At 61.3% G+C, this 57,671-nt stretch carries 51 protein-coding genes and 8 pseudogenes (2 of these 59 only partly in view); 18 read left to right on the forward strand and 41 right to left on the reverse strand.

All coding sequences use genetic code 11. The features are described 5' to 3' along the window. From GR328_RS03430 to GR328_RS03440, 3 genes are all read right to left on the reverse strand, one after another. Positions 1-676 carry the 5' portion of an ankyrin repeat domain-containing protein gene (locus GR328_RS03430; protein ID WP_205789717.1) on the reverse strand. It extends 5 nt beyond the left edge of the window, so the window shows 676 of its 681 coding nt (coding positions 1-676); the start codon lies at positions 674-676; its stop codon lies beyond the left edge, outside the window. A gap of 108 nt (positions 677-784) precedes the next feature. Continuing rightward, positions 785-1,594: a pseudouridine synthase gene (locus GR328_RS03435; protein ID WP_160883131.1), complete on the reverse strand. Its 810-nt coding sequence runs from the start codon at positions 1,592-1,594 to the stop codon at positions 785-787. A gap of 19 nt (positions 1,595-1,613) precedes the next feature. Then, on the reverse strand, positions 1,614-2,861 hold the full coding sequence (locus tag GR328_RS03440; RefSeq protein WP_425487009.1) for a Glu/Leu/Phe/Val family dehydrogenase: 1,248 nt from the start codon (positions 2,859-2,861) through the stop codon (positions 1,614-1,616). Positions 2,862-3,339: 478 nt separating this feature from the next. On the opposite strand from GR328_RS03440, the gene GR328_RS03445 reads away from it, so the two are divergent. Further along, a complete protein-coding gene (locus GR328_RS03445) occupies positions 3,340-3,789 on the forward strand; it encodes a GreA/GreB family elongation factor (protein ID WP_160883133.1) in 450 nt (149 codons plus the stop codon). Positions 3,790-3,806: 17 nt separating this feature from the next. Continuing rightward, on the forward strand, positions 3,807-4,223 hold the full coding sequence (locus GR328_RS03450; RefSeq protein WP_246215660.1) for a GreA/GreB family elongation factor: 417 nt from the start codon (positions 3,807-3,809) through the stop codon (positions 4,221-4,223). A gap of 499 nt (positions 4,224-4,722) precedes the next feature. Here the strand turns inward: GR328_RS03450 and GR328_RS03455 are convergent, their stop codons facing one another. From GR328_RS03455 to GR328_RS03490, 8 genes and pseudogenes are all read right to left on the reverse strand, one after another. Next, positions 4,723-6,588 (reverse strand): potassium/proton antiporter, encoded by a 1,866-nt coding sequence (locus GR328_RS03455; protein ID WP_160883134.1) that lies wholly within the window; start codon positions 6,586-6,588, stop codon positions 4,723-4,725. 74 nt (positions 6,589-6,662) lie between these two features. Beyond that, positions 6,663-7,388: a uroporphyrinogen-III synthase gene (locus tag GR328_RS03460; protein WP_160883135.1), complete on the reverse strand. Its 726-nt coding sequence runs from the start codon at positions 7,386-7,388 to the stop codon at positions 6,663-6,665. Positions 7,389-7,765: 377 nt separating this feature from the next. After that, positions 7,766-7,849: pseudogene (locus GR328_RS28490) on the reverse strand (hypothetical protein); the annotation flags it as partial. Continuing rightward, on the reverse strand, positions 7,842-8,360 hold the full coding sequence (locus GR328_RS03470) for a RidA family protein (protein ID WP_160883137.1): 519 nt from the start codon (positions 8,358-8,360) through the stop codon (positions 7,842-7,844). The gene GR328_RS03470 and the pseudogene GR328_RS28490, both read right to left, overlap by 8 nt. A 107-nt stretch (positions 8,361-8,467) precedes the next feature. Then, positions 8,468-9,352 (reverse strand): polyamine aminopropyltransferase, encoded by an 885-nt coding sequence (gene speE, locus GR328_RS03475; protein ID WP_160883138.1) that lies wholly within the window; start codon positions 9,350-9,352, stop codon positions 8,468-8,470. Then, positions 9,349-9,867 carry an adenosylmethionine decarboxylase gene (gene speD / locus GR328_RS03480; RefSeq protein ID WP_160883139.1) on the reverse strand — a complete coding sequence of 173 codons (519 nt, stop codon included), beginning with the start codon at positions 9,865-9,867 and terminating at the stop codon, positions 9,349-9,351. Before speD ends, speE begins: the two co-directional genes overlap by 4 nt. A gap of 107 nt (positions 9,868-9,974) precedes the next feature. Further along, the gene (gene rnk / locus GR328_RS03485; protein WP_160883140.1) at positions 9,975-10,403 is read right to left on the reverse strand and encodes a nucleoside diphosphate kinase regulator; all 429 of its coding nucleotides are present in this window, start codon (positions 10,401-10,403) and stop codon (positions 9,975-9,977) included. Positions 10,404-10,963: 560 nt separating this feature from the next. Continuing rightward, the gene (locus GR328_RS03490) at positions 10,964-11,524 is read right to left on the reverse strand and encodes a PTS sugar transporter subunit IIA (protein ID WP_160883141.1); all 561 of its coding nucleotides are present in this window, start codon (positions 11,522-11,524) and stop codon (positions 10,964-10,966) included. A gap of 537 nt (positions 11,525-12,061) precedes the next feature. On the opposite strand from GR328_RS03490, the gene rnk (GR328_RS03495) reads away from it, so the two are divergent. Beyond that, complete coding sequence (gene rnk, locus GR328_RS03495) at positions 12,062-12,493, forward strand: nucleoside diphosphate kinase regulator (protein ID WP_160883142.1); 432 nt, start codon at positions 12,062-12,064, stop codon at positions 12,491-12,493. A 90-nt stretch (positions 12,494-12,583) separates the two neighbouring features. Here the strand turns inward: rnk (GR328_RS03495) and hpf are convergent, their stop codons facing one another. Together hpf and GR328_RS03505 are read right to left on the reverse strand one after the other, a co-directional pair. After that, positions 12,584-12,931 (reverse strand): ribosome hibernation-promoting factor, HPF/YfiA family, encoded by a 348-nt coding sequence (hpf, locus tag GR328_RS03500; protein ID WP_160883143.1) that lies wholly within the window; start codon positions 12,929-12,931, stop codon positions 12,584-12,586. Between the two features lie 249 nt (positions 12,932-13,180). Next, on the reverse strand, positions 13,181-13,369 hold the full coding sequence (locus GR328_RS03505; protein ID WP_160883144.1) for a hypothetical protein: 189 nt from the start codon (positions 13,367-13,369) through the stop codon (positions 13,181-13,183). Between the two features lie 541 nt (positions 13,370-13,910). Between GR328_RS03505 and GR328_RS03510 the strand changes: the two genes are divergently transcribed. The 7 genes and pseudogenes from GR328_RS03510 (at position 13,911) to GR328_RS03540 (ending at position 18,222) form a co-directional block, all read left to right on the forward strand. Beyond that, complete coding sequence (locus tag GR328_RS03510) at positions 13,911-14,168, forward strand: helix-turn-helix domain-containing protein (protein ID WP_160883145.1); 258 nt, start codon at positions 13,911-13,913, stop codon at positions 14,166-14,168. Between the two features lie 73 nt (positions 14,169-14,241). After that, positions 14,242-14,466, forward strand: a complete 225-nt coding sequence (locus GR328_RS03515; RefSeq protein ID WP_160883146.1) for a hypothetical protein — start codon at positions 14,242-14,244, stop codon at positions 14,464-14,466. Positions 14,467-14,893: 427 nt separating this feature from the next. Continuing rightward, positions 14,894-15,817, forward strand: a complete 924-nt coding sequence (locus tag GR328_RS03520) for a CBS domain-containing protein (RefSeq protein WP_160883147.1) — start codon at positions 14,894-14,896, stop codon at positions 15,815-15,817. Positions 15,818-15,833: 16 nt separating this feature from the next. Next, a complete protein-coding gene (locus GR328_RS03525) occupies positions 15,834-16,034 on the forward strand; it encodes a hypothetical protein (RefSeq protein ID WP_160883148.1) in 201 nt (66 codons plus the stop codon). A 163-nt stretch (positions 16,035-16,197) separates the two neighbouring features. Continuing rightward, positions 16,198-16,392 (forward strand): annotated as a pseudogene (locus tag GR328_RS03530) (IS6 family transposase); the annotation flags it as partial. Next, a pseudogene (locus GR328_RS03535) lies at positions 16,389-16,550 on the forward strand (GntR family transcriptional regulator); the annotation flags it as partial. The pseudogenes GR328_RS03530 and GR328_RS03535, both read left to right, overlap by 4 nt. A gap of 745 nt (positions 16,551-17,295) precedes the next feature. Continuing rightward, positions 17,296-18,222, forward strand: coding sequence for a 2-hydroxyacid dehydrogenase (locus GR328_RS03540; protein ID WP_160883150.1), 927 nt, complete (start codon positions 17,296-17,298; stop codon positions 18,220-18,222). 278 nt (positions 18,223-18,500) lie between these two features. Here GR328_RS03540 and GR328_RS03545 read toward each other — a convergent pair whose 3' ends face one another. From GR328_RS03545 to GR328_RS27945, 27 genes and pseudogenes are all read right to left on the reverse strand, one after another. After that, positions 18,501-19,670, reverse strand: coding sequence for a mandelate racemase/muconate lactonizing enzyme family protein (locus tag GR328_RS03545; RefSeq protein WP_160883151.1), 1,170 nt, complete (start codon positions 19,668-19,670; stop codon positions 18,501-18,503). Between the two features lie 2 nt (positions 19,671-19,672). Then, positions 19,673-21,694: an oxidoreductase gene (locus GR328_RS03550; protein ID WP_160883152.1), complete on the reverse strand. Its 2,022-nt coding sequence runs from the start codon at positions 21,692-21,694 to the stop codon at positions 19,673-19,675. 35 nt (positions 21,695-21,729) lie between these two features. Further along, a complete protein-coding gene (locus tag GR328_RS03555) occupies positions 21,730-22,650 on the reverse strand; it encodes an ornithine cyclodeaminase family protein (protein WP_160883153.1) in 921 nt (306 codons plus the stop codon). A 29-nt stretch (positions 22,651-22,679) separates the two neighbouring features. Then, a complete protein-coding gene (locus GR328_RS03560) occupies positions 22,680-24,236 on the reverse strand; it encodes an FAD-dependent oxidoreductase (RefSeq protein ID WP_160883154.1) in 1,557 nt (518 codons plus the stop codon). Continuing rightward, complete coding sequence (locus GR328_RS03565) at positions 24,233-25,969, reverse strand: ABC transporter ATP-binding protein (RefSeq protein WP_425487006.1); 1,737 nt, start codon at positions 25,967-25,969, stop codon at positions 24,233-24,235. The genes GR328_RS03560 and GR328_RS03565 overlap by 4 nt, the downstream gene beginning before the upstream one ends. Beyond that, a complete protein-coding gene (locus GR328_RS03570; RefSeq protein WP_160883156.1) occupies positions 25,950-26,768 on the reverse strand; it encodes an ABC transporter permease in 819 nt (272 codons plus the stop codon). The genes GR328_RS03565 and GR328_RS03570 overlap by 20 nt, the downstream gene beginning before the upstream one ends. Beyond that, complete coding sequence (locus GR328_RS03575; RefSeq protein ID WP_160883157.1) at positions 26,765-27,727, reverse strand: ABC transporter permease subunit; 963 nt, start codon at positions 27,725-27,727, stop codon at positions 26,765-26,767. The genes GR328_RS03570 and GR328_RS03575 overlap by 4 nt, the downstream gene beginning before the upstream one ends. 40 nt (positions 27,728-27,767) lie before the next feature. Then, positions 27,768-29,339 (reverse strand): ABC transporter substrate-binding protein, encoded by a 1,572-nt coding sequence (locus GR328_RS03580; protein WP_160883158.1) that lies wholly within the window; start codon positions 29,337-29,339, stop codon positions 27,768-27,770. Positions 29,340-29,940: 601 nt separating this feature from the next. Beyond that, entirely contained in the window at positions 29,941-30,966 is a 1,026-nt protein-coding gene (locus GR328_RS03585) for a GlxA family transcriptional regulator (protein WP_160883159.1), read from the reverse strand. Positions 30,967-31,200: 234 nt separating this feature from the next. Beyond that, positions 31,201-32,142 (reverse strand): electron transfer flavoprotein subunit alpha/FixB family protein, encoded by a 942-nt coding sequence (locus GR328_RS03590; protein ID WP_160883160.1) that lies wholly within the window; start codon positions 32,140-32,142, stop codon positions 31,201-31,203. A gap of 15 nt (positions 32,143-32,157) precedes the next feature. After that, the gene (locus GR328_RS03595) at positions 32,158-32,907 is read right to left on the reverse strand and encodes an electron transfer flavoprotein subunit beta/FixA family protein (protein WP_160883161.1); all 750 of its coding nucleotides are present in this window, start codon (positions 32,905-32,907) and stop codon (positions 32,158-32,160) included. A gap of 129 nt (positions 32,908-33,036) precedes the next feature. After that, on the reverse strand, positions 33,037-33,291 hold the full coding sequence (locus GR328_RS03600) for a hypothetical protein (protein ID WP_160883162.1): 255 nt from the start codon (positions 33,289-33,291) through the stop codon (positions 33,037-33,039). 427 nt (positions 33,292-33,718) lie between these two features. After that, entirely contained in the window at positions 33,719-34,621 is a 903-nt protein-coding gene (locus GR328_RS03605) for a LysR substrate-binding domain-containing protein (protein ID WP_160883163.1), read from the reverse strand. 430 nt (positions 34,622-35,051) lie between these two features. Continuing rightward, complete coding sequence (locus GR328_RS03610; protein WP_160883393.1) at positions 35,052-36,356, reverse strand: NAD(P)/FAD-dependent oxidoreductase; 1,305 nt, start codon at positions 36,354-36,356, stop codon at positions 35,052-35,054. A gap of 17 nt (positions 36,357-36,373) precedes the next feature. Next, positions 36,374-37,108, reverse strand: a complete 735-nt coding sequence (locus GR328_RS03615) for an HAD-IA family hydrolase (RefSeq protein ID WP_160883164.1) — start codon at positions 37,106-37,108, stop codon at positions 36,374-36,376. A 28-nt stretch (positions 37,109-37,136) separates the two neighbouring features. Next, a complete protein-coding gene (locus GR328_RS03620; protein WP_160883165.1) occupies positions 37,137-39,179 on the reverse strand; it encodes an NADH:flavin oxidoreductase in 2,043 nt (680 codons plus the stop codon). Positions 39,180-39,288: 109 nt separating this feature from the next. Further along, a complete protein-coding gene (locus tag GR328_RS03625; RefSeq protein ID WP_205789718.1) occupies positions 39,289-40,017 on the reverse strand; it encodes an amino acid ABC transporter ATP-binding protein in 729 nt (242 codons plus the stop codon). A gap of 40 nt (positions 40,018-40,057) precedes the next feature. Continuing rightward, positions 40,058-40,897 carry an amino acid ABC transporter permease gene (locus GR328_RS03630; RefSeq protein ID WP_160883167.1) on the reverse strand — a complete coding sequence of 280 codons (840 nt, stop codon included), beginning with the start codon at positions 40,895-40,897 and terminating at the stop codon, positions 40,058-40,060. Then, the gene (locus GR328_RS03635; RefSeq protein ID WP_160883168.1) at positions 40,894-41,640 is read right to left on the reverse strand and encodes an amino acid ABC transporter permease; all 747 of its coding nucleotides are present in this window, start codon (positions 41,638-41,640) and stop codon (positions 40,894-40,896) included. The genes GR328_RS03630 and GR328_RS03635 overlap by 4 nt, the downstream gene beginning before the upstream one ends. Positions 41,641-41,698: 58 nt before the next feature. After that, a complete protein-coding gene (locus tag GR328_RS03640) occupies positions 41,699-42,562 on the reverse strand; it encodes a transporter substrate-binding domain-containing protein (protein WP_160883169.1) in 864 nt (287 codons plus the stop codon). Between the two features lie 280 nt (positions 42,563-42,842). Beyond that, a pseudogene (locus tag GR328_RS03650) lies at positions 42,843-43,682 on the reverse strand (Tn3 family transposase); the annotation flags it as partial. Then, a pseudogene (locus GR328_RS28495) lies at positions 43,683-43,814 on the reverse strand (IS6 family transposase); the annotation flags it as partial. A gap of 32 nt (positions 43,815-43,846) precedes the next feature. Further along, positions 43,847-44,779 (reverse strand): NAD(P)-dependent oxidoreductase, encoded by a 933-nt coding sequence (locus GR328_RS03655; RefSeq protein ID WP_160883170.1) that lies wholly within the window; start codon positions 44,777-44,779, stop codon positions 43,847-43,849. A gap of 678 nt (positions 44,780-45,457) precedes the next feature. After that, a complete protein-coding gene (locus GR328_RS03660) occupies positions 45,458-46,642 on the reverse strand; it encodes a glycoside hydrolase family 88 protein (protein WP_343039271.1) in 1,185 nt (394 codons plus the stop codon). Positions 46,643-46,742: 100 nt separating this feature from the next. Next, positions 46,743-47,975, reverse strand: a complete 1,233-nt coding sequence (locus tag GR328_RS03665; protein ID WP_160883171.1) for a CaiB/BaiF CoA transferase family protein — start codon at positions 47,973-47,975, stop codon at positions 46,743-46,745. Positions 47,976-48,130: 155 nt separating this feature from the next. Continuing rightward, positions 48,131-48,628, reverse strand: coding sequence for an L-aspartate oxidase (locus tag GR328_RS27940; RefSeq protein ID WP_281351906.1), 498 nt, complete (start codon positions 48,626-48,628; stop codon positions 48,131-48,133). Positions 48,629-48,640: 12 nt separating this feature from the next. Continuing rightward, positions 48,641-49,174 (reverse strand): annotated as a pseudogene (locus GR328_RS27945) (FAD-binding protein); the annotation flags it as partial. Positions 49,175-49,240: 66 nt separating this feature from the next. Between GR328_RS27945 and GR328_RS03675 the strand changes: the two are divergent. Continuing rightward, positions 49,241-49,558, forward strand: a pseudogene (locus GR328_RS03675) (IS6 family transposase); the annotation flags it as partial. Between the two features lie 17 nt (positions 49,559-49,575). Here the strand turns inward: GR328_RS03675 and GR328_RS03680 are convergent. Next, positions 49,576-50,419: pseudogene (locus GR328_RS03680) on the reverse strand (IS110 family RNA-guided transposase); the annotation flags it as partial. Positions 50,420-50,829: 410 nt separating this feature from the next. Between GR328_RS03680 and GR328_RS03685 the strand changes: the two are divergent. The 7 genes from GR328_RS03685 to GR328_RS03715 form a co-directional block, all read left to right on the forward strand. Further along, positions 50,830-51,918, forward strand: coding sequence for an ABC transporter ATP-binding protein (locus tag GR328_RS03685; protein ID WP_160883173.1), 1,089 nt, complete (start codon positions 50,830-50,832; stop codon positions 51,916-51,918). Between the two features lie 10 nt (positions 51,919-51,928). Then, positions 51,929-53,029: an ABC transporter ATP-binding protein gene (locus GR328_RS03690; RefSeq protein WP_160883174.1), complete on the forward strand. Its 1,101-nt coding sequence runs from the start codon at positions 51,929-51,931 to the stop codon at positions 53,027-53,029. Continuing rightward, positions 53,026-53,922: a carbohydrate ABC transporter permease gene (locus GR328_RS03695; RefSeq protein ID WP_160883175.1), complete on the forward strand. Its 897-nt coding sequence runs from the start codon at positions 53,026-53,028 to the stop codon at positions 53,920-53,922. Before GR328_RS03690 ends, GR328_RS03695 begins: the two co-directional genes overlap by 4 nt. Before the next feature lie 101 nt (positions 53,923-54,023). Further along, on the forward strand, positions 54,024-54,803 hold the full coding sequence (locus GR328_RS03700) for a carbohydrate ABC transporter permease (protein WP_160883396.1): 780 nt from the start codon (positions 54,024-54,026) through the stop codon (positions 54,801-54,803). An 11-nt stretch (positions 54,804-54,814) separates the two neighbouring features. After that, positions 54,815-55,096: a DUF2160 domain-containing protein gene (locus GR328_RS03705; protein WP_160883176.1), complete on the forward strand. Its 282-nt coding sequence runs from the start codon at positions 54,815-54,817 to the stop codon at positions 55,094-55,096. Between the two features lie 150 nt (positions 55,097-55,246). Then, entirely contained in the window at positions 55,247-56,950 is a 1,704-nt protein-coding gene (locus GR328_RS03710; protein WP_246215690.1) for an ABC transporter substrate-binding protein, read from the forward strand. Positions 56,951-57,066: 116 nt separating this feature from the next. Then, a protein-coding gene (locus GR328_RS03715; protein ID WP_246215664.1) for an IS6 family transposase crosses the window boundary here: on the forward strand, positions 57,067-57,671 show its 5' portion. 133 nt of this gene lie beyond the right edge of the window; the window shows 605 of its 738 coding nt (coding positions 1-605); it begins with the start codon at positions 57,067-57,069; its stop codon lies beyond the right edge, outside the window.

The raw sequence follows: 57,671 nt of genomic DNA on the forward strand, positions 1-57,671 counted from the left end.
GTGCGCCAGCCGCGGTCAGGAGTTGTTCGATCTCATGGTAGCCACCTCGGCGTGCATGCTGCAGCGGCGTGACCCCGTCGTGGTCGGCGAGGTTGGCGTTCGCTCCCGCATCGAGCAGCAGGCGAATAATTTCAGCATGCTTCGGCCCGCCTTCCCCGAGGATGATCGCCTCCAGCAACGCGGTCCAGCCCAGCTTGTTCACGTGGTCGATATCCACACCAGCTTCAATCAGGGTGCGCACCGTCTCCACGTGCCCGCGCTCGGCAGCGGGAATGAGCGCCGTGCCGCCATAGCGGTTCGTGCTCCTGAGATCGGCGCCATGGGCGAGGGTCAGGCGGAGGATCTCAAGGTAGCCCCTGGCGCCGGCGAGCAGGTACGGGGAGTCGTTGATCTCGTCCTTCGCGTTCACATCGGCGCCTGCCTCAATCAGGGCTCTCGCGGTTGCAACGTGGTTGTTCTGGACCGCTGCCATGAGGGCCGTGCGCTGGCGGCTGTCACGGGCGTCCATGCTCGCCCCTTCACCCATGGCGCGCCTGACGCCGTCTGAATCGCCCCGCTCCGCGGCCGCTATGAGCTGGTGGTTGAGCGGCGAAGGGGACCCGGTCGAACCAAGACCCGAGAGTGTGCTCATCAGCAAGGCTCCCAACACCATGACGGGGAACAACAGTCTCACCATCGTGCCATCCACAACACCGTTCCGGCCCTTCCTGGTCCGGGATATTGGCCCACCATGTAACTTGGGAAGAGCACGCACGATGCGAAGGGCGATTGATCGCGGCATTCCTTACCGAGCTCCAAAATGGCCGGGCTGGCGCGAGGCGGTCGGGACCGGAATGTCGAGCATTGCCTTCTCGGCGGGTGTGAGGTGCCGGACGGCGCCCCTTGGGAGATCGCCCAGCCGCACGCCGCCCACATCGATGCGCACGAGGCGGAGCACCTCCGCCCCAACGGCGCCGAGCAGACGCCGGATCTGACGGTTTCTGCCTTCGTTGAGAACGACCTCAAGCCACGCGGTGCGGCTACCGGTGCGGATGATACGGGCTGACCTCGCGACCAGGCGTTCGCCGTCGAGAGTCATGCCGGCTTCAAGCCGCTCGAGCATGGCCTCATTCGGCAGGCGGTCGATCTGGACGTGGTAGACCTTCTCGACGTTCGATGCTGGATCCAGCACACGCTGGGCCCAGCGTGTGTCATTGGTCAGTAGGAGTAGGCCTTCGCTTGCCTTGTCGAGCCGACCTACGGGGACAACGAACGGCAGAACGAGCCCTTCGAGGCAGCCATAGACCGTCGCCCGCTCCTGCGGATCGTCGCGGGTGGTAACCACGCCACGCGGCTTGTTGAGCATCAGGTAGACCTTGCTCTCGGCCACGACCGGCTGGCCATCGACAGAGATGCGGGCCCGCGCGGGATCGACACGGGCCGTCGGGCTACCGACAACCCGGCCGTCGACGCACACACGTCCCTCGGCAATCATGGCCTCGGCTTGTGTGCGGGAGCAGAACCCGAGCTTCGACAGGGCGCGTGGAAGGCTGACCACGGCATCGTTCTGACGCCGCGACCCACCCGCACCCCGCAACCGGGGTGTTGGTTTCATGATGGTGTCGGTCCGGATGTCAGCTCGTGAAGAACTGCTGCGTGCCGTGCGCCTCGATGGCGCCCGCAAGCCGCGAGAGCGCATGCACGTAGGCGGCGCTGCGCAGGGTGATGCCCTTGTCCCGGGCGCGGGCCCAGATGGCATCCCCTTCCCGCTCCATCATCGACTTCAGCCGGGCATGCACGTCCTCGACCGGCCAGTAGTAGCCCTGCCGGTTCTGCACCCACTCGAAGTACGAGACCGTGACACCGCCCGCGTTCGCCAGGATATCCGGCAGAACGACGACGTTCTTGGCGGCCAGGATTGCGTCGGCCTCGGGCGTGATCGGGCCGTTGGCGAGTTCGAGAACGACGCGAGCCTTGACGCCGGCGGCGTTCCCCTCGTGGATCATGTCCTCCAGGGCCGCCGGAACGAGCAGCTCGCAATCGACCGCAACGAGATCGTCGGCGGGAAGAGCGGAGATGCCGTCAGTCCCGGCAAGGTTCGTGACGGATCCCTGCCCCTTGGCTGCGAGCAGATTGCCGATGTCGAGACCCGACGGGCAATGGATCGCCCCCTTCGAGTCCGAGACCGCCACGATGCTGTATCCGTCGTCTGCCAGCAGCCGTGCGATGTGCTGGCCGGCATTGCCGAAGCCCTGGATCGCCACCCGTGACCCCGGCTCCAGTCCAAGCTGCCGGGCGAGGCGCTGGACGAGATAGTAGCCGCCGCGGGCCGTCGCGTCATCACGCCCGAGCGAGCCGCCAAGCGCGATGGGCTTGCCGGTGATCACCGCCGGCGTCGCCTGGCCGACGATGGAGGCGTACTCATCGGCCATCCAGCCCATGATCATCGAGTTGGTGTAGACGTCAGGCGCCGGGATGTCCCGGTCGGGCCCGACGATCTTGGAGAAGGCCTGCACATAGGCACGCGAAAGGCGCTCCAGTTCGGCCTTGGACAGGGTATGGGGATCGACCTGCACGGCGCCCTTGCCGCCGCCATAGGGCAGGTTCATCACCGCGCACTTGAAGGTCATCCAGAAGGCAAGCGTCTCCACTTCCTCCATGGTCGAGTCCGGGTGGAAGCGGATGCCGCCCTTGGTCGGGCCGCGGGTGTCGTCATAGCGGCAACGCCAGGCCATGAAGGATTTGCGGGAGCCGTCGTCCATGCGGATCATCAGGCGGACCTTCGTGGTCTCACGCGGGTACTTCAACTTTTCGAGAACGTCCGCGTCGAGGTCGAGGTGCCGGGCTGCGTCGTCAAGGCGTGTCAGGGCCTGGTCCAGCATGGAGGCTGCTTGCAATTAATCTCGCTCCTGTATATTGTTGCAAATCTGGCGGGATGCCGTTGGGGCGTCTTAATGGCGGCTTCCGCTTTGGAGTGCAACACCTTGGGGGAGGCTGCGTCGATGCGGAACAGCTGGAGCCCGCCGCCGTCTTCGCCGGCCCCTACTCCCTTCGCACAGCGCTTGTACCGTCCGCAGGCTTGCATTCGCAGGCAACGGGGCTATCTTGTAGGTGTCATGATTAAGCTCGTGAAAAATCTTCGTTTTCTGGCGCACGCGGGCTGCCTCAAAGCAGGCAGGTAACCCCGGGATCCGGCGTGACCACTCAGGTCGCCGGCGCTCCGGGGTCATGAACTCTCCGTCTCATTATCATTGAGCCGCTGCATGTGCCACCCGGCCCATGTCGGTCTCTTATGGCTGCCAGTCCCCCTGCCGGAGGGCGTTCGCCCTTGGGAGGACATCTGGCTCGAGGAGGTTTTCCATGAACGCGCAGCACGATCTTCCCTCGATCATCCTCGCGACCAACGACTACAATCGCTTGCTGTTCACGGCGATGATCCGGCAGAAGCACAGCCGCCGGACGCCTGACTTTCTGCTCACCGAACTGCGTCGGGCAGAGATTTGCCACCCGGCGGCACTGCCGGAGGATGTCGTCTCCACGAACTGCCGCGTGATCTATCGCATTGACGACGAACTGCGGTCGCGGGCGCATCTGCTCGTTCATCCCGACGACCTGATCTGGCCTGGCGCCGAAATCTCCGTTGCAACACCGCTTGGGACCGCCCTTCTGGGTCTGCGGGTCGGTGATCGCATGTCGTTTCAGGACGATGGTGGCGAACCCCACGAGGTGTTCGTGGAGGGCATCGGCCTTCGGTTCCTGGACGACGGTCCGCTGGTCACCCGCACCCCTGGCGGCATCACCTGCGCTTGAGGCCCGTGGAGGACATCATGATCAAGCAAGAGAGTTTTCCACCTGTGACGATCTCGGTGGGCGATTACGATCGTCTCGCGTTTCTCGCGTCGTTCGGTTTGAGCTTCGAGCAGGACCGCCCCGCAGCGGCGATGCTGGCGAACGAGCTGATCCGGGCGACGATCCTGACACCCGATGACATTCCGCCGTCGGTCGCTACGATGCACTCGCGGCTGGAGTTCCGTGATGACGTCACCTGGGACGTCCGGAGCGCCACGCTGGTCTACCCCGACGAGGACGATGGTGAGCCGGACCGGGTCTCGGTGCTGTCACCGGAAGGTGCGGCGCTGGTCGGCCTTGGCGAAGACCAGTCGATCACGTGGCGGACCCCGAAGGGATGGCGCAGCCTGACCCTCCTGCGTGTCCTCTATCAAGCCGCATGGTCACTTCGTTGAGCCATGGAGGGAACTGTCATGATGGACCAGGAGCTTATTTCCGTCGTGCTCATCCTGGGCTGCTATCTGGTCTACCGGGTGGCCATTCACTCAGGAATCCGACGCCCCCATGACGATCGCAGGGTCCGGAAGTGAATGTTCGACGGTTGGTCCGGAACGACGTCACCATCGGCGGCAGGGCGGCCCCAGGTCATCCGGGGCCGTCACCTCTCCGAACGGGGGCCGGCGATCGTGGCGAACGGGTGACGCAGGCTTGCATCATCGCACCGGCAGGTGTGCGGCAGGAGGATGAGGTGACCAGAGCGCGTTTGGGCGATCTGCCCAACAGGAGCACGATCGGACCCCAGCGGGAGCCAGTGCCCTGCCGTCCTCGTGTCCCAGAGCCCGCGATGGAACGCCTGATGCGCTGGGTGGCCTGGGGGCTCGTGCTGCTCGGTACAGCCGCGGGCCTATGGGACCATTGGCCCCGCTGAGCGGACGCAAAGCCTGACGCACGGGGTCAAACGCTCCGGCTGTCTTCGGTTCTCGGGGGCGTTGGGGATACCGGCTCCATGGGTTTTGCGTGAGTCCGCCGCGTTCGCCACCAGGCACGGGCGGCTGCCTTCAGATCATGCCAGTTGAGAAAGAATGGCCAGTTCAGCCGGGGCTCATCATCGCTGCCGAGGTGCAGACCTACCACTCTCGGCAGCCCTGATCCGTCGATCTCTCGCACAATCAGGTCGATGCCGCCGAGGCCGACCCTGTCGCCGATCTCGACATGGCCGGCCAGTCTGCGCCGGATGAACTCGCCGACCGGCATATCCGGATCTCGCGGCAGCGGCATGTCATAACTCCGTGCGACAAGCCCGATGGGCTGCTGCGGATCGAGTGCGAACTGCCCGAAGAACAACGGGTCCTCGGCCGGGATGGGAACCGGGCTCGCAAACAGCCGGTCGAGCAGCGGCATGAGGCGTGGGGCCGCGAAGATGCACACGTAATCGCCGGACTGAATCCGCCCCGCATCGTGAAGGCGCATGGAGATTCCATCCCGGATGATCAGTGAGGGACGTGCCCACCGGGGCAGCCGCTGGCCCTTGGCGACCGGGCTGTCCGGAACGATGTGGTAGACCGCCAGCTCGTGCCTCGCCGTTCCGGGCAGCTCCAGCTGGATCTTCTCCAGTGGTCCGAGGGCGGGCGGGACCACGACCCCAAGGCGCCGGGCGACCGGCCTGAGGGTCCACCCCTGCAGAGCGAGGGACGTCAGCACCACAAGAAACGTGACGTTGAAGAAGGTCTGCCCGTTCGGAAGCCCTCCGATGATCGGCAGAAGGGCCAGCAGGATCGACACCGCCCCGCGCAGGCCGACCCAGCCGATGAAGGCGATGTCCTGCTGGTGCAGGCGAAAGGGAAGCAGGCACAGCCACACCGCCACAGGGCGGGCGAAAAACATCAGGACGACCGCAATGCCGATCCCCGGCACCACGGCTTGCGGGAACTGCGACGGGGTCGCGAAGAGGCCCAGCAGCAGGAACATGACGATCTGGCACAGCCAGGTGAGCCCGTCCATGAACCGCCGCAGCGAGGCCATTCCGCGTGCGGGCGCATTCCCGGCAATCAGGCCCGCAATGTAAACAGCGAGAAAGCCGCTGCCGCCCACCAGCCCGGTGGCGGCGAACGTCAGAAGGGCAGCCCCGATGGTGACCACCGCATAGAGGCCCGCCTCCAGGTTGAGCCTATTGATCCCTGCGGCCATGACGAGGCCGCCGCCAGCGCCAAGCGCCAATCCAAGCCCCATCTGCTCGCCCACCTGCCAGGCGAACTCCCATGACAGCCCTGCCGCACCCTTGCTCGCCACCAGCAGGTCGACCAGGGCTGTCGTGAGCAGGATGGCGATGGGATCGTTTGAGCTCGACTCCACCTCAAGGATCGAGCGGACGCGGTCCCGGATGGTGACGCCGCCAACCCGCAGAAGAAAGAACACGGCGGCCGCGTCGGTCGAGCCAATGATCGAGCCGAGCAGGAAACCCTCAAGATACGAGAGACCGAACAGGACATGGGCCGCAACGCCGACCAGGGCGGCTGTGGCGACGACGCCGATGGTCGCGAGCAGGAGCGCGGGTGCCGCGGCGCTGCGCAGGGACTTGAGCCGGGTGTTGAAGCCGCTGTCGAAGAGGATGACGGCAAGTGCCAAGCTGCCGATGAAGTATGCTGCAGAGGCGTCGCTGAACTGGAGGCCACCCGGCCCGTCCTCGCCGGCCAGGAGGCCGATGACAAGGAAGACGAGGAGCAGCGGGGCGCCAATCCGGAAGGCGACAAGGCTTGTGATCGCCGAGATCACGATCAGCCCTGCCCCGACCAGGATCGCCAGAAACATCGCATCGAACATCAGGGGCCGGACCTCTTGTTACTATCGGGAGAACCCGACATCAGGCCGGGCAGTGGCGACAAAACGATGGCGCGTCAGGCGTCCTTCGCTGTTACACGCAGAATGGCATCGCGGACACCATCCAGGCTCGGGGACGCGGCCACCACGATTTTTCGGAAACCTACTGGCCGGAGCACCTCCGCCACCTTGCAGCTGATCGCGACGGCCGTCATGCGACTGCTGGCCTCCACGAGGCCGGCTGCGATGACCAGGCTGCAGAACACGGCCGCCGTCCGGGCGGACAGAAACAGGGCGGCGTCGAACCTGGCGTGGGCGATCTCTCGCATGACCCCTGCATTCATGCGTTCGACCGCGACCGCGCGGTAAACCACCACCCGGTCGACCGTGAAGCCGGCGGGGGCAAGGCCCGCTCCGAGGTCGAGGCTGATGTCGAAGCCGCTGAGGTGGAGAAACCGTCCGGCACCTGGATCGGCGTGCCGCCGGACGTAAGCGATCAGGCTCACGGCCGTTCCGCCCGCGACCTGCACGTTCGAAAAGCCCGCGGCCTGGAGCGGCTCCGCCGTCGCCGGCCCGACGGCAAAGGTGGGAAGATCCCGACGAACACCGGGCACCCGGAGGAGCTCCCGCGAGGCGTTGGCGGAGGTGACCAGGAGCGCCGCCTTGCCCGCCAGGACGCCCGGATCCCAAGGGACCGGGACAATCCTCAGCAGCGGTTCGCCAAGCCATTCGATGCCATGGGCTGAGAGCACAGCCCCAAGCTCCTCGGCTTGCCCCGCTGGGCGCGTGAGCAGAACCCGCATCAGCTCCATCTGGTGGCGGCGCCATCCGGCGGCACGGTTCTGACGGGTACGAAGGCTCCGGTCACCCGTGGCCCAACCGCTTCGACCTCGACGCACGCATCCGGCGGCCCACTAGAGCCAATCACGGGCATCCGGTGCCCGGCACGCAGCCCGAGCAGGGCTAACCCGACGGGCGTCAGGATCGACAGCTCGGCCGGCGGCCACATGCGGTCGTCCGGGTGGATCAGCATGCGCTTGTCCGACGTGTCATCACCGCTCATCCGGTAGGTCACGAACGTGTCCAGCGCCACGACATCGTCCGGAAGCTCGTCCGCCGTGCACACAGTGGCCCGGTGCAGTTCCTGCAGGAGCGGTGCAGCGAGCGGATGGCCTTGCTCTGCCAGTTCCTGCGCCGCCCGCATCAGACGGCTATAGTCGTGGGCTGGCACCATGATCGGGGGAAGATGCAGGACGTTATTCATTGCGTGCCTCCTTCGCCAGTCGGCTCGAATTCTGGGCGTCGAAGTTCAGTTCGCTCGCCGGGGGCCCGTCCGCAGGAAGCGGGCGGCCTGGCGGCAGGATGGCCGTGGCGGCGATCTCCACGACAGCAGCCGGCTCGACCAGTCCCGTGACCTCCACCAGCACCATTGCCGGAAAATGGCGGCCCATGATCTCGCGGTAGACCAAACCAAGTTCCCGCAGCGTCGCCCGGTAGTGATCGATGTCGAGCACGTACCAGGTCATCTGGGCGATGTGCTCGGGCGCCCCGCCCGCCTCGGCCAGGACCGTCCGGAGATTTCGCAAGGCCTGACGTGCCTGAGGAACCAGCCCAAGGGTCGTCACCCTTCCGGCATTGTCGGTGGCGATCTGCCCGCCGATGAACACGAAGGTGCCCGTGCCGGCCATCGCATGCGAATAGCCGCGGGGACTCGGCCACTTGGGTGGATTGATCTCGCGCAGCGGGGGCGCCAGAGGCGGTGGAACGATGGTCATGGTGTGCTCCTGTCGGGCTCCGCGGCAAGGGCGGAGCCATCATGATCCAAAACGACGGCTGGTGAGGATCCCCGGGGCGGCGCCCGATCGGCCGCCGCCCCGGGGGCTCAGGTTCCTGTTTGCAGGAACTCCACCGGCATCGGATCGTCGCTCCGGACGAACGGCTCAAACGAAGGAGCCAGGGTGAACGCCGCACGGTGCACCTCCGGCGTGTAGTAGCGCGTCCGGCCTTGCAGCGGGCCACAGCGCTCGCGAAGCACCTTGCAGGGTGGACGCAACGCATCGCGGGATTCACCGGCCGCGACGAGCGCCAGCATGCCCCCGGCATAGGTCGGGACCGGTGCCAGGTAGGGCCGTACGCCGGCAAAGGATCCGGCAAGGCGCCCGCACACGTTCTCCAGTTCCTGCGGCTGGAAGAACGGAGCCCCACTCTGGACCGCAATCAACCCACCAGGACGGAGGCGAGTCCGGCAGGCCCGGTAGAAGGCGGCCGTAAACAACGCCTCCCCCGGTCCGATCGGGTCCGTCGAGTCGATGAGGATGACGTCGAACTTCTCCCGCGTTTCCGCGATGTAGCGTGTTCCGTCCATCACCAGCACGGTTGCCCTCGGATCATCGAAGGCTCCGCCCGACACCTCAGGAAGGTAACGACGCGACAGGTCGATCACCTCGCCGTCGAGTTCGACCAGCGTGGCCCGCTCGACAGGATGCTTCAGCACCTCTTTCAGGGTGCCGCCGTCACCACCGCCGATGATGAGCACGTTCCGCGCGGAACCGTGCGCCATCAGCGGAACGTGGGCGATCATCTCGTGATAGATGTGATTATCACGCTCCGTCAGCTGCACGACGCCGTCGAGCGCCAGCACCTTGCCAAAGATCGCGTTCTCGAAGATCAGGACGTCCTGAAACTCGGTCCGCCAATGGTAAAGCACCTTCTCGATGGAGAGCGTCTGGGCGTAGTGATCATACAGTTTCTCTTGGAACCACGTCATAGGATCACTCCCCGCTTATGCTCGGCGAGCGTCACCATCCCGGGCAGGAACACGCCCTTCAAGACCTCGATGGCCTTGTGAGGCTGCGCGTTGCCACACATGAACACGTCGACGGCCGCGTACGAGATTTCGGGCCAGGTGTGGATCGAGATGTGGCTCTCGGCCAGGACCGCCACGCCGGAGATGCCGCCGTTCGGCGAGAAGTGGTGGAGGTCGACATTCAACAACGTCGCGCCGGCGCGATCCGCGGCATCCCGCAACGCCTGCTCGACGACAGGCAGGTCATCCAGATTAGATGCATGCCAGAGGTCGACGATCAGATGGCTGCCGGCGAACACCATGCCGTCGCGCTGGATAAAATGGTCCAGGCGGCTGTCGTCAGCCGGCGCGTTGGCGGTGGGTACGATCGCGAGGGGCGTCGTCCGATCAGCATGACGCGTGCGGCCCTCAAAACCGTGCGCCGGCGGGCGCAGGTCGGGGGTGGCAATCACGCTGAGGCGGTTGGTTTTTTCCATTCAATTCTCCGCTGGCAGGACTTCTGCCGGTTACAAGGCAAGGGTGGACCACGCGACCGGGGGCCGCGTGGGGCATCGCTCGTGTTTCGAGCACGGGTCATGGGCGGCTAGGCGGGCTGGAGCTCCGCAGCCGCCGGTTCGCGGACCTGCAGCACGGTCAGACGCTTCGTGTCGCCGGTGCGGGTGGTCCAATCGATCGATTTGCCCACGGGCAGCCCGATCAGGGCGGTGCCGATGGGGGTCAGCACCGAGATGCGTCCCTTGGAGATGTCGGCCTCATTCGGGTAAACGAGGGTGACCGTCTGCACGCGCCCGGTCACGTCGTCGCGAAAGTCGACCTCGCAGCCCATGCAAACGGTGTCGGCGGGGTGGCGCCCTGCGGCAAGGACATGCGCCCGGTCGAGTTCATCGGCGAGTTCGGCCGCGACGTCGGGCATGGTGTGTGCGGCCGCGTTGGCAAGCACCGAGAGCTTCTCGTGATCATTCGCCGTCAGGGTGATGCGGGGCTTGGCCCCACCGCTGGTTCTCTTCGTCATGTCTGGTCTCCTGTTCTGTTCTGTTGGACGCGTTGGCAGGGTTCAGGCTGCGGACGGGCCGGGATCATCGTCGTCGTGTGTTGGTGGCTCTTGAACCCGCTCTGTCGCCGGACGCCGCGGCATCAGCCGCACAACCTTTCCGTCCGGCTGCTCCGCATCCTGCGACGCAGGTTTCGATGGCGGTTCGTTCGGGGACTGCTGCACGGCACGGCCTCCTCCGCTTTCAGCGTGGTTCTGGGCGAGTGCTGACCTGAGGATCCCCGCCAGAAATTCGGCTGTGGGACGTTCGGACCCAAGACGCGCTCCATCCCTCCGCAGGCCGCTGTGTTGGCCTGCCGGATAAACGGCGTTGTTCTCCGCAAGGCGGAGTGTGCGTTTGAAGATGTTGATAAGCATACCGCGGCACCGGACGCGTCAGCAGCCGGCCTCACAAGATGTCTGAAAGGTTAGAGATCCTGGAGCGCCCCGAGCTCGGAGCGCGCACGCGCGTTGAGCTCGGGGCTACTTGCCCGCGATGAGGTTGCCTGCCCGGTGCAGACCACGACGATAGTGTGCGATGCTCAACATAATACGTTTAAGGTGGTGCACATTGCTCCGTTTGTCAAATCGCCCGCCCGCGGTGTGGCGGAATGTCCGGACTCGGGCTCGTCATCGGGCTCACGCCAGGCGTCGCTTGTCAGCACCGCGTAAAGTGCCTCGGCGTCATCGGCCGACCTGAGGCATTCGGCCACCTCGGGGTCCCGCAGGCGCCGCACTACACAGGCCAGTGCTCGCAAATGCGTTGAGTCATCGCCGTTGGGGCTCAGAAGAAGGAATGCCAGATCCGACGGCAGACCATCGGCGGCGCCAAAGTCATGGGCTGGCCACAGGCGGGCAAAAATGCCCAGAGGCTGCTTGAGGCCGGAAACGGGAGCGTGCGGGATCGCGATCCCGCGCCCGAAACCGAACGTTGAGTGCTCGCCACGAGCAACAACCGCCTGCAGAACCGCGTAAGGCTTGAGAGAAGCTGCCTCGGCCGCAACATGGCTCATCTGGGTGATCACGTGTTTTGCGTCACGGGATCGTAGGCTTGGAATGATGCGGTCTGGCGTGATCAGACACGCCATCGTGACAGGTGCCATCGCCAATACCGGCCCGAAACCTCAGGCCGCCTCATGCTTTCGGGAAAACAGGATGTGGATGCGACGACCCGGACGGCTCCTGGAAGCCGTCACGGGCTTTAAGTGCCCGTTTGAAGGAGGCCTGCCCGGTAGAGCAATCGCTGCAAGATGGTCCGTGCGTTCATGACATGACACCAACGCGGGCTTGAAAGGTAAGTTCAAGCTGGCGCCGGCAGCTATCCTTAAGGGCTTCCTGATGAGACAGATCAAGGCTCGAAGGCTCGGAAGAGGCTGTTTTCTTGAATTGTTGCCGCTCCAGCCTATGTTGAGGTTACGATGTCGAGGCTCGTGAATCCTTTTCATTCGACCGCTGGAACGGCCCACCTCTCCTCCGGCTCCTGAGCCCGGGTGCCAGGCACGCGTTCTGCGCTCGCGGCCTCGTCCATCATCAACCCTACGTCAGGCCAAGCGTCAGACGGCCCACTGAGGTCTATCTGGCTGCCAATCCCTTTGGGCGGGAAATCCGTCTGAAGACGATGTGAATCTCAGGAGAAGAAAGTGTCTTTGTCAGAAGCGCCCGTCATCATCTCCACGGCCGATCATGCCCGGCTTCGACGGATCGCCTTGGACGGCATGCGGATCCGGAGGGCGCCGCCATCGGCGCAGTGGCTGGAGGCCGAACTCGATCGGGCAACGGTCGTCAGTCCCTCAAACCTTCCGGAAAACGTGATCTCCATGCATTCAGTCTTTGAGTTCCAGGACGGGATCACGGACGAGGTCCGACGGGCCACGCTCGTCTACCCGGGCGAAGAAGACCAGGGGATCGGCAGGATCTCCGTCTTGTCGCCTCTCGGCTCTGCGCTGATCGGCTTGGCCGAAGGGCAGTCGATGCAATGGCGTGGGGCAACCGGCGAATGGTGGACGCTGCGGGTCATCCGAGTGAACGGTGCCCCTGAAGCACGCCAGGAGGACGCCTCGGCCCAGTCCTGACCGGGTCTTCATAGCCCCTTGGGTTATTCGCCTGCACAAAGGGCCGGAGGAAACTCCGGCCCTTCCTTGTTGTTACGCGACGGTTCTTGGTTACGCGGTGGCTCCTGCCCGGACTTCCTCGCGTACGGCACCGTCGAGACGACGCTTCCTCCGTCTAAGTTGCACCGCAACCTTTTCAAGCGCCAGGTCGAAGGCCCGATAGCAGTCGGGTGCTGACGCCTCACCGATCATCACCCGAAAGTTGCCGACCTGGATATTGATCGTACAACAGTACGATTGACCCTCGCGACGGAATCCGACGCTTGCGTGCTTCAACTCCTGGAAGTACGTCTCAGTCGTCGTGAGCAGCCTCTCTCGAACATGTTGAGGCAGCGCATCTCCAAGATCGATCTGGAAACCGTTGATCCGGATTGGGGAACTGCGATTGTTGCTCATCATTGGTCTGTCTCCTTTCGATTGATTATCATTGTGGAATTCGGGTGACCGGCCGCTCACGGCTCTGGCCGTCGCCGATCAATGGCATCCAGCTGTCCGTGGTGTGTTCACCGCACCTGGCGCCAATCCCGTAGGCGCACCAGGGGCATCGTGCGGCAGCCCGCGGCAGAGTGCGGTTGCAAGTTTTGCACACGGTTCGGCGATCATGACGATGCATGATGTGGGTCCTCGATAGTGGGCTACGACAACGGACTATCGGCTTTGTTGCGATCCGAACGTGTGGGTCGCCGCGACATAGACCGCCAGGATCAGCGAGAGCGATGCGGAAAGCCCCAGCACGCTCACCGACGCCGCGAAACCGAGCGTCTCGCCGAGTGTCTCCCAGAACACGAGTTGTGCGGTCGTCAGCGTGACGAGCGCTGCGAAGATGGCAATGGACATGACTTCACCATTCAGCCGCTCCAACGAGCGTGCCGTTCCTGACGATTGGGTTATGGTTGCAAGAGAATTCGTCCGCGGGCGGATCAATCCGCGCTGCAGCTGAAAGCATCTAGCGATGGACGAATTCTGATTTCGATCACTTATCCCCGGACGACGTGACGTCCGGGGCTCAGGCTCCCGTCTTCAGGCGGCCTGCACGCAAAGTAGAAATGGTGCGGAATGTGTTCATGACACAACTAAGGTCGGCTACAGGGTCGCCAATGTCAAGTTGAACGGCTGCGTCGGAAAGCATCATTTGACAAAACAGCCGGACAACCTAAGTTGATCCTATCATGATGTGGCTCCCAGCATATGTCCGTGGCCTCTGCCACGCCGGAACTCTGATCGCAGGACACTAGCCCCGTGTCCCGCCGCGTTGGCGTGTGGACCCGGGGCTCCTGAGGCTTTCCAAACAATTCGATCGAAAATCTCCGATGGCTGATCGGTGCCCGCTTTATGGGCCTGCGCCGCAGCACGGTATCGGCGGCGACGGAAAGCCAACTTGTTTGATGACTGGAAACTCACGATGGGCCAGCTGAGTGAGATGAGCAAAGAATCGAAAAAGAAATCCTTGAGCTATCGGGTCTCGACGCCCGAGGAGCGAGCCAAGCGTCAGGCCGAAGTCCACAAGCGCTGTGAGTACATCATGATGCTGAAGGCGCAAGGCTTGAACTACGCCACCATTGCTTGCCGTCTGGGCCTGAGTCCCAGCCAGGTCAGCAAGATCGCCCGGGACTACATCCACCGGATGCACCCCTGAGGGGTTCTTCTCCCGGATCCTTCAAAACACATCTGCAGCAGCCACCGACTGCCATATTGGAAAGGAGAGCATTGTGTCGGTTTCCTCACCTCAACTGTCGTTCAATCACAACCACCCGAGCCTGCCGCCAGATGCCGAGGAACTGGCCCGGGATCTGTTCGAGCGTGCCCGCCCCAACGACTCGTTCGACGACCTCAAGCGGCGAGTAGCGTTCAATCGGCAGGATGCCGGCCGGCTCAGGCATTGGATCAGAGCCGCACAGGCAATCGCGGCGGAGAGGCGTCTGCGCCAGCCCTGACGACGCCCGGGCTGTCGCTCTTCGTGTGACGGGCCATGCCGAGCCTGGACTTGGAGCGCTCCTGATCCGGGAGACCTCATGATCACTTCAGGACTAACCGAGATGACAGTTTTTACTTAGAATTACTCCATGTTCACTCCACATAGACCGTGATGTGGCCGCAGGTTCTTGCAACCCGCAAATCTTTACTTATATTGAACTCATGATGACTAAATTGCGCCATTGCTCTGACTTTCGCACGGGGTGCCTCCAAGCAGGCCACTGAACCCCGAAGGTCGGCCTGACCGCATCCGGCGGCCCGCCCTTCGGGGAATGATGTTTCCTGAACAATCTCGAACACCCTGCCCCATCCCAAGGGGCCATCGCGACTTGCGCCCGGTCAGGTTCGTCCTGAACCCCGCATACCGCGCCACGCGAAGGAGAAGACATGAACGCACGATCTCATCGGACGCATGGGCCGCTAACGCCCCATCTGCTGCTGCCCCTCGACCGCTCCCCTGCCCCGAACGGCACCGACCCCATTACGCTCTGGCCATGGCGTTTGAGACGGGAGGCTATCCGCAGCCCGCATCAGGGAGCCGATCGCAGCGGTGAAATGCACGAGGCTCGACATCCGGCCGCCGCACCCGACGACACGTCCCAAACCAACGGCAGGTCGGCGCAGCCCATGACCGTTGCCGATGTCATGACGCGTGACGTGGTCTGCGTCTCGACGGCAACCCCGGTGAGCGAGGTCGCCAATATCTTGGCCGGCAAGAGGATCAGTGCGGTGCCGGTGGTTGGCGTCGATGGGCGTCTCGTGGGCATCGTGAGCGAAAGTGACCTGATCCGCCGGGCCGAGATCGGAACCGAGCGCCGGCGCTCCTGGTGGCGCAAGGTCTTTGTCGACATCAGCGCCGAGGCAGCCGACTACGTCCGGGCCCACGGCAGGAAGGCGCGGCACGTCATGACATCGGGGACCGTCACGGCCACCGAGGACATGACGCTCGCGGATGTCGCCGAGGTCATGGAGAAGCGGGGTCTCAAGCGCCTCCCCGTCGTGCGCGGCAATCGTCTCGTGGGCATCGTCAGCCGCAGCGATCTCGTCAAGGCCGTCGCGCGCCACCGCCCTTCCCTTTTCGCCAAGCCCCTTACGGACAATGCCATCCTGCGGGACTTGACGTCACGGGTGAAGGTGGTGACGCCGTCTCACCGGCTCATCAACATCTCGGTGCATCGCGGCAACGCGGACATCGCCGGGTTGGTGGACTCGGCGGCCGAACGCGAGGCGGTTCTGGTTGCCGCCGAGAACACGCCGGGGATCCGCTCGATCCAAGACCGACTGATCCTGCGCCCCAGATCGATTTCCTAAGCCGGAAGGCAATCCGATGACACGCCTTCGCGCAACTCTCACGGCTGCCATTCTGTTCGGCGGCGTATGCCTGGTGCTCGGCGGACTCGGGGCAATGATGATCGAGTCCGCGCGAGTCCTCGCGGTCTATGGCATCGGGGTTCTCGGCTTTGCGGCCTGGGTCTCGGGGGACACGTACCAGGGATGCCGCGCCCAGCCGGACAGCTCCGGGACTTAATGGACGTAGCCGTGGAGCCTGTGAGCCTTCGCGTCCCGACCTCCACCCTGGAACCGCCGCGGCCACGGACCGGCTGCAGCGGCGGCGGTGCGGCGGATGTGTCGCAAACATTTCGTTTTAGAGTTTCAGCTATAGCCTCCTCGGCTTCAGGGAAGAGGACGGCATGTTCAAGGGCAGGCATTTTGATCGCTCGGTGATCCTGCTCTGCGTGCGGTGGTATCTCGCCTACAATCTCAGCCTCCGGAATTTGGAAGAGATGATGGCCGAGCGGGGCATCTCCGTCGACCATGCCACGGTGCATCGCTGGGTCGTTCGTTACTCTCCCGAGCTGCTGCAGCGGTTCAATCGACACAAACGCATCAACTGATGCTGGATGCGATCGCGGCAAAGAACGTGGAACTGGCTGACGAACTGGCGCACGCACACACCCGCCAGTTCCAGGACACCTTCATCAACTTCATGCGGGAAAACTACACGACCGATGTCACACTGGCTCCCCTGAAGGCTGCGGAATAGCGAGACTTCAGCATGAATATCGGCTGCCTTTCTCGCCTCGCAGAGTGCAGCTCACATCACCGGACGGAACATTCGCGTCGGTGGCGGCCTGATGCGGTCTGTCTAAGTACCAATTCCGAGCCGCGCCGCTGTCGGCCGCGCCGACCAGGAGTGCGGCCGTCTCAAAGTGTCAGCTGGCATTTTGCATTGTAGCAAGCCCGAATTGAGTCATAGAGCGCCCCCGCGCGAAGCCGTAGCCCATTGGCGAAGGCCAGCTCGAAGGGGTCCTGAAGGAGGCAATTGCTGGGCGTTTGCGTTCAGTAGAAGCTTTTACGGCTCCAGAAATCGGTCATGTTGAACCGGGTCTCATGCTGCGCTTGAAGAACCAAGCGCCACAGATGCCGTTGATAGTGATAGAGCTTCCCGAACCTGATGTTGGCAAGAACCGTCATCTCACCCGCCCCGCTTCTTAGGAAGGCAGTGAAACAGTCTTGATTCTGTCGTTCAATCGGTCAAGTTCAATGTAGCAGACCGAAGCCGATCATCAGATAATGTGAGTTCATCGGAAAAATAACAACAGGTACTAACGAGCGGAATAATGGAGCAATTGTCTTCGTTCGCCAACGGTGGCCTCAAAGGCACCGCCGGCAGAATTCGAGGACGCTGTGAATGGGATAATGCAACCATAGTCGCGAACGATACCCGCTTCTCTCATATGTGCCGGCAAGGGTTTCCCCAGGCAGCGACATCATGCAAGGCTAGTTTCATGTCAGTTCTTTACTTAGCAGACCCGAAGCGTGGACCGCGGTGGAAGTCCATGTTCGTCGCCGAAGCACCGGACATTCCCTTCCTGCTCGCCGAGGACAATGTCGCGCAGCACGATGTGCGCTATCTCATAACATGGGAGCTGCCGCCGAATCTGCTGAAGCGCTATCCAAATCTTGAAGTCGTGTTCTCCGCTGGCGCGGGCACTGAGCAATTCACATCAGATCTCGTGCCGCTCCAAATTCCTGTGGTGAGGATGGTCGAGCCCGGCATCGCGTCCGGCATGGCGGAATATGTCACCTTCGGTGTGCTGATGCTCCATCGGGACATGCTGGAGTACATCGCCGACCAGCGTCGCGCGACGTGGTCGCCGCGTCTGATCGTGCCGGCTCCCCGCCGCCGCGTCGGCATCATGGGCCTCGGTACACTGGGCCTTGCGACGCTCGAACAGCTGAGGACGTTCGGTTTCCAGCTCTCAGGTTGGAACCGTTCGGCACGCTTCATAGAAGGCGTCACGACCTATGCCGGCAACGGGGAGCTTGAGGCCTTTCTCGCCCCCTGCGATATCCTGGTCTGCCTGCTGCCTCTGACGGACGAAACCCGCGGCATTCTTAGTAGCCGCCTCTTCGCCGCGCTCCCTCCCGGCGCAGGAGTCGTCAATGCGGGCCGCGGAGGACATCTGGTGGAGGCGGATCTTCTGGATGCCCTGGAGAGCGGACAGATCCGCGGTGCCGTTCTCGACGTTTTCGCCACCGAGCCGCTACCGCAGGATCATCCATTCTGGAAACACCCGCAGATCCTCGTAACGCCGCATATCGCGAGCATGACGCAGCCTGAGACTGCCGCGAAGGTAGTGATCGCCAATATCCGCCGCCACCAGGCTGGCGAGCCCCTGATCAACGTCGTGGATCGCTCTGCGAACGCCTGAGCGCATCGCGCCGCTCCAGACCCGCACCTGTCGGTCTGACGGCAGTGATTCCCAATGCGGTACCGACACAGAGCCACCAAGACCTGGACAAGAGGAAGGTGGTGCCACCAATCTCTGCCGATCGATACCTTTGGCGACGCCCAACACCGCCACGCATCGTGTGAGGGTCACGCGCAAAACGATGGAGAGGATTCTCCATCGCGCACCTTGAACGCCGAAACAGTGGGCTCCGAGCAGAAACATGGCCCGAAGTCCGGTTCATCACCAATGCCCCGGAACTATTGCCAAGAGAAACTCGCAAAGACACTCTTCTCCAGCGCAGCCCTCCGCAGATGCACACCGAAACCCGGCGCATCTTTCACGGGGATGAACCCCTCGCGGACACTTGACTCGATAGGGTCCTCAAGGACGTCCACGTGGCCTGGAATTCGCCCCCAATACGGAAAGTGCTCCTGAATATAGAAGTTGGGTATGGAGGCTGAAAAGTGCATACCGACTGCTGTCGAGAGGGCACTTGCGCAGATATGAGGCTGCACCTTCATGCTGTAGGCTTCGGCCATAGCCGCGATCTTTCGGGCTTCCAGCAGGCCGCCGGTATTGCCGATATCCGGCTGGAGAATATCGGCGGCGCGGCTCTCCAGCACGTCGCGGAAGCCATAACGGGAATAAATTCTTTCACCCACCGCGATACGCTGTGAAATGCTTCTGGCAATTTTGACGAGCGCCCCGACATCGCCCGGCACCGCCGGCTCCTCCACGTACGTAATGTCGAAAGGCTCCACCGCCTGGCAGAAACGGATTGTATCGTCCGGCGTCAGCCCGGCGGAGAGATCGAGCATAAGCTCGACATCCGGTCCGACGGCATTCCTGAGATCGCGGACGGTCCGGATCGACCGCTGGACAACGGAGCGGTCGCTCGCCGCTCGATAGGATGGATGTCGGAGTCTGCCATCCGGCAAGATCGTCGCAAACGGGTAGAACTTGAGCGCGTCGTAGCCGTCCTCGACGGCCTTCGCCGCAGCCCTGGGCAGGTCCTCGTCACGCGTGCAGCCGAAATACCAGCCGTTACAATACGTCCGTAACCAGTCGTGAATGCGCCCGCCGAGCAACTCGTAAACCGGAACATTCAGAGAGCGTGCCTTGATGTCGAACAGGGCCTGCTCGATTGCGCTCATTGCGGCATAAACGATCGGTCCGCCACCCTTGGCCCAGAAACCGTGATCGTATATTTCCGTCCAAAGCGCCTCGATGCGCAGTAGGTCGAGACCGCTGTTCATATAGCGTTCGACAATATCTTTGAGCATGCCGGCGGTCCCCGTGCCGCCGACGCCATAGGCTATGCAAGCCTCACCGAGGCCGGTCAGGCCGGAATCGGTTTCCAGTTCCAAGATCACGGGCCGGATGCCGCCGCTTTCGACCAAATAGATGCTGGCTGATTTCAGTTTCATTGTCAGATGTCCTTACAGAGACGCATCGCGTCCAGCATTGCCGCGTGGATGTCACGGGACGACACGGCATCGCCGATGCGATGGAGTTCGTAACGTCCGTCCGGGTTCAGGAAGAGCTCTTGGCGTGTGCCTGCGACCATCGCATCCGGATCGGTCACGCCATCATTCACTGAACTGGAGCGGAGCTCGTGATAGAGCTCGTCCATAGGAAGCGTACCGCGCTCCAGAATTATCCGATCACAGAAGAGAGACTCCTCGTCCTCTGTGTACACGTTCGCGAATGTGACCTCGATCTGGTTGCCGTTGCGCGCGATGCGCTTGAGGCGCCTGTCGGGGTGCAGCACCGCCCCAGCCTCGTAGAGTTCCCGCATGATGAAGGGGCGATCGAGGTAACTCGTCTCCAGCGCCACTTCGCGGTCGGGCGTCACGTAGACGAGTTGCGCGCCCTGCTCGGCCAGCATCTCCGCAGTCGCCGCTCCGGCGATCGTTCCGAGCCCATCGTAAAGCATGACCGTACCTTGCATGGGACGTGGCGTCTCGAGCACATCCCAAACGGTCTCCGCCAACTCGGCACCGGAAACCTCATCATCCATGCGATCAGGCAGGCCGCCGGTCGCGATAATGACAATGTCGGGCTCCTCGGCCTCGATTGTTTGACGGTCGGCATAGCTATTGTAGTGGAAAACGACACCGAGGCGCCGCGCCTCAGCCAGGCGCCAGTCGATGATGCCGACGAGATCGCGCCGACGCGGTATGCGCGACGCGAGAAGCACCTGCCCCCCCGCCTGCGAGGCCGCCTCGTGGACAATCACCTCGTGACCTCGCTCAGCACAGATCCGAGCCGCCTCAAGTCCCGCCGGCCCCGCACCAACAATGACGACACGCCGCTTTTCTCGCGCCTTCTCGATGAGATGCGGCAATGTCGCCTCGCGACCAATCGAGACGTTATGGATGCAGCGCCGCTGCCAGGAACAATAAGTTGCGCCGACGCAGGGCCGGATGCGTTCTTCCTCGCCGCGAGTGAGCTTGGCGACAATATATGGATCGGCGATATGCGCGCGTGTCATTCCGACAAGGGAGAGAAGCCCCTCCTGCACGGCATAGCGCGCTGTTGCGAGATCGTTGATCCGTGCCGCGTGGAACACGGGCAGGGAGAGCTCCTTTTTTACCGCGGCCACCGGAGCAAGCTGCGGCGCGAGCCCGACATGCATGCCAGGCATGTAGTCTGCAAGCCCAACTTCGGTATCGATGCGACCAAAAGTCAGGTTGAAGAAATCTATGAGGCCGGAGCGCTCGATCAACCTCGCCATGGCGAGGTATTCCGCTGCGGACATCCCTTCTTCGTGCCCCTCGCCGACGGCCATGCGCACGCCGACGAGGAAGTTGTCTCCGACCCGGTTTCGGATTTCTTCCAAAACCATCAAGCCAAAGCGAGCACGATTCTCGAGAGAACCGCCGAACTCGTCGGTGCGGCGGTTCACAAGTGGATTCCAGAACTGGCCTATGAGATGCCCATGGACGTGAACCTCGCAACCGTCGAGACCACCCTCCTTGCAGCGCCGAGCTGCATCGCCGAACTGCCGGACGATGCGCGTGATGTCGTGGTGGTCCATTTCCTTCGTGAACCCACGATGGGACGGCTCGCGGTATCGCGAAGGCGAGACCGTGGGCAGCCAGTTGTCCGAGCGCCAGTGACTCCGCCCGCCGAGATGGGTGATCTGACACATGAGCGCTGCCCCGTGGCGGTGGATCCGTTCCGAGAACTGACGGAAGTACGGAATAATGTCGTCGTGCCCAACACTGAGCTGTCCAAAAACGGACCCGGAGTCCCGCGAAACGTTCGAGGATCCGCCGAACATGGTCAGGCCGATTCCTCCCTTTGCCTTCTCCTCATGGTAAAGCTGGTAGCGCTCCTTCGGCAGGGCATTTTCGCCATAGCTGATAGCGTGGCTCGTGCTCATGATCCGATTTTTGAGCGTCAGGTTCTTGATCGTGAATGGCTGAAGCAGCGGATCGGAGGACATGATGGGGCTCGTCTGAACACGGATAGGAATGTTTGTTAGAAACCATCTTGAGGGGCAAGCCGACGGAGGACGTGACTGGCGAGGAAGAGATCGAGGTGGCCGCCACCGCCATTCTTGAAGAGCGTTGGCGCCGAACCGAGTGTCGGCACGATCTCGCCACGGCAGAGAGCGAACAGATCGCCGTGAATCTCGCTTCGGGAGATTACGCCGGTGCGAAGCGGCTCGATGAACTCACCCGAGCGTTCGAGGCAGGAATAATCGTCAACGAAGATGCAAGCACGCCGCAGCAGTTCGTCATCGCCCTCCCGCATCTCCGGCGTGAACGAGCCAATCAGGTTGATATGTGCACCAGGCGCGACCAGCTCGCCTTTGATGAGGGGAACGCTGGCCATCGTGGCAGCGACCACAATGTCCGCATGGGGCAGAGCCGCATCAAGATCGTGAACCGCTTCAGCCTGCCTGCCCGCGGCTCTCAATTTTGCGGCGAGTGCCGCCGCGCGCTCCGGTGTCCGGTTCCAGACGCGGATGTCGCGCAGGGATGGCCTCACGCTGAGAAGGGCATCAATGACATATGGAGCGAGTGCTCCTGCGCCGACCATGAGGAGCCGTTCTGCCGATGGTGAGGCCAGATAGCTCGCACCAAGAGCACTATCTGAGGCTGTCTTCCGAAAGATGAGCGACTCACCGTCCATCACCGCCTTCGGCTGGCCCGTAAGCGGGTCGAAGACGAGGTACAAGGCATTGACAGTCGGCTGGCCGTAAACTTCGACATTGCCCGGGAAAGACGTGACGATCTTGACGCCGAGCGCCTCGCGCTTCTGCCAGGCAGGCACTGCGAGCAGCATGTCAGGATGTCCGCCCTCGCGCGGCTGATCAAGGGCCAACCGCGCGATCTTTGGCTTCGCCTTTTGGAGGCCGAGCCGCATTGCTTCGATGGCATCGGACCAATCCAGCAAGCGATGCACCGTCTCCGCGTCGACCATCCTCATAATGCGGATACTTTCGTCGAGCCCGGCTGCTCCGTCAGCGCCTGCGGCTCGAAATTCTTGGCGACGAAAGCACGGTACGCCTCCACCTCCTGTGTAATCCGTGCCGCGTCCCAGCCCATCACGTCGGCAACGGTCTCCGCGGCCTCCCGTGCCTGCGCCAGGCCCATGTCCGCAGTCCAGCCGACGAGAACGCGCCGGAACAAGAGGTCGACCAGCGTCTGCACATGCTCGTGGGCGGCGGCATGACGCAGGCGCTCCCGTGAGAGCGGGCCGCCGCCTGGACTTGTCTTGGCGGCATATGACAGAAGCGCACGATCTCCTGTGGGTCTACTCATCTTCGCGACGCGCGCCGCAACAGTTCGCCCGGCGTGACGGTGTGTCATGATCGGACAACCCGTCACAGTCAGAACGCCGGGCATGCCTTCGGCCGCCATATCATGTATCGTGAGCGCCTTGACGCCGGAAGCGGCCTCGCTCGTGGTCCGCGGCCGCACTCCTGCCCAGCGGTAGACGATGTCGTCCTTGGCGAGTTTGAGCGACGGCAAGGCGCGATTGGCCTCGCCGAGGATGAAATCGACTTCTTCCGGCAGGACGCGCACGGAGTCGGGATCATCTTCGAAGATGGTCTCCGTCGGACCGAAGAAGTGATAGTCCCCCCACGGCATGCAGTAGAACGGTTGTCCGATACTGTTGATCATCTCGAACCCGGTGCCCCTGCACGACTCGGGCAGCTTGACGACGAGATTGACGCCCTTGATGCCGACGAGGTGCTTTTTCCGGGGGGCTTGTCGTGTCGTCTGACGCAAGAGCCGATCGGCCCATGGCCCGGCACTGTTCACGACGACCTGAGCCTTGACCGTAGCCGTCTGATCGGGCGCGGTGCTGTCCTCGAGCCTTACCTGCCAGCCTCCCCCGGGAATAGGATCGAGCTGCGTAACGGCGGTGTAGTTGCGGATGAGGGAGCCGCACCGCTCCGCGTCGAGGATGGTGTCGAGGCAGATCCGCTCGGCCCATTGATATTGGTATTCGTCGAACACCGCTACGCTGCTCAGACGTGAGCGATCCATCAGTGAGACCAAGCCGAATTGCCTCGCCGCCTCATCTGCCGGTAGGCGCCTATAAGACAGCGGCACCTTCCGAGAGCCGAAGAGACCGAGCGCCCGGTAGCCGAGATCGACTTTCCAGGCGGGATACTCGCCATCCTCGAAAACGGGGAAGAAGAATGTGTGTCGGCTGACGCGTTCCGGCATCGTGCTGGCGAGTTCTGTTCGGCAGCGCATCGCCAACCGAGCCATGCGCACGCGCTGAAACAGGTCGCTCGGGCGATAAGCGAACCGCCACAGCTCGTAATCTGGGGAAAAATAGGCGAGCCCGGAATAAAGCAGACGGCTTGAACGGCTGGAAGTTCCTGAGCCGAAATCGCCTTTGTCGACAAGCAGGGTCTTATGCCCGTTGGCAGCAATGTGCTGGGCTGCGCTGGCACCGACAGCGCCGCCGCCGACCACAACGACGTCGAAGGAACGGCCATCGAGTTCCCGTAGAGGCGTTCTCATGGCATCATCTCCGCTTGCTCATTCCATCCCGCGACGGTCGGTCGGACCATCTCCAATTCAACCTCCAACGCTTTACGCGTCGCCGCCGCATCCTCGAGCCAACCTCGCCGCAGCTCGGGTACGGAGGCGACGAGCAGACGCGTATAAGGGTCGGCAGGTGCGCTGAGCACCCGCGTACATTCCCCTGCTTCGACGACTCTCCCGTGCCGAAGTACCGTCACTCGGTCCGCGATCGAAGCGACTGTCGCCAAGTCATGACTGATGAAGATGATCGCGAGGCCGAGTTCGTCGCGGAGGCGCTTGACCAGATCGATAATCTGTCCTGCAACGATCGTGTCGAGGGCCGACGTGATCTCGTCGCAGATCAGAACGTCGGGATCGGCCGCGAGGGCCCGGGCAAGGTTGACGCGCTGCTTTTCACCGCCTGAGAGCTGAGTCGGATAACGTTCAAGATAATTGGCAGGCAGGCTCACCATCGCGAGCAGATCCACCATCCGGGCCTCCGCGGCGTCTCCCCTCAGGCCGTGGAAGAACCGTAGAACGCGCCCGAGAATACGCCGGATTCGGTGTTTTGGATTGAGCGCCGTGTCGGCCATCTGCACCGCGAGCTGCACCCGTCGACGCTGCCCATCGGTTCTCTCGCGGTCGAGACCGGCGAGAGGTTCGCCCTCCAGAGCAACCGTGCCCGACGCCGGCGCGTGCAGGCCCGCAATAACCCGGGCAAGCGTCGTCTTGCCCGAGCCGGACTCGCCAATGACGGCGACGATCTCACCCTTCCCTACTTCGAGATCGACGCCGTGAAGTGTCGTTATCTGCGGCTTGCCGCCTCTGACGTTACCATAACCGGCGACGATGCTCTGCACGGACAGAGCCGTTGCGGGTGCAGTCAGCAGTCGCGAAGGACGATTCGCCAACGACGCAAGCGACAGGTGAGTGCAGGCCGCGATGAGCTCGCGAGTGTACTCTTCCCGTGGAGCATTGACGACCTGATCGGTTTCCCCGACCTCTACGATGCGCCCTGCTCTCATCACCGCTATGCGAGTTGCGATCTGTGCCACGACCGCAAGATCATGGCTCACGAAGAGTGCCGCGGTGTTGTTGTCACGAATGGCGCGCTTCAGCAGACGCATCACCTCCACCTGTGTGGTGACGTCGAGCGCACTGGTTGGTTCATCGCAGACCATCAAAAGAGGCTCTTCCTGCATCCCCATGGCAATCATAAAACGCTGCAGTTGTCCGCCGGATACTTGATAGGGAAAGCGTGACCCGATTCTGTCGGGAGATGGGAGGCTAAGGTACCGAAAAACCTCTCGTGCCCGTGCACGCGCCTCGGCGGATTTCTGGCTGTGATGCAGGAGGGCCGATTCGACCACCTGGTCGCCGAGGCGGATGCGCGGATTGAAAGCGGCGGCAGCGCTCTGTGCAATGTAAGCGCCAATTCGTCCACGCAGGCGATTCAGCACCGGATGGGGTGCCTTGAGCACGTCGACGCCGTTCAGATTTACGCTGCCGCCCACATGCTCGAGACCGGGACGCATGTGCCCGAGAGCCGCAAGGGCGAGTGTCGTTTTGCCCGATCCCGAGGCACCGATAAGGGCGAGGACCTCTCCCCGGCGAACCTGAAGAGAAACATCGTCAAGGACTTTGTGACCGGCCTTGGTCGCAATTCCGAGATGATCGACAGTCAAAACGCTCGTGCCCATTGTTGCCACCTCAGTGCCGCGCATCGTCATCGAGGGCGTCGACGAGCAGGTTGAGGGCAATCGAGACGAGGGCGATAGCGATTGCAGGCGCGATGGCGGCGAGCGGGTTGGTCGAAAGTCCGCCGAGGTTCTCCCGTGCCATCCCGCCCCAATCAGCCAAAGGCGGCTGAACGCCGAGGCCGATAAAGCTCAGACTGCTCATGAACAGGATGGCAAAACTGGCACGTAAGGCAAAATCGGTTGCGAGTGGACGTATCACATGCGGAAGAATCTCGCCGAACAAGATCCAGAGCGTCCCTTCACCGCGGGACCGGGCGAGCATGATGTAGTCCATGTTCTTGAGATCAGTCCCAAGAGCGCGTGCAATCCGGAACACACCGGCCGAGTAAACGACCGCAGCAATCCCGATGATGACCCAGATCGAAGAGCCGAGAGCTGCCACGACCACTAGGCCGACGATGATCTTAGGCAGTGACAGCAAGACATCCACAATTCGGCTGAGAGCAGCGTCTAGGATTCCACCCCGAATCGCGGCCGTCAGTCCGAGCGTATCCCCGATAAGGTGAGCAAGGAGTGTCGCCGTCATTGCCATGAACAGGGTGATGCGAGTTCCGTCCATCAGGCGTGAGAGAACGTCACGCCCCAGATAATCTGAGCCGAGCCATATGCCGGCGGCGGGCGGCATAAAAGGCTCGTCGGTAATGAAGTCGAACGGATCCTGCGGCAGCGCGACGAGAGACACGAGCGCTACCACCCCAACGAACACGAGGAGTGCCGCGCTGAAGACCAGGGTCGATGATGGCCTGATTTGGATTGAGGCAGTGGTCATAGGGCGTCCGTCGGTCGCTCGGCGAGGGAGTGCGGGTCGAACAGGCGGGCCAAAACATCGGCGAGCAGGATCAGAACAACATAGGTCGCGCAGAAGATCATGGCGCAGGCTTGCACGACCGGCAGATCACGTGACTGCACGGAGTCGATCATCAGCCGAGCGAGGCCAGGATAGGCAAAGATCGTCTCGACGACGACGACGCCGCTAACCAGATAGGCAACGTTCAATGCCACGACATTTGCGAGCGGCCCAACGGCATTGCGCAGCGCGTGGTACCCGACGATGCGTTGCCGGGGAATACCTTTTAGGACAGCCATCTCGATATAGGGTTGGCTTAGAATGCTCCCGAGAATGGCACGTGTCATACGCGCGATTTGGGCCGTCACGACAATCACCAAGCTGGCCGTCGGAAGAAGCAGAGCCCGCGCCGTCTGGCCGAAGTCCGAGCCTGTGCTGAGATATGCGACGGCCGGCAGCCAACCCAGATTCACCGCGAATAGCAGCACGAGGAGCGTTGCAAGCAGGAACTCCGGAGTCGCCGACAATGCCAGGAAGGAAACGGTGGCCGCACGGTCGAACGCGCGCCCATTCCACATCGTTGTCACGACGCCGAGCAGCACCGCCAACGGCACGGCGATCAGCGTCGTCACCCCGGCGAGCAAAGCCGTATTGGCGAGGCGCTCAGACAACAGCGAGCTGACGGGCGTCTTTGTGACGAGGGAGCGGCCCCAGTCACCCTGAAGCGCTCCGACCAGCCATTCGAGATAGCGCTGGATCGCGGGCCGATCCAGCCCCATCTCCAGGCGAAGCGCACGCACGTTCTCAGGCGTCGCATACTGCCCAAGAGCGACTTGCGCGACATCTCCCGGCAGGATCTCGCACGCCCAGAAGACGAGAAGCGAAACCACCAGCAATATCAGGAGGGTCGCTCCAAGCCTCCAAAGGATTATGTTAGCCACGCGTCGTCACTCCGCCCGCTTCACCGCTTGGCCGCACCGATCAAGCCTCGATCCAGATCCTGTCCGTGAAGTTGAACCCTCCGAGGCTCCCGATGGGCAGGGGCGTCAGACCTTTGATTTTCTTCGAGACGCCATCAACATAGCTCAGGAAACATGGAAGTATGATAGCACCCGAATTATGGATAATGGATTGGATCTCGCCGTAGTATTCCTTACGTTTGGCGAGATCGAATTCCGACCGGGTGTCGTCAATCAGTTTTTCGAGACGTTCGTTCTCGTAATGCGAGAAGTTCCAGACTGCGCCCTTCTTCCAACTGAGGTTGAGCAGCATATTGTATGTTGGCCGCGGGTGGAAGTTCGTCGCGAAAAAGGGACGCTTTCCCGCGACCGCGGTCCAGTAGCTTTCTGCGGGCTCACGCTTGATCTGGAGGTTCAGCCCGGCCCGCATTGCCTCGCGCTGCATCAGCTGGCCGATATCGACGCTGTAAAGCACACCGTCCCCCATAGAAAGCTCGATAGGTGCATTCCCAATACCAGCCTTCTGAAAATGGAACTTCGCCTTATCCAGGTCGAGCTCACGCTGTGGCAGTTCAGCGTTGTAGTACTCGCTGGCCGGTCCAATCGGATGATCATTGGCGATTGTGCCGTAACCGCGCAAAACCGTGTCAAGGACGCGCTTGCGATCGATCAGATAGGACATGCCGAGCGTGAGATCCGCGTTATTCGACGGTGCCCGGTCAACCGCAGCTTGGATTGCCGTATAACGGGTGCCAGGGGTTACGAAGACGTCGGCAATGTCCGATTTGGCGACCTGTTCGATACCGTTGCCGCGCAGTTCGAGAATCATATCGACATCGCCAGACAATAGCGCATTGGCACGCGCCGAGGCGTCCGGAATGGGAAACATCTCGAATTGGTCGATATAGGGCTGGCCTTGCTTCCAGAAATTCGGGTTGCGCACGAGCACCGTGCGCAACCCAGGTTGGAATTCCTTAACCGTGAATGCGCCGGTGCCTATTGGCTTAGAGAAATCGTAGGTACCATTCTTAACAAGCGCGAATTGAAAGATGCCGACGAGGATCGGGAGATCGACATCGGGCTGCGCCAATTCTATGACGATCTTATCGGGCCCATCTGCTCTTACGGACGTGATGTTGGCGACCAATTGCTTCGCGCTCGAGGCAACTCTCTCTTCGCGATGCCGCAATAGCGAAAAGATGATGTCGTCCGTGGTAAGCGGCGAGCCATCGCTGAAGGATATGCCCTTTCGAATATTGAAGACCCAGCGTGTCGCCTCCTTGTTGGCTTCCCAGGATTCGGCGACTTCAGGCTGGGCTCTCCCCTGCTCGTCCATACGCGTGAGATAGCTATAGACGCTCGTACCACGGATATAATCGTTGCCCTTGTCGTAACGGGCGGAGTCGAAGGTATCGCCGGTCGATTGCTGATAGAGCGCAAGTCTTACGGTGCCTCCGCGCTTAGGCATCGCCTGCGCCTGGCTGCGGCCGGGCCGAGCAATCAAGCCGGTTGCCAGCAGGCCCGCATTGAAGGCCCGCCGCGTGAACGCGCCCGGGGGCTGAGATTCCCCTAATACGATCGGATCGTCTGCCATTACCGTCACCCTCGTTGTTTATGGCGCCTTTTGGCGCTCGCTTAGACTGAAAGTCACAATCAGCTAATGAGCAAGAAATAATTGGTATATTTGGAGCGCTATCGGAAGATAATTTATATCAATACTTGAGTAGAAACCTCGAGAGGAGACCCAAGTTCATGAAACAGACCAGTTGACCCCAAATGTGGTGCTGTCGAGTTCGTAGGGATCATGAGAGATGCCGGAGAGCGGCTGATAGGCTCATGATGGACATTCAAAGTTCCCATCCTGGACACGGGCGGGCGCGTCTCGCTCAACGCTCGAGCTGTGCGGACACCGGCGCGCCTTGGGGCAGCGTGGACAGAAGGGAGCCCGATATACGGCAAGAGGATCCGAATAGCGAATCAGAGACTCGACGGCTTTCTGAAGATCACCACCGCTCTCGAACGACGAGCTGAGTGGCCCGGAACCGCCGGACCATCCAATCTAGAAGCGAGAATGGTAGAGGCCGGCACTAGGGAGCAGACCCGGTGTTTGTCATGTGTACTTTCGCGCGATATCCGCCCGGCTCTCGCCGCGTTCGCCGTAACGGGACGCGCGGCATTAAGAAATTCTAGTCTCTTTAAACCATGCGCCTGAGGTCGAGCTGGTTCTGATATGGATGCAGGTCGTTCAGCGGCGAAACCTTGTCGGGCTGCGTTGGTTGCAGCAGCGCGGATGCGCGATCCTCGGAGGGGCATACACCATAGGCTTCTCGATAACGCTCTAGAAACCGCGGGTACGAGCGGAAGCCGCAGCGTGCGGCAATCGTCGCGAGTTCTATGCGCGTCGCCTTAACGAGCTTCCGGGCGCGGGCGAGCCTAATCATCCGGTAGTAGTCAAAAGTAGAGCAGTTGAAGGCCGCCTCAAACAGTCGGTCGAGGTGCCGTCGGGAAAGCGCGAGATGGGTGGCAATTGTTTCAATGTCGAGCGGTCGGTGGATTGCCTCCTCCATGAGGCGACAGGCCTCGCGCACGGGTTGCGGAAATCCGTTGTAGGCGGATGTGAAGAGGTCGTCCTGGTATGCGCCCAGCTCCCGCCGATACGGAAAGATAATGATATTTGCGACCCGCGCGGCCACGGCCTTGCCGAGACGTTCGGCGATCAGGTGGAGCATCATATCCGTTGCGGCGCTTCCGCCGGCGCAGGTCATGCGCTTGTGCGACCAGGTATAGACCTGCTTGACGAACTTAACTCGCGGGAAGAGTTCGGCAAACATGGGAAGATTGTTGAAGTGCGCCGTCGCGATATGACCGTTCAGTACCCCGGCTCGCGCGATGTGATACACCCCGCTTTCGATGGATCCGATTGTCTTCCCATGCCGGTCAAACCGCCGGATCAGGCCTTGTGTCTCGGTGTTCTCGTACGTGTCGTGTCGAAAGCTCGAGGCAACAACCAGCGCGTCGAATTCCTTGAGGTCTCGCACATGGGTGGCCGCGTGGAGCGGGATCCCGGAACTTGAGGGGACGTCGGGTTCTGTATCGTGGGCGAAGAGGCATCGGAAGGGCGGATCGGCATACAGCGAATTCGCGACTCTAAGCGTCTCCGCGGCGGAAACGGCGCCAAGAAGAGAGTATTCAGGCAGGAGCAAGAAAGCGATCGTGTACATTGATGGAAAGCATAAACCAAATCCGCGATTGGCGGAATTCATACCGACGTTAGGCGGTTGCTTCGCTAGGATCCTACTCTCAGGAAGATGGGTGGCGGAACGCAGAACCCCCTTGGTTGAACGCACCTAGTAGCGGCCAGTACCAAGCGGTCCGCGTCCTGCCCCTGGTGGGCAGCTGTTCTACAAGCCAGTTAGGCCGCCCGGATCGCCATCATTCGTCTATTCCTGACCCGATTAACCGGCTTTGGTCAACTCCTCCTTGAGTTCAGGGAGGATTGAGAAGAGGTCTCCGACGAGGCCGTAATCGGCGACCTGGAAGATTGGCGCCTCCTCGTCCTTGTTGATGGCCACGATGACCTTGGAATCCTTCATCCCGGCCAGGTGCTGGATCGCGCCGGAGATCCCCACCGCGATGTACAGGTCCGGCGCCACCACCTTGCCGGTCTGGCCGACCTGCCAGTCGTTGGGCGCGTAGCCCGCATCCACCGCCGCCCGGGAGGCCCCCATCGCCGCCCCGAGCTGGTCGGCGACCGGCTCGATATAGGTCTTGAAGTTCTCCGCCGAGCCGAGCGAGCGGCCGCCCGAGATGATGATCCCCGCCGAGGTCAGCTCCGGCCGGTCGTTCTGCGCCATCTCCGCGCCCGTGACCGTCGACAGCCCCGGATCCTCGGCCGGGCCGACGGCCTCGATCGGAGCCGCGCCGCCCTCAGGCGCCGCCGGGAACGCGGCCGTGCGCACGGTGATCACCGTCTTGGGGTCGCTCGCCTGCACCGTCTGGATCGCATTGCCGGCATAGATCGGCCGCTCGAAGGTGTCGGGCGAGAACACCCGGGTGATGTCGGAGACCTGCATCACGTCGAGCAGCGCCGCCACCCGCGGCATGACGTTCTTGCCGGTCGAGGTCGAGGGCGCCACCAGGGCGTCGTAGGAGGAGGCGAGCGACACGATCAGGGCCGCAGTCGGCTCGGCGAGCATGTGTTCGTAAGCCGGCGCGTCGGCCAGCAGCACCTTCTCCACGCCCTCGAACCGCGCCGCCGCCTCCGCCGCGGCGCGGGCGTTGGAGCCGGCCACCAGCACGTGCACGGGCGCGCCGAGCGCCTTGGCGGCCGAGAGCGCCTTGGAGGTGGCGTCCTTGAGGTGAGCGTTGTCGTGCTCGGCAATCAGCAACGTGGTCATCGTTCTTGTTCTCCCTTAGAGCACGCCGGCTTCGGTCTTGAGCTTCGAGACGAGTTCGGCCACCGACGCCACCTTCACCCCCGCCTTGCGGCCGCCGGGCTCGGCGGTCTTGAGCACCTTCAGGCGCGGGCTCACGTCCACGCCCAGAGCCTCGGGGCTGGTCTCGTCGAGCGGCTTCTTCTTGGCCTTCATGATATTGGGCAGGGACGCATAGCGCGGCTCGTTGAGGCGCAGGTCCGTGGTGACGATCGCCGGCAGCCTCAATCCCACTGTCTGCAGGCCGCCATCAACCTCGCGGGTGACCTCGAGCGCGCCCTCGTTCAGGTTGACCCGCGAGGCGAACGTGCCCTGCGGCCAGCCGAGCAGGCCGGCCAGCATCTGGCCGGTCTGGTTGGAATCGTCGTCGATCGCCTGCTTGCCCAGGATCACCAGGTCGGGCTTCTCCTGCTCCACCATGCCTTTCAGGAGCTTGGCCACGGCGAGCGGCTCGACGACCGCGTCGGTCTTGACCAGGATGCCGCGGTCGGCACCCATGGCCAGCGCCGTGCGAAGGGTCTCCCCCGCCTGCTGCGGGCCAATCGACACCGCCACGATCTCGCTGGCCTTGCCCTGCTCTTTGAGGCGAACCGCCTCCTCGACCGCAATCTCGTCAAACGGGTTCATCGACATCTTCACGTTCGAAAGCTCAACGCTAGAACCGTCCGGCTTCACCCGGATCTTCACGTTGAAATCAACCACTCGCTTCACACACACAAGAAGCTTCATTTCGTCTGTCCTATGACGTGATTGGACGCTTTCCAGCCGAATGGGAGCGCTGTCTCCTATCGACACCCACCGTGTTGTCGCGGTGCCGATCGCGCGACGCAGCATGGGCTTCCGGTCGGTGCAGCGATATCATCCGATGAGCATTCCTGCCGCTCGCAACTGAGTCTTGATGTCGCTTAGGTTGCCTTCGTACTCCCAGGTTTGAGCTGTGTCGTGCGGGCACTCGATGAAAATGTAGTCCTCGGTGATCGACAAGATGCGATCAACCCTGATCACCTTCTCTATAAACTCCCGAGGAGGCAATTCATCGATGATGCTCGTCCGTTCCGCAGTGTAACCATGGTATACTTTCACCGGACGGACCCGGGCGCTGATGTACTTCATTGTGATAGGTCTCCAGTTAAAACTCAGCTCGCATGGTGAACTTCGGCTCAGGCGCAAGCCCCGTGATCTCCACAGTGAGGAATCCAAGCACGAAGCCGCCGTTCATCCACTGTGCGCAATCGGACACGTGCCGGAACGACGGACCACGGCCATCGACAAGAACTGAAGACGTCCCACAACGGCTGGCACGGAGCGTCGTGCCCCGCCTACCCCGAACCCGCGGCACAGAAGCCATACTCTCCCGTTGGGCGCCGATCGTCATGTACGAACACCGGCGATGTCGCCGATTCATACCGCTACACATAGCTTTCTCGACCCCGGCAATCACAGATCCCGAAACTCCTAGCCGGTGCATTTAATAGGAACTCCCGCTCCGATCAAAATCGAAACGTCGCAGATCAGTATGCGTTTCCCTTATAAAGGCTGATCAAACGGGCAGCTCGCTCAGCACCTTCTCTCTCAATTCTCGCATCTTCTCGAGGAGAGCCTCGATTGCCGGGTTCGTGGCGCGTGTTTCCGGCCTGAGCAGGCTCACTCTAAACGGAATCGCGGGCGCCAATGGAACCACCCTCACCTGCTCGCAGCGTTGCAGGACAGCGGTGAATGGATCGATGATGGCTGTTCCGAGCCCATGCTTCACCATCGCATAGGCAGGCGCCGAGAGGTTCGTCTCATAAATGTGATCGGTTTCCACGCCTGATGATTGGGAGGCCTGATCAAACAAGTGGCGCCCTGGTGCGAACGACGAATAGGAGATGAAGGATGTACCCGATAGATCCTCCAGGCTGAGGCTCGAGCGGTCGGCATATGGGTGATTTGCCGGAACGGCGACGACATAGGGTGCGGTACTGAACATCTCCACTCTGAAACCTGAACGCTGATAGGATATCTCGGCAAAGCCAAAATCGATCTGCTGAGCTGCGGCGTACTCCTCGACCCTGGTGGATGTGCGCACGCTCAACGTAACTTTGATGTTCGGCCAGTCTGAATAGAACTGCGACAGCACAAATGGGATGAAGTCGAGCCCTAAGGCGGGCATCGTCGCTATGTTGATCTCGCTCGCCTCTCCTTTCGCCAATCGCAGAGCCGAGATTCGAAGCGAGTCCAAAGAGACATAGGCCCGCTCGATCTCCTTCAACAGAGCGTACGCATGCGCCGTCGGTGTCACCAAGCCCTTGCGCCGCTCGAACAGCTGAACTCCGAGCTCGTACTCGAGCTTGTCGAGCAGGCGGCTGACAGCGGGTTGGCTGCGTCCAAGAATCTGGGCCGCACCGCTCACGGTTCCAGCAAGCATCACAGCTCTGAATGCAGCAAAATAACTCAGATTCATGAGGAGACTCAGCTACTTTTGGAGAACGTGCGGATCCTATCGGGAACACCTCGCATGCACAAAAGGCTACAGCAAGCGGGATGTTGGGGACAAGGATCTGCAAGGCGGGATGCACGGCCTTGCGATCCGGAGTTGAACCGATGACCGACGTCCGTCTCTCCTGCGCGGCGACCGCAACAACATGACGGAACCACACTTGATTCACGCGAGAGTGGCCCCCGGAAATTCTCTCGAGCCCGGATGACGGTATCCGCAGAACAGTTTGCGCAGGAGCCCCTGGAAGGGGCTGGCATTCAGCAGGCCCTGTCGCCTGGTGCGACAGGCCTTTCCAAAAATTCGTCTGCCACTCTGAAGGTGAGAAAGGATTGACGTGAGGATGCTCCGCACAACGACCTACAGCAGTCGCCCTCTCCACCCTCGGGTGTTCGGGTCAGAGACCGATCGCGTCCAGAAACTGGTACCATCCCGCCACCGTTCGAATGGCCGGCTCTCTCACGAGTTGAAATGGGACTGGCCTGAGCCGCGAGGACGTAACGAGACCGAGATCCGGCCTCTGTCCGGTAGCCAATTCGGCAACATACTTGCCCATCAGCGATGATAACGCGACGCCCGAGCCATTGTAACCGGCCGCGTATATGACTCTATCATTATACCTGCCCAGATGCGGCAGGCTGTCGAGCGTCATTGCGACGAGTCCCGACCACCGATGCGTCACCTCGATATTGCTCAACTCAGGGAACTGCCGAACCATAGCCTTGTGAAGAGCCGAGAAGGCGGCTTCAGTATCCTCTTTTCCGAAAGCTCCGCGACCGCCATACAACAGCCGCCCCTGCGCCTTCCGAAACCACCGCATCATACGCCGTGTTTCCGTATAGCTGCGGCCGAAGCGGAGCAAGTGTTCAGCGGCAGTTCCTTCCAGTGGCTTCGTCGCAATCATGGCGGAACGAAAAGGTATGACGGCCTTCTCGATAGGTCGCGTGGCCGGAGAAATATTTGAGTAGGAGTTCGATGCCAAAACAACTTGCTTGGCACGAATCGTCCCATTGTCGGTTTCGAGACATACGCCATCACTCTCAACCTTCAGACTCAGTACGGGCGTCTGCTCACAGATCGTCACCCCTTCCTGCAACAGTCCGTCGGCCCACCCGAGCACGAAATTGAACGGATGGATGATACCGCCGTGCCTGTTGAGCATGCCCCCTGAGAAATTGCCAGACCCAATCTCCTCCTGGAGATGTTCCGCAGACAGGATGCTGCACGCCTGATCGCCAAGTGCCGAGTTGAGCCACTCGCATTCCTGCTTGAGGGACGCGAACGATGCGGCATTGTGGGCACACCGCAGCGATCCACTCGGTTGATACAGCGCCGCCGTGATTTTGTACTCATCGACCAAGACACCGATATGCTCAGTGGCTTCGATCCCAAGTCGGTGCATCCGGCGTGCGGTTTCCAGACCGTAGCGGCTGCTGATATCCCTAAACGATACTCTGAACTTGCCCGATACGACGCCGCCATTGCGTCCACTGGCGCCCCAACCGACATGATTCGCCTCAAGAACGATTGGCGACAGCCCCTTACGGGCAAGATACCGGGCTGAGGACAGGCCGGTATAGCCCCCACCAACGATCGCAACGTCGAACCGGTCCTCACTTCTGTGAGTGCTGAATGTTGGCCTGGCCGAAGCCGTTGATTGCCACAAGGACGGCCCGATGGGCGCAGATGCACGAGACGACATGGTGGAGGTAACCGAAATCAAGCGTGATTGTCCTGCCTCATGGAGGCAGCGCCCAGTTCTGCATCGACTGCGTCAGCAAGCTGTGCGAGTGTCGCAAAGTGGAAATCAGGGATCTCGACTTTCCCCGGAACCGGCGTTCCGCCAAAGCCCTTCAGTTCCTGCCGCCGCTCAATCCAGCAGGTTGCGTAGCCGAGCTTCTTAGCGATCCCGATGTCGTGATACTGGCTCTGTGCAACATGCAAGATTTCCGATTGCTTGTATCCAAAGGCCGACTGGCGCCCCTTGTTGAACGCGAAGAAGTTCGGGTCCGGCTTCGCACAACCTGTTTCATCGCAAGTCACGCTGTCATGAAACGGGTTCCCCAGTGTGTCCGAGTAGGCCGAGAACGCGGTTCGATCCGCGTTCGTCATTGCGACGAGGCGAAACCTCTTCCGCAAGCGCCGGAGCGCATCCGCCGAGTCCTGGAAAGCCGGATGGCGGATCATAGCCAACTGGAACGAGTCAGCGGCGAGTTCGCTGGAATCGAGTCCCAGTTCCTTTGTCATATACAGGTAGACGTCTCTCATTGCGTAGGAGGATCGCCCATAGAAGATCTCGCGACCCCGTAGGTACGGTGCAAAGATTTCGTCGTCAGATAGGCTCCTCGCCTTCTCTCCGCCGAGACTCCGCGTGGCGTTCAAGACACCCGCTTCGAAGTCGATAAGAGTTCCAACAACATCGAAGGTCAGTACTTTGAATTCAGTGATTTTCATTGGCTTTCTCCAGTCTAGCTTTGTCGTCTCAGAGCACGCTGCAGATGCGATACGCATCCAGCATAGCCGAGTGGATATTCCGGCTGGCGACGGCGTCACCGATCCGGTGGAGTTCGAAACCTTCGTCTCTCAGCTTCGGTTGTGGTTGCAAAGCCAGGAGGGCTTTGATGTCGGTTACGCCATCGTTGGTGGATTGTGGCCGCAGACCCGCATAGATGTCCTCCATCGGCACCGTGCCTTGCTCGACCACGACATGGTCGACATCCACGAGTGTCTCCTGCTGGGATACCTCGCTCACGATCCTGGCCTGCAGGCGATTGTTCGAGCGGACAACCTCGACCAACTTGGTGTCGAACATCGGATTGATTCCGAGCTCCAGAAAGCGCTTCTTCCAACGGAACCGTTCCACATACGTCAGTTCCTCGGCAATCTGGCCGTCGATTGAACAGTAAACGATGCTCACCCCCTGGGCGGCGAGCTTCTCAGCCGCGAGGGGGCCAGGATGACGTCCGGTTCCATCAAAGATCAGCGCCGTTCCTGAGGCTGAAACATGGCCTGTGAGCACGTCCCAGGTATTCAGGCAGTGATCCGCACCAGACACGAGATCGACATTGGGAAGGCCACCGGTCGCAACGATGACGACATCCGGATTGAGGGCCCGTACATCGGCATCCTCCATATAGGATTCGGTCTGCACACGGACCTTCAGCCGTTCGAGCTCAGACACGCGCCAGTTGACGATGCCCATGAGGTCGCGACGCCAGGACCCCGTTGCGCCGATCAGGATCTGACCGCCGAGCTGTGGCGCAGCCTCATAGAGCGAAACGTCATGTCCGCGTTCCGCACAGATCCGCGCCGCCTCCAGTCCAGCGGGACCGCCGCCGACCACTACGATGCGCCTCGGCGCTCCCTTTGCCTTTGCGAATTTGTGCTGAAGCTGAGCTTCTCGGCCCGTAGCCGGGTTGTGGAGGCAGGACGGGCGCTGAGGCGACTGACAATGGGTGGCTCCGACGCACGGGCGGATCTCGCTCTCGCGCCCTGTCCGGATTTTCTCAACGATGTAGGGGTCGGCGATCTGAGCGCGCGTCATTGCGGCCATGTCAAGCTTGCCTTCGGCAATCGCATAGCGGGCGGACGCGACATCCGCGATGCGAGCGGCATGGAATACTGGCAGCCCGACCTCTTGCTTGAACAGACCGACTGGTTCGACCCAAGGGGCAATGGGCGAACCCATGCCGGGCATGTTCTGCTCGGAAAGGCTTCGGATCGTATCCATCGAGCCATAGACGGCATTGATGAAGTCGACTGCGCCGGCATTCTTCAAGATCAGCGCGATCTTGACACAATCATCGAACGACAGACCTCCGGGGGTTCGCTCGTCGATCGTAAACCGCATGCCGACGACAAAATCGTCCCCGACCGCTTTCCGAATAGCCTCGTGAACCAACAGGGCAAAGCGACAACGATTCTCGAGGCTGCCACCGAACCGGTCAGTCCGATGGTTTGTCAGCGGCGAAAGAAACTGACCGATCAGGTGGCCGCCCGCAAGCGTTTCCAGACCGTCCAGCCCCCCTTCCTTGCAACGCTTAGCAGCCTCTGCATAGGCACGGATGACACGCTCGATATCGTGCTCATCCATCTCCTTCGGAATGCTGCGGTGAAGTGTTTCCCGCACAACGGATGGTGCAATCGTGGGAAGGCGGTCGCCTGCATAGGGATCGCCGCGTCGTCCCAGATGGGAAATCTGGCACATGAGCGCCGCCCCGAGACCGTGCATGCGCTCGCTGAACTGCTGGAAGTACGGGATGATGCGGTCGTCACCGACATTGAGCTGGCGGAAGATGTTCGGCGAATCCCGATCGACGTTGGAGGATCCGCCGAACATGGACAGGGCCAGCCCGCCCTTTGCTTTCTCGGCGTGGTAAAGCTGGTACGCCTCACCGGGCATGCCGCCTTCCTCAAGGCCGCAAGCATGACTGGTGCTCATAATCCGGTTGCGCAGTGTGAGCTTTCCGATCGTGAAAGGCTGAAGTAGAGGATCCTTCGTGATCTGCTGATTGGTGATGTCCATAGTTGATCTGCCGTTTCTGATAATAGAGATCCGATCGGCCGAAGCGCTGTCTGGCCGCTCTTGATTCTTTGATGGTAGGCCGCTGTTTCGGGCGTGCGCCCGGATCTTGCTATAAGACCTGGCTTAGGAAGCGCCTGGTTCTCGGATCTTTTGCATCGTTAAAGAGTTCGGATGGCGGACCATGCTCGACTATGACCCCGCCATCGGTGAAATAGACATGGTCGGCGACTTCCCGGGCAAACCCCATTTCGTGTGTCACGAGGATGCAGGTCATTCCCTCGGAGGCCAGTTGCTTAATGGTGACGAGGACCTCTTTGACGGTTTCAGGATCGAGGGCCGCCGTGACTTCGTCGAAGAGCATCACGTCAGGGCACATTGCGAGGCTCCGGGCTATCGCGACGCGCTGCTGCTGCCCGCCGGATAGCTCACCGGGATAGGAGTTCTCCTTGCCCTGGAGCTTGACTTTCGAGATGAGTTCGCGTGCCCGTTCCTCCACCTGCCGTCTTGGCTCCTTAAGAACAAGCAGTGGCGCCAGCATGACGTTTTCAAGAGCTGTCTTGTGGGGAAATAGATTGTACTGCTGGAATACGATGCCGACCTTCCGCCGCAGCGCGAGCACATCGAGCTTGGGATCGTTGACTTCAAGGCCCTCAACTCTGATCGAGCCATGCTGGATCCCGTTCAACCCGTTGATGCAGCGGATGAGGGTTGACTTACCCGAGCCGGATGGCCCGATGATGCAGATCACCTCTCCCTTTCGCACATCGAGACTGATGCCCTTCAGTACTTCAAGAGAGCCGTAGAACTTGCGGACGTCACGCAGTGAGACGATCGGCATTCCGGGTGTCCAGCTGCGGGGGACATTGCCCTCCATGGTGCTAATGAGAGACAGCATATTTTTGCTCGAGCTTTCTCGTCCAAAGAGCGATCGGGTAGATGTATGCAAAGAACAGGCACAATAGGAAAAGGTAAAACGGCAGCAGGAACTCTGGCCGCCCTCCGCCCGCTTCCATAGCAGCCTGGGCGTTTCCGACAGCCTCATGAACGCCCAGGATCGATGCCATCGGTGTGGCCAGGGTGAGCAGGGCGTACCAGTTCATCCACGGTGGAATGGAACGCTTGATGCACTGCGGCAGAATGATATGCACCATGGTCTGGCGTCTGGTGAAGGCCAGACCTTCGGCTGACTCCCATTGTCCGGTCGGGATCGAGTTGATGGCGCCGCGGACGATTTCGCTGATGTTGCCCATCACCGGCAGTGAAAAGGCGAATGTCGCCTTGATCCAATCCGGAATGATGACTTTCTCTCCGCCCCACAATGTCGCTTCGACCGGGAGGAGGTACATGACCGTGAAAAGGATGACGAGCCAAGGCGCGTTCCGGAACAGATGTGTCACAAACTTTGAAGCAACACGGACAACCCCGAGTTGACTGACCTGTGCAATCCCTAACGCGACTCCCAGCACGGTCGCGATGGCCATGGCAAGAAAACTCATCAGCAGGTTGAGACCGAACCCTTTCAGGATGAAGGGCAGCCAGAGGCTCAGGGTATCGAGCGCCGATAGGTTCGTGGCATCGGCTTCGCGGCTGTTCAAATGGACGGCCGCGAAAACAATCACGAACCCCAGGAGGAGAATGGCTCCGTGATACCAGCTGACCCCGGACAGAGCGTATTGTGCCGGCCTGGCGTTGCCAGTTTCAGTTCGCACCTGCGTCATCGTCCAAATCCCGGCAATGCGAGTTTCCGTTCCAGGAAGTGAAGACCCGCACCGAGCAATGCGACGACAGCCACGTAGAATACGAATAAGATCAGCATCATCTCAGGCACGTTGATGGTGTCGGACCACACTTGGTTCAGAACGTATGTCATTTCCGGAACGGAGATGACGTAAGCGAGGGAAGTGGTCTTCGCCAAGCTGATAAGATTGCTCGTGAGTGACGGCAGGCAGATTCTGAAGGCAAGGGGCAGGGTCACATGTCGGTACGTCTGCCACTTCGACAAGCAGAGGCTTTCCGATGCCTCCAGCGTAGGTCGGGGAACGGCCTCAAGACCGGACCGGAATATTTCGACATTGTAGGCACCGCCGAAAATTCCCAGTGCAATCATGGCCCACGCGAATGCCGAAACCAATGGTTCGGTGTAACCGCCCATGTCGACCTGCGGTGTGAACGCCCCCAATCCAAAATAGAAGAACAGAAGTTGGATCATCGGCGGCGTGTTCCGGAACGCCTGGATGTAGGCGTTGATGGCGCCGCGCAGAACGCGCGACCCCACCCCCTGCGCCCAAGCGCCGAGAATGCCAATGACCAGGGAAAGGAGGATCGCTCCGAACATCAGTTTCAGTGAAATGACCGCACCGGACAGGAAACGGTCATATTCATAGCGGTCGTAGAAGATGTTAAAGTTCAGCCCTGTCTTATCGTACAGGTCGTGGAAGAAAGGGGCGATCAGCTCAAACATCCCGTCTCCGCCTCCCTTTGGTCAGAGTCCCGCAACCCGATCATGAATTGGCGTCCAACTATTTCCCGCCCTCGAGGTAAGATGCATCCCACCGGTGCTTCTCATGCTGCTGGGCAAACCATTCCGAAGGTTTCAGCTTGTACTGGCCTTCAAGCTCCACGAGCTTGCCGGTCGACTGCCAGCGGTAGGCCATTCCCGTCATGAAGACGCCCCACGGCTTATCGAGCTCTTCAAGGGGCACAGCGGCTGCCCACGGATTGTTGTAGAGCACGGATACGGGCATCTCGTAGTCGGCCCACTCGGGTGCCTCCAAATCTGCCATGATGCTTACGTCATCATACAACCACGCGACACACTTGCCGGAGCGCAACGCTTCTTTGCCCTCCGAGTTGCCTGCGAAAGCGACGATCCTGACCTTGTAGTCCTGTTCGACCTTCTTGTTGTAGGCAACGCCCTGCTTGCCGCAAACCGGCTTGCCTTCGATGTCTTTCCAGTCCTTGATGACTCCCTTCTTGGCCATCAAGGTAGGGCCCGACGTCCAGTAAGCCGGCTCGATGATACCGACCGCCTTCCGGCGTTCAGTAGTGTCGTACATGCCGCCAATGATCAGATCGATCTTGCCTTGCTGCAAGAACTGGATTCGGTTTGCCGAATTGATAATGACTGTCTCGAGCTTCACGCCGAGTTTGTCCGCGACATCCTTGGCCAGATCGACCTCGATGCCCTGCATTGTGCCATCCGGAGAAGGATAGGACCAAGGCTTAAATGCCCCCTGCACGCCGACACGAACGACACCTCGCTCAAGAATTTCGCTCAGGCGAGTTTCAGCAGCGTCCGCAGGAAGAGCCGAAACGATCGTACAAGCGCCGGCAGCCAGCGCAACAACGAACGGTTTGCGGTGCGATTTAGAATAAAGTCCCATTAGCATGTCCCTCTCTCTCTGTTCCCGTGTTATTGTAGTTGCTTGGGTCTGCTCGCCCGACAGCGATTTTACCGTCCGGGCACTCTCGCATCCGTCGAGGCACTAGACCTCAACTTTTCCATTCGGAACGGACTGCATCCCTGCACTTTAATTATATTATAGAGCCCTTGAGGGCCCCATCGGCGGTAGATTATAAGGCCGCCGACACATTCAAAATAGAAACTTTGCCGACTGGTATGCACAATTTGCATATTGCCGACCCGTCGTGATCGAAGGTTGTGGAGTAACATCGTGGCGCATGCAGCGAGCGGTGGTGGCGGCCGAGTTCCCGGCGGGCGCGGGCGAATGGGCTGGGATTGCGAGAGGCGGCAAACCGCTTGAGGATTGCGGATGGTGTGACAGCTCGTGTCTGGATCGAGGCCGTCAGATGAAATGACGGATGGACGGAGAGCCGGCGCTACCTGTCGCTGGAAAGTCTGAGCGCGTTGAGCGATGATCCCGGTTGCCGGCTGTCTGCCGTGACTGCCCCAGCAACCCGACTCAGCCGAGGACTGGCGCCCTTACACCACGCCACGGGACACGATCCGCCAATGTGTTCCTGGAGCGCGGGATAGGCATCCGGCTTCTCGAACGTATGGAGCTTCCGGTCCTTGAGGTTGCGCGGCCGCGGAGCAAATCCCAGGCCTGACAGGGCGAAGAGGCCAAACACGTGGTTGCTGGCGCCGCCCGTGTCCGTGAAGTGCTCCTGGATGTCGATTTCTGTCTCGTGGTCGAACAAGCCATCCGGCACGTAGGAAGCCTCGCTCTCGGTCGCGCTGATTGGCAGGATGCTGAGGGAGCCGTACTGGTCGGATAAGTGACTGTAGAACTTCGAACCCGGTTCGCTACCGTAATGCAAGTTGAAGCCACCACGCTTCCCGGCACGGTCACTGGCCTGGAAGATCTGTCCGTCCGATGAGGCTGTAGAGCCATCTCCCCATAAGACGGCATGTGGGTGCTGAGCATGCCTGTCGGTGATGCAGGCCTGACCCAGCTTGTAGGTCTCAGGCCGGGTATGGAAGATCCGCTTCCAGGTAATCTCCTGCGGACTCACTCCTTTCGACGCGGCCGCCATGCGCTGCATCGGCCGCACTGGCCTCTTGATAGCGCGATGGTCGTGCTCGATGCGATTGTTAAAGTAGGCACCTTGCCGGATTCGGATCGGCTCCACCTCGCGTCCCGACCGATCCCGAAGCCGATCTGCAGTATCGCACTATAGGATTGCTTCCGGTCAAGGGCGCATTTCTATTCCTTTAACCCGTCCGCGGAGTGTTGGAATGAAACGCTATTCCCGCTAATGCCATTGAATTCCGCGACAACGTCCGAGAGCATGGGGACGTAGTCTTCGCCACGGCCAGCATTGACGGCTAGAGCAAAGCTGTTACGTGTCGCGGCTCCAACCGGATTGACTAGTCCCACAGCATTGGCGAACGAATTCAGATAGGTTAGATCCTTCAGGGCGTTGTTGAGTGTGAACTTGTGGGCGTTCCTGTCGCGCTCGAGAACATACTTGAAGAACGTCTGGTAAAATCCGCAATCCATGCGGCCACCACGGATGACGCTGTCGAACGTTTGTGCGGACAACCCCGCCTTTGAGCCAAGGGCCAAGGCCTCAGAATATAACGCTGCGTAGCCCATCGATAGGAAGTTATTGAGGAGCTTCATCGTGTGCCCAGTTCCGGCCGGACCGGTATGCACAACCCTTCCAGCGAATGCCCTTAGGACAGGCTCAACCCGCTCGACTACGTCAGGTTCGCCTCCCACCATCACGTCAAGTGTGCCGGCCTTAGCGTCGGCAGGCGTCCGGCTCAGGGGCGCGTCGATGAACGTGATACCCGACAAAGCCAGTTCCTCGGCCAAGCGCACTGTCACGGACGGGTCAGAGGTCGAGCAGTCAATGATGAGCAGAGACTTGCCCGCCGCCGCGAGTCCGTCCGGTCCCTGAATGACAGCCTGAACCTGGGGCGAACCAGTGACGCAAAGAATGACGACGTCCGACTGCTCAGCGAGTTCGCGCGGTGTCAAAGCCTCCTTCGCTCCCCTTGTCTTGAGATCCTCCACCGCGTCCCGGCTTCTATGGGCCATGACCGTCAAGGGCCACCCCTTGTCAACCAAATTGCCGGCCATTCCGTGGCCCATGAGGCCTACGCCGATAAAACCAATTCGTTCTTTTGTCATGGACTTTACTTTCTAATCGTTCTGTCGAGGTGTGGAGGCGAAGGCTCCATCCCTCATAGAGGGGACTGGCGCGACTGAGTTCAGGATTTCTTCAATCCTCGGGTAGCTCCAGAGGCTCCGCCGGACAAGCAGAAGAGTCAAGATAATGGTGCCATCAAGCACTTCCGCGGCTTCCCAGCCACTATGAGCGCCGCGATGACATTCGTCTGGCATTCACTACACTTCGATGCAGCCTCATCTGCCTCCACCAGTACAGTCGGTTTGGTTGACTTCTCTAAGTCTCTCGCATTTCTGCCGGTGAGAGCTTTGATCATAGGTTAGGATGCTTGTTACCCTTTGCGAATTTTCGATCAGAATACATCCATGTTCATAAAGTATGCGTATGTAGCCGTGCGAGTCTGGTTCGGAGTTCATCCGCGGTGACAACAAACTTCCTTCCAAGCTCATTTTCGCCGGTCCCATATTTATCATACTGACTAGATTATTGGCTCTGTTGCCTTAAGCGCCGCGCGATAATGAGTATCTTTTCGGTGAGAAACGAGAGGCTGTGGTGGATCGCGGTGTAGGTTACGGGGCAGCATGCGCCAGTTTGTCCAATGCCGGTCTGATCGTAGACGGCGGACGCGTTCCGTGAGCCGCGAAGACAATTGCTTATCCCCGCCGCCACGCATGGCCGGTTCAGCCGAGTCGCTCGTACTGCCTGATGAACTTGCCAGGCATGAGTAAGCGCATAATTGCCTCGAAGAAGTAGTCGCCGAACATCACAGCTGACTCGACGCCAACGTTGTGTGGCTTCGAATAGCAGGCCTTTTTAAGAATACCTCGATGAGCTTGGTCTGTTGCTAAAAACTCCGAACACAGGCCGGAAGGAAGACGCTCAGCTTCACCTCGCCAGAAAATGCGCTGATCTTCTTCAGGATGCAGATGTGCAAGATCGACTAGCACTGCCGCCATCATGGCACTTGCCGAGGAGTCGAGCACAGGTCGTGGCGCCGGATCATCAAAATCCCACGGCGGCACAATGCAACCGCCAAGCTGCTCAAGCCATTTTTTAGCAAGTGAGCTTGCGCGATCGAGATAGGCGCGATCTCCGGTGGCAGCTGCAGTAGCCGCGAGACCGTAAACAGCCCAACCCGTGCCGCGCGACCAGGAAGGCTCGTCGCTATATCCCTGAAACGTGTATCCGCGGAGACGCACACCACTCACTGTGTCGTACTGCACGGCGTGATAAAGTGTTTGATCCGGACGTGTGAAAGATCGATCCGTCATTCGCGCATGGGAAACGGCAGCCAGTTGAAAGCTAGCATCCCCGCTCTCACGCGCAGCCCAATACAGAAGTGGAATGTTCGCCATTGTGTCGATCGCAGAACTCTCACGCCCTCTCGGATCGTCCATCGGCCCCCACGATGATATATAGGAGCCACGGCGTGTAACAACGAGTCGTGCACGCAGGCGCTCTGCTGCACGCATTGCCATGTCACGGTAAAGACGCTCGCCGGTGATATGATAAAATGGGACTGCCGAGCTTAGAAATATAAATCCAATGTCGTGAGTATTGCCATCGTCGGCGCACTGAGCCACTAACGCCATACGATCCCGAGCAAAGCTGACGAACTTCTCATCCCCGCTATGTAGATAGGCCGCAAGCAAAAGGCCAACCCAGAACCCACAGAACCAATTACCATGGTCCCAGTTCTCGCCATGATTTACAGCAGATACGGATGAAGACATCAGCATCCATCGCCCGTCAGGCGCAGTAACGTAAGGAAATGCGGTCCCGATCGTCCTTTCATCCTCCTCAAGCTTCTTGCATAGAATTGAAAGTGGCTCATTATAGATGTGGCTAGAGGAAGGCGCGTTCACTGTTTTTCTCCATGTCAGCAAGGTACGAGATGGCAAAACTCGGCCAGTTTCGTAGTAGCCTGTAGATCGTGCAACAAAGCCGGAAGATTCAGGTTCGATCTCAATCCTGAGTTACTGCATTGTTCACGACGTTCTCGGCACGCAGTCGATCAATCTCAGAAACGGAGAACCCCAGCTGCTCCAGGATCTCCGCCGTCTGATCTCCTGGCCTCGGTGGCAATGTGCGGATCGGCGGAACGACGCCGTCAAACTTCAGCGGGTGACGCACCACAGTCGCTTGGCCCGCGCCGACCGGGATTTCGGCGAATCGCTGGCTATGCACCACCTGTGGATCCTGCCGGAGGTCATCGTAATCCTGGACACGCTCGCACCAAACGCCATGCTCATCAAACCGCGCAGATAGGTCATCCCATCGCCAGCTGGCCAGAGCTTCGGCGACGGCGGCCGCGATCCGATCCCGCTCCTCGTACGCATCAAGATTTGCGAGCGCAGCGAGCGCAGGATCCTTCAACGCCTCCGCGACGCGTAGAAGCGGGTTCAGCGACAACGCCACGGTAGCGTCGGCAATCGTATATACGCCATACGGTGCCTCGTGAAACCAGGTGACGAGATGCGCCTCGCGCGCGAAGCGCTGCCGGGAATGATGGCCGCTGTAATAAAGCGTCAGGGCCTCCGCCTGCAGGTCGATGCCGGCATTGAAGAGCGACCCCTCCACTCGACTTCCCTGCCCCGTGGCGAGCTTCTTTGCATAAGCTGCCGCGATACCCATGGCCAGCAAAGCCGCGCCGTGCTGATCTACGGCGGCACATCCTATTCCTGTGAATCGTTCGGCGCCCGTCGCTGCAATCAATCCGGAACGAGCCTGCACGAGAAGATCTTGTCCAGGCCGGTCCCGAGCAGGTCCACCTGCGCCGAAACCCGTCGCTGAAGCGTAGATGATATGCGGATTGACTTTCGAGACATCAGCATACCCAAGGCCAAGACGTTCCATCACGCCCGGCCTGTAGTTTTCTAGCATCGCATCCGCCGAGGCAACCAGCCGATCCAGAACGACACGCGCACCAGGTTTCTTCAGATCAACCGCAAGACTCCGCTTGTTGCGGTTCGCCGAGAGGTAGAACGCGCTTACGCCATCAACAAAGGTCCGGGCGCCGGACCAGTGACGCTCAAAGGCCCCGCCAAGTGGTTCGACCTTGATGACGTCTGCCCCCATGTCAGCGAGATACTGTGCCGCAGCAGGCCCTTGCAGATAATGGCAGAAACTTAGGAGCCGCATTCCTTGTAACGGGAGAGAGGACGGCTCGGCTCGAATGTGCCCGCTATCTTGTGTCATGTTGTCTTCCTCGACGAGGCGATCGTTCGCTTGGTGGCACCCAGTTCCGGATCTCTGTGCCTGCGTCTTCCCTGAGATTCATCATCCCAGGCTTGGCGGCTGCCCTTGACGCCGTTCGATCGCGCGGCCTGCATGCCTAACAAGTTAGGCATGTATCACCCGAGTTCGCCGAGCCGTGCGCAGAAGAAGCTGTTCGGCGCGGTTCGGTCAATGATGATATTCGTGTCCTGGCTGTCATCCGACTCAGGCAGATCCGTCCTGTAATGACTGCCACGGCTTTCGGCCCGTTCGAGTGCAGCCATCGCCATGATATCGGCCACTTCGCACATGTTGATGAGCTCGATCGCGTTGATGCGATCCTGGGGCGTCTCAATGCGTCCAGCGGACAGAACAGTGTCGCGAATGGCGGTAGCGGATGAGCGCAAGGCCTCCAGCCCCTTCCCGTCGCGCAGGATGAGCAGGTGCCGGTTCGCTACCATCTGCAGCGAACGGCGCAGTTCCGGCAATGGTTCGCTTCCATGCCCCGGAAGCCGTGCAAGGAATGCGGCCTGTTCATCGAACAAATTGGGAATGTCAAGGTGTCCGTGCTCGCGCGCCAGTTCCGCGGCCTTCCGTCCGGCGCGTGCGCCAAAGACCTGGCAGGTGACCGACATGTTGCCGCCTAACCGGTCCGCTCCATGCGGGCCTGCAGCGACCTCACCGGCAGCGAACAGACCGCGGATGTTGGACTGAGCATCTGGGTCGATGCGCAATCCACCGTTGATGGCATGAGCCGAGCAAGCGATCTGGACCTTATCACGATAAAGGTGAGTCCCGCGCTCTTTGTACCAATCGTATGTCAGCGGCCACATCCGCGCGATACTGCTCGTGCGGTCCGCCAGGATCCGATCGAAATCGCAGTCTATAAAATCGAGGTAGACGCCGCCATCATCCGTGCCCCGCCCCTCGTTGATGGCACTCTGGATGCCAATCTCCACGTAGCGCGAGATGTCGGAAGACGAGAAGGGGAAGTGGCGCTGCTTCTCGTCGATCACGGATTGGACAGTTAGACCTTCCGGCAGATAGTCGCTCAGGAAGGGGACGCCGTCGCGATCAGTGAGACGAGGGCCCGCGTTCCACAGATAGTTGCCAAACAGGTTCACGAAAGGCGAGACAATGCTGACACCGGCCTGCATGAACTCCATGTTGACCAGATGCGCACCGCTGCGCCAGGGGTGTTGTCACATTAACCGGAGTATTGGAGCGAGGCGAGTAGATGGGGCGGCATGATCAAGTCCGTCAGCTACAAACGCCACCGCTTTCCACCCGAGGTCATCGCCCACGCAGTATGGCTCTATTTCAGGTTCCCATTGAGCCTGCGGCTGGTTGAGGAGATGCTGCTTGAGCGCAGCATGGTCGTCTCCTATGAAACCGTTCGGCGATGGGCGCTGAAGTTCGGGCCAGACTACGCCCGCCGCCTCAAACGCAAGAGGCCGAGCCGGCGCGACATTTGGCACCTCGACGAGGTCGTGATCACTATTGCCGGCCAGAAGCACTGGCTGTGGCGGGCCGTCGACCAGGACGGGTACATCCTTGATGGGATCGTTCAGAGCCAGCGCGACACCGAGGATCAGCAGGCGGCGCAGCGTTCGCTCACCCATCTTCGAGGTGGCGCCCAGCTTCTGCTTACCTCCCGTCGAGTGCTGAAGCGGTGTCAAACCGATCCAGGCGGCAAAGTCCCGCCCTCGCTTGAAGGTCTCGGCCGGTGGCGCAAGCGCCGCCAGGGCGACTGCGGTCACCGGACCGATACCCGGAATGGTCATCAGCCGACGCGCTGTCTCGTTCTCTTTGGCCCGCTGGGCGACCTCGTGATCAAGGAGCGCAATCTGCTCGTCCAGGCGATGAAGTGTCTCGACCAGCATATGGAGGATCGGACGGGCGAGCTTTGGGATCGGCTCGTCCGGATCCTCAACTGCCTGCATAAGCTGCGGGGCGCGAGCCGGCCCTCTGGCCGCCACGATGCCGAACTCGGCCAGATGGCCGCGCAACGCATTGATGATCTGGGTTCGCTGCTTCACCAGGAGATCCCGCGCCCGGAACACGAGGGCGGCGGCTTGGGTCTGCTCGCTCTTGGGAACCACAAAGCGCATGGTCGGGCGCTGGGCCGCCTCGCAGATCGCCTCGGCATCCGCCGCATCGTTCTTCTGGCGCTTGACAAAGGGCTTCACGTAAGCGGGCCGGATCAGCCGAATGGTGTGACCCAGCCTGCCGATCTCACGCGCCCAATGATGCGCACTGCCGCAGGCCTCCATGGCCACCGTGCAGGGCTTCTGGCCGGCAAAGAAGGTCAGAACCTGGTGCCGCCGCAGCTTCTTGCGGAACAGCACCGCGCCTGATGCATCCGCCCCATGGACTTGGAACACGTTCTTCGCCAGATCCACGCCGATTGTGCGAACTTCTCCCATGGACGCCTCCCTCAAGTGGTGTTCAACACCTCCACTTTGGCACACCAAGGCCGTTGGGGGCGTCCACCCCATCAGAGCCGTCCAGTACAAGACCAGTTTCGGATCGAATACCGGCCGGTTGCTTTCGCCCTGAGAGCAAGATACCTTCACCATAAGAATAACGACAGATCAGACCCGGAGGGTCGGCAGTCGGGAGAAGCGCTCTTGAGTCCGCAGGCAGCGGCGACGCTATGCGTCGCGGTGAGGGATGGCGCATACGGGCACGACAGGGCCCAACACGCGGCGAGACGGACCGCGGTGACGAATTTTGCCGGACAAGGAACAGCCCCCGCAATCCGACTTGAGCGGGCCGCGATCGCTCGTCTCGCTGTTGCCTATCCCTCTGCTGCTCGACCTTCAGGGAAGCGCCGATGACCATAGTCCTTAAAGGCGTCTCGAAGAAGGTCGGAGCCTCCACGCATATCGACGATGTCACTCTCGCCCTGGAGCGCGGCTCGCTGAACGTGCTTCTCGGTGCCACGTTGTCCGGGAAGACCTCCCTCATGCGGCTCATGGCCGGGCTCGATGCACCGACGAGCGGTCGCGTGCTGGTCGACGGCACAGATGTGACGGGCTGGCCCGTGCAGCGCCGCAGCGTGGCGATGGTCTATCAGCAGTTCATCAATTATCCATCGCTCACCGTCTACGAGAACATCGCCTCGCCCCTGCGCGTCTCTGGCGTCGCCAGGAGTGAGGTCGACACCCGGGTGCGCGAGGCCGCCAAGCTGCTGAAGCTCGAACCCTATCTCGACCGCAAGCCGCTCAACCTCTCGGGCGGCCAGCAGCAGCGGACCGCCATCGCACGGGCCCTGGTGAAGGGCGCCGATCTCGTCCTCCTCGACGAGCCGCTGGCGAACCTCGATTACAAGCTGCGCGAGGAGCTGCGTGAGGAGCTGCCGCGGGTGTTTGCCGCCTCGGGCGCCATCTTCGTCTATGCCACGACCGAACCATCGGAAGCCCTGCTGCTCGGCGGCAACACGGCCACCCTGTTCCAGGGCCGGGTGACACAGTTCGGGCCGACCCCGCAGGTCTACCGCCAACCTCGCGATCTGGTCACCGCCCGCGTCTTCTCGGACCCGCCGCTCAACACCCTCACGGCCCGCAAGGCGGACGGGACCGCCACCTTGAGCACGGGCGGGCAGATCCCCGCGACCGGACCTCTCGCCAGCGTTCCCGACGGCGAATACATCGTCGGGTTCCGGGCGCATCATCTGACTCTCGAACCCGTGGGGACCCATGAGATCACCATCGCATCGAACGTGTCGGTCGCCGAGATCACGGGCTCCGAAAGCTACGTCCATCTCGACGCGGGCGACCATCGCTTCGTGGCCCTGGTACCGGGTGTAAGGCGCCTGGAGCCGAAATTGCCGGTCACCGCCTATCTCGATCCCCGCCGCCTCTTCCTCTTCGATGCGGATGGCCGGCTCGCCGCGACAGATCCCGCCCAGAAAGCCGCGTGAGGAAAGACCGATGGCCCGCATCACGCTCGATCACCTCGCCCATGCCTACAAGGCCGATCCCCGCACGGCGGAGGATTACGCCCTCAAGGAGATCAACCACGTCTGGAGCCAGGGCGGCGCCTATGCCCTGCTGGGGCCTTCGGGCTGCGGCAAGACGACCCTGCTCAACATCATCTCCGGCCTCGTGCGCCCCACGCGCGGACGCGTGCTCTTCGACGACCTCGACGTGACGGATCTGGCCACGGAGGCGCGCAACATCGCGCAGGTGTTCCAGTTCCCCGTCGTCTACGACACCATGACGGTGCGCGAGAACCTCGCCTTCCCGCTCAAGAACCGAAACGTACCGCGCGACCGGACGGCCCGGCGGGTGGAGGAGATTGCCGGCCTCCTCGACCTCACCCGCGTGCTCGACCGCAAGGCGAGCAATCTCACGGCCGACATGAAGCAGAAGATCTCCCTCGGCCGCGGCCTCGTACGTCCCGACGTGGCGGCGATTCTGTTCGACGAGCCGCTCACCGTCATCGACCCGCACTTGAAGTGGCAGCTGCGCTCCACCCTGAAGGAGATCCATCGGGCGCTGGACATCACCATGATCTACGTGACGCACGACCAGACGGAGGCGCTCACCTTCGCCGACAAGGTCGTGGTCATGCACGACGGCGCCGTGGTGCAGACCGGCACCCCGGACGAGCTGTTCGAACGCCCTGCCCATACCTTCGTGGGCCACTTCATCGGCTCGCCGGGCATGAACATCCTGCCCTGCCGCGTCGAGGGCGCCACCGCCATCATCGGCAGCACGATGATTCCTCTCCGGCGCGCCTATCGCACCCTGTCCGGCGGCGAGCATATCGAGCTCGGAATCCGGCCCGAATTCGTTCAGCTCCAGCCGAAGGGGGCAGGCCTGCCCGTCCAGGTGCGGCGCATCGACGATATCGGGCGGGCGCGCATCGCCCGCGTGGAGCTGGGCGGCCGCCCCCTTGCCGCAAGCGTTCCCGACGGCGTCTCCATCGAAGGAAGCGAGGCCTCGCTCGTGCTCCATCCGAACCACGTCCACATCTACGCCAACGGGCACCTGGTCGCCGGAGAAACCTCGGGGGGACGCGCGGCATGACGAAAACCGTCAACAACAAGGCCTGGTTTTTCGTCCTGCCGGTCTTCGCCATCGTGGCGTTCTCCGCCGTCCTGCCGCTGATGACGGTGGTCAACTATTCGGTTCAGGACACCTTCGGCAACAACCAGTTCTTCTGGAACGGCATCGGCTGGTTCCAAGAACTGCTCGATCCGTCGAGCCAGCTCGGCGAGCAGTTCCTATCCTCGCTCATGCGCACGCTGCTGTTCTCCTTCATCATCCTGCTGATCGAAGTGCCCCTCGGCATCGCGGTCGCTTTGTCCATGCCGCGCGAGGGCTGGACGGTGGCGCTCTGCCTCGTGCTCATGGCGCTGCCGCTGCTCATTCCGTGGAACGTGGTCGGCACCATCTGGCAGGTCTTCGCCCGCGGCGACATCGGCCTCCTAGGCTGGGTCGTCAATCGCCTGGGGATCGACTACAACTACACGGGCGATCCGCTCGACGCTTGGGTGACGATCATCGTCATGGATGTGTGGCACTGGACGAGCCTCGTCGCCCTCCTCTGTTATGCCGGGCTGAAGTCCATTCCGGACGCGTATTACCAGGCCGCCCGCATCGATGGCGCTTCCCGCTGGGCCGTGTTCCGCACGATCCAGCTGCCGAAGATGCGCCGCGTTCTGCTGATCGCGGTGCTGCTGCGGTTTATGGATTCCTTCATGATCTACACCGAGCCGTTCGTCCTCACCGGAGGCGGCCCAGGCAACGCCACCACCTTCCTGTCCATCGATCTTGTGAAGCTGGCCCTGGGGCAGTTCGACCTCGGCAAGGCCGCCGCCATGTCGCTGGTGTACAACCTGATCATCCTCGCCATCTGCTGGGTCTTCTACACCGTAATGACCAACGTGGATGCCGGACGCGAGAGAGTTGAAGCATGACCGGTACCATCGCTGTCGGCTCCTCCGACGTGAAGTCTGCTGCCAGGCCCACAGCCGCCAACCGCGCCCTGTCGGGCCCGCGCGTGAGCGGCCGCGTCGTGATGATGACCCTTTACCTCCTGTTCCTGATGCTGCCGATCTACTGGCTCGTCAACATGAGCCTGAAGACCAATATGGAGATCACCTCCGGCCTGACCCTCTGGCCCCGCGACATCACCTTCGACAACTACGTCAAGATCTTCACGGACGAGAGCTGGTATTCGGGCTACATCAACTCGCTGACCTACGTGATCATCAACACGGTGCTGTCGATCTCCTTCGCGCTGCCGGCGGCCTATGCCTTTTCCCGCTACAGGTTCCTGGGCGACAAGCACCTGTTCTTCTGGCTGCTGACCAACCGCATGGCGCCGCCGGCGGTGTTTGCCCTGCCCTTCTTCAACCTCTATTCCGCCATTGGCCTCTTCGACACGCCCTGGGCCGTGGCCTTGGCGCATTGCCTATTCAATGTGCCGCTCGCGGTGTGGATTCTCGAAGGCTTCATGTCCGGCGTGCCGCGGGAGATCGATGAGACCGCGGCCATCGACGGCTATTCCTTCCCGCACTTCTTCGTGAAGATCTTCATGCCGCTGATCGCGTCCGGCATCGGCGTGGCGGCCTTCTTCTGCTTCATGTTCTCGTGGGTCGAACTGCTCCTGGCGCGCACGCTCACCTCCGTGACCGCGAAACCCATCGCCGCCACCATGACGCGCACCGTCTCGGCCGCCGGCATGGACTGGGGCCTTCTGGCCGCCGCCGGCGTGCTGACCATCGTGCCCGGCGCGCTCGTCATCTGGTTCGTCCGCAGCTACATCGCCAAGGGCTTCGCCCTTGGCCGGGTCTGAAGGAGAACGTCATGCCTGATCTCGCCTGGATGGCCTGGACCTGGCAGACCGGCCTTTTCTTCGCAGCCATCGCAAGCCTGCTGCTTCTCATGACGGGACTTGCCATTTACCGGCCAGAAACAGAGCGCGTCGGCATCCTGCGCATTCCCACCACGCGCGGCGACCGTCTGTTCATCTCGCTTTTGGGCTCTGCTTTCATCCACCTCGCCTGGCTCGGGCTCGTCGGTCCGGACCTGTGGTGGGCGTCTGCACTTTCGCTCCTCTATACGGCAGCGGTGTTCCGCTACGTGTGAGGACAGAAGCATCAAGACCTTCGGTTCACCCGAACGGAAGGGATAGGACCGGCAGACAAGCTGGCTAGGGGGTAATCTGGGAGGACAAGAATGAAGCTCACCCAATCTCACCAGCGCTTGAAGCTCTTCGTTTCGACAAGCGTCGCCGCCATGGTGCTCGGCACCGGTGCCGCTCTCGCCGGCATGGAAGAGGCTCGCCGCTGGATCGATAGCGAATTCCAACCCTCGACGCTCTCGAAGGACGAGCAGCTGAAGGAGATGGAATGGTTCGTGAATGCCGCGAAGCCCTTCGCCGGTATGGAAATCAATGTGGTCTCGGAGACCATCACGACCCATGAATACGAGGCGCGCACGCTTGCCAAGGCGTTCTCGGAAATCACCGGCATCAAGCTCACCCACGACCTGATCCAGGAAGGCGACGTGGTGGAGAAGATCCAGACCCAGATGCAGTCGGGCCGCAACATCTACGACGCCTGGGTCAACGACTCCGACCTCATCGGCACCCACTTCCGCTACAAGCAGGCGGTGGCTCTCGACGACTGGATGGCAGGCGAAGGCAAGGACGTGACCTCGCCGACGCTGGACATCAACGACTTCATCGGCAAGTCCTTCACCACGGCGCCGGACGGCAAGATGTACCAGCTGCCGGACCAGCAATTCGCGAACCTGTACTGGTTCCGCTACGACTGGTTCCAGCGTCCGGACCTGAAGGAGAAATTCAAGGCCAAATACGGCTACGATCTCGGCGTGCCGGTGAACTGGTCGGCCTATGAGGACATCGCGGAATTCTTCACCAACGACGTGAAGGAGATCGATGGCGTCAAGGTCTACGGCCACATGGATTACGGCAAGAAGGACCCGTCGCTGGGCTGGCGCTTCACCGATGCCTGGCTCTCCATGGCAGGCAACGGCGACAAGGGCATTCCCAACGGCCTGCCCGTGGACGAGTGGGGCATCCGCATGGAAGGCTGCCGCCCGGTCGGTTCATCGGTCGATCGCGGCGGCGACACCAACGGCCCGGCGGCGGTGTATTCCATCACCAAGTACCTCGACTGGCTGAAGAAATATGCTCCCCCGCAGGCGGGCGGCATGACCTTCTCCGAGTCGGGCCCCGTGCCGGCGCAGGGCAACATCGCCCAGCAGATGTTCTGGTACACGGCCTTCACGGCCGACATGGTGAAGCCGGGCCTGCCGGTGGTGAACGCGGACGGCACGCCGAAATGGCGCATGGCTCCCTCGCCGAAGGGCGCATACTGGAAGGAGGGCATGAAGCTCGGCTATCAGGATGCGGGCTCCTGGACGCTGCTGAAGTCCACGCCCGTCGAGCGCCGCAAGGCGGCTTGGCTCTACGCGCAGTTCGTGACCTCCAAGACGGTCTCGCTGAAGAAGAGCCATGTGGGCCTCACCTTCATCCGCGAGAGCGACATCTGGCATCAGTCCATGACGGAGCGCGCTCCCAAGCTCGGCGGTCTCGTCGAGTTCTACCGCTCGCCCGCCCGCGTGCAATGGACGCCGACCGGCAACAACATCCCGGACTATCCCAAGCTGGCACAGCTCTGGTGGCAGAACATCGGTGACGCGGCCTCCGGCGCCAAGACCCCGCAGCAGGCGATGGACTCGCTCGCCGCCGCCCAGGACGACGTGCTCACCCGCCTCGAGCGCGCCAACGTTCAGGGCGAGTGCGGACCGAAGATGAACCCCAAGACCTCGGCCGAGGAATGGTTCAAGAAAGCCGAAGCCGCCGGCACCATCGCGCCCCAGCGCAAGCTGGCGAACGAGAAGCCGAAGGGCGAGACGGTGGATTACGACACGCTCATCAAGAGCTGGCCGGCCAATCCGCCCAAGCGCAGCTGATCGCGACAGGCCCCGCCCTTGCGGGCGGGGCCTTACAGCACGAACCAACCCTTCTGGGGATTGTTGCATTAACCCTGGCGGTGTAACCCGGAGCGGCCAATTGAGGAGCCGTTCCGTTGTCGATTTTCAAGCGCCGCCGCTTTCCCGTTGAGATCATCCTGCTGTGCGTCCGCTGGTATTGCAAATACGGGATCAGCTATCGGGATGTCGCCGAAATGATGGAGGAGCGTGGCGTCAATGTCGACTCATCGACGATCTTTCGCTGGGTTCAGCGCTACGCGCCCGAGATCGAGAAGCGGGTCCGGCCATACCAGGGACCTCGGTCAGGCTCCTGGAGGGTGGATGAAACATACGTGCGGGTTGGCGGACGATGGAAGTACTTGTTTCGAGCCGTCGACAAACATGGCCATCTGATCGAGTTCATGCTCTCCGATCGCCGGAACACCGGAGCGGCTTACCGGTTCCTACGCAAAGCACTCAAGACGATGAGCGACTATCCTCCGTCCTCCATCACCACTGACAAGCTGGCCTCTTGCCCAAGGGCGATCCGACGTCTGAAACGTGAAGGCCACCTAGCGCATCCCGTGGAGCACCGCACTTCGAAGTATTTGAACAACATCCTCGAGGCAGATCGTGGTGCACTCAAGCGCGTGATCCGACCGACCCGCGGCTTCCAGAGGATGAAAACGGCTTATGCGACCCTGAAGGGCTTCGAAGTGAT

The sequence above is a fragment of the Microvirga makkahensis genome (genome assembly GCF_009830105.1).
GTDB lineage: Bacteria > Pseudomonadota > Alphaproteobacteria > Rhizobiales > Beijerinckiaceae > Microvirga > Microvirga makkahensis.

Excerpts from the sequence above, each read along its gene's own strand:
- GR328_RS03545 (WP_160883151.1), bottom strand. The coding sequence starts at position 19,670 with ATGAAACTGAAATCAGCCAGCATCTATTTGGTCGAAAGCGGCGGCATC.
- speE (WP_160883138.1), bottom strand. The coding sequence starts at position 9,352 with ATGACGTGGTTCCAAGAGAAACTGTATGATCACTACGCCCAGACGCTC.
- GR328_RS03520 (WP_160883147.1), top strand. The coding sequence starts at position 14,894 with ATGAACGCACGATCTCATCGGACGCATGGGCCGCTAACGCCCCATCTG.
- GR328_RS03435 (WP_160883131.1), bottom strand. The coding sequence starts at position 1,594 with ATGAAACCAACACCCCGGTTGCGGGGTGCGGGTGGGTCGCGGCGTCAG.
- GR328_RS03505 (WP_160883144.1), bottom strand. The coding sequence starts at position 13,369 with ATGTCCATTGCCATCTTCGCAGCGCTCGTCACGCTGACGACCGCACAA.
- GR328_RS03590 (WP_160883160.1), bottom strand. The coding sequence starts at position 32,142 with ATGACCACGTTGCTGATTGCCGAGCACGACAACGCTCACCTCAAGGAC.
- GR328_RS03540 (WP_160883150.1), top strand. The coding sequence starts at position 17,296 with ATGTCAGTTCTTTACTTAGCAGACCCGAAGCGTGGACCGCGGTGGAAG.
- GR328_RS03690 (WP_160883174.1), top strand. The coding sequence starts at position 51,929 with ATGGCCCGCATCACGCTCGATCACCTCGCCCATGCCTACAAGGCCGAT.
- GR328_RS03640 (WP_160883169.1), bottom strand. The coding sequence starts at position 42,562 with ATGGGACTTTATTCTAAATCGCACCGCAAACCGTTCGTTGTTGCGCTG.
- GR328_RS27940 (WP_281351906.1), bottom strand. The coding sequence starts at position 48,628 with ATGTCGGTCACCTGCCAGGTCTTTGGCGCACGCGCCGGACGGAAGGCC.
- GR328_RS03610 (WP_160883393.1), bottom strand. The coding sequence starts at position 36,356 with ATGTCGTCTCGTGCATCTGCGCCCATCGGGCCGTCCTTGTGGCAATCA.
- GR328_RS03585 (WP_160883159.1), bottom strand. The coding sequence starts at position 30,966 with ATGTACACGATCGCTTTCTTGCTCCTGCCTGAATACTCTCTTCTTGGC.
- GR328_RS03705 (WP_160883176.1), top strand. The coding sequence starts at position 54,815 with ATGCCTGATCTCGCCTGGATGGCCTGGACCTGGCAGACCGGCCTTTTC.
- GR328_RS03695 (WP_160883175.1), top strand. The coding sequence starts at position 53,026 with ATGACGAAAACCGTCAACAACAAGGCCTGGTTTTTCGTCCTGCCGGTC.
- GR328_RS03440 (WP_425487009.1), bottom strand. The coding sequence starts at position 2,861 with ATGCTGGACCAGGCCCTGACACGCCTTGACGACGCAGCCCGGCACCTC.
- hpf (WP_160883143.1), bottom strand. The coding sequence starts at position 12,931 with ATGATGAGCAACAATCGCAGTTCCCCAATCCGGATCAACGGTTTCCAG.
- rnk (WP_160883140.1), bottom strand. The coding sequence starts at position 10,403 with ATGACGAAGAGAACCAGCGGTGGGGCCAAGCCCCGCATCACCCTGACG.
- GR328_RS03580 (WP_160883158.1), bottom strand. The coding sequence starts at position 29,339 with ATGGCAGACGATCCGATCGTATTAGGGGAATCTCAGCCCCCGGGCGCG.
- GR328_RS03625 (WP_205789718.1), bottom strand. The coding sequence starts at position 40,017 with ATGCCGATCGTCTCACTGCGTGACGTCCGCAAGTTCTACGGCTCTCTT.
- speD (WP_160883139.1), bottom strand. The coding sequence starts at position 9,867 with ATGGAAAAAACCAACCGCCTCAGCGTGATTGCCACCCCCGACCTGCGC.
- GR328_RS03630 (WP_160883167.1), bottom strand. The coding sequence starts at position 40,897 with ATGACGCAGGTGCGAACTGAAACTGGCAACGCCAGGCCGGCACAATAC.
- GR328_RS03455 (WP_160883134.1), bottom strand. The coding sequence starts at position 6,588 with ATGTTCGATGCGATGTTTCTGGCGATCCTGGTCGGGGCAGGGCTGATC.
- GR328_RS03685 (WP_160883173.1), top strand. The coding sequence starts at position 50,830 with ATGACCATAGTCCTTAAAGGCGTCTCGAAGAAGGTCGGAGCCTCCACG.
- GR328_RS03635 (WP_160883168.1), bottom strand. The coding sequence starts at position 41,640 with ATGTTTGAGCTGATCGCCCCTTTCTTCCACGACCTGTACGATAAGACA.
- GR328_RS03470 (WP_160883137.1), bottom strand. The coding sequence starts at position 8,360 with ATGACCATCGTTCCACCGCCTCTGGCGCCCCCGCTGCGCGAGATCAAT.
- GR328_RS03615 (WP_160883164.1), bottom strand. The coding sequence starts at position 37,108 with ATGAAAATCACTGAATTCAAAGTACTGACCTTCGATGTTGTTGGAACT.
- GR328_RS03595 (WP_160883161.1), bottom strand. The coding sequence starts at position 32,907 with ATGAAGCTTCTTGTGTGTGTGAAGCGAGTGGTTGATTTCAACGTGAAG.
- GR328_RS03605 (WP_160883163.1), bottom strand. The coding sequence starts at position 34,621 with ATGAATCTGAGTTATTTTGCTGCATTCAGAGCTGTGATGCTTGCTGGA.
- GR328_RS03600 (WP_160883162.1), bottom strand. The coding sequence starts at position 33,291 with ATGAAGTACATCAGCGCCCGGGTCCGTCCGGTGAAAGTATACCATGGT.
- GR328_RS03460 (WP_160883135.1), bottom strand. The coding sequence starts at position 7,388 with ATGCGGGTTCTGCTCACGCGCCCAGCGGGGCAAGCCGAGGAGCTTGGG.
- GR328_RS03655 (WP_160883170.1), bottom strand. The coding sequence starts at position 44,779 with ATGACAAAAGAACGAATTGGTTTTATCGGCGTAGGCCTCATGGGCCAC.
- GR328_RS03710 (WP_246215690.1), top strand. The coding sequence starts at position 55,247 with ATGGTGCTCGGCACCGGTGCCGCTCTCGCCGGCATGGAAGAGGCTCGC.
- GR328_RS03445 (WP_160883133.1), top strand. The coding sequence starts at position 3,340 with ATGAACGCGCAGCACGATCTTCCCTCGATCATCCTCGCGACCAACGAC.
- GR328_RS03565 (WP_425487006.1), bottom strand. The coding sequence starts at position 25,969 with ATGACGATGCGCGGCACTGAGGTGGCAACAATGGGCACGAGCGTTTTG.
- GR328_RS03490 (WP_160883141.1), bottom strand. The coding sequence starts at position 11,524 with ATGGCACCTGTCACGATGGCGTGTCTGATCACGCCAGACCGCATCATT.
- GR328_RS03700 (WP_160883396.1), top strand. The coding sequence starts at position 54,024 with ATGATGACCCTTTACCTCCTGTTCCTGATGCTGCCGATCTACTGGCTC.
- GR328_RS03525 (WP_160883148.1), top strand. The coding sequence starts at position 15,834 with ATGACACGCCTTCGCGCAACTCTCACGGCTGCCATTCTGTTCGGCGGC.
- GR328_RS03620 (WP_160883165.1), bottom strand. The coding sequence starts at position 39,179 with ATGGACATCACCAATCAGCAGATCACGAAGGATCCTCTACTTCAGCCT.
- GR328_RS03450 (WP_246215660.1), top strand. The coding sequence starts at position 3,807 with ATGATCAAGCAAGAGAGTTTTCCACCTGTGACGATCTCGGTGGGCGAT.
- GR328_RS03550 (WP_160883152.1), bottom strand. The coding sequence starts at position 21,694 with ATGTCCTCCGATCCGCTGCTTCAGCCATTCACGATCAAGAACCTGACG.
- GR328_RS03665 (WP_160883171.1), bottom strand. The coding sequence starts at position 47,975 with ATGACACAAGATAGCGGGCACATTCGAGCCGAGCCGTCCTCTCTCCCG.
- GR328_RS03560 (WP_160883154.1), bottom strand. The coding sequence starts at position 24,236 with ATGAGAACGCCTCTACGGGAACTCGATGGCCGTTCCTTCGACGTCGTT.
- GR328_RS03570 (WP_160883156.1), bottom strand. The coding sequence starts at position 26,768 with ATGACCACTGCCTCAATCCAAATCAGGCCATCATCGACCCTGGTCTTC.